The sequence below is a fragment of the Roseovarius tolerans genome, assembly GCF_900109855.1.
Classification (GTDB): Bacteria; Pseudomonadota; Alphaproteobacteria; order Rhodobacterales; family Rhodobacteraceae; genus Roseovarius; species Roseovarius tolerans.
In genome coordinates, this window is sequence record NZ_FOBO01000024.1 from 1 (window position 1) to 41,814 (window position 41,814).

The following is a 41,814-nucleotide window of genomic DNA, read 5'->3' on the forward strand; positions in this document are numbered from 1 at the left end:
TCTTGTTCATCTTCGCTCCTTGGTGGCTGCGATGAACCAGAAATCCTCCGTTACGAAAACCTCAAATCTGTCCCATAGGCGCTGACGTCAGACATCAACGGCGGCGCTGCGGGCGGGCGCATCCGGATCAACAAGCCCGATCTCTTCGGTGGCGAGAAGCGCGAAGGCGGCATCGTCGGCGACATTGATGTGCTGATGGGCGCACCGAACCAGGCACAGAATGATTATCTCGCCGCCAAGGCGGGGGCTGATGTGCCCGGCTATCGCGGTATCTGCTCGCTGGTGCTGCGGCAGGTGTTTCTCGGCCTCAATCCCTACCTCAAGCCATGGTCGGTGCGCCTGACGCGGATCCTGAAGGCCGAGGATGGCGGCCAGCAATGGTATCCCGAGAAGGCGCAGATCGTGCCCGAAGTGCGGATAGGGGATGCCGCGATCTACATCGCCATGGACGCCTCGGGATCGATGTCGGGCTCGCGCATGGCGGCGCAAATTGCGGCTGTCTCGCGTCTGATTGAGGAGATCGGCGAGAACGCTCTGGAGCCCAACGACGTCCAGATCGTTACCTGGAACTCCACCGTGTCCGGCACGATCATGCGGCGCGACGCCGATGCCACGGCCTACGGCGAGATCCAGGACTGGGTCGATGCGCTTTCAAGCTCCGTCAGCGGTGGGACGGATTTCGGCGTCGCTGTCAGCCAGGCGGGGGCGTTTTTCAACGGCTCGGGTGGCAAACGCCGGATCCTGATCTTTGTCACCGACGGCGAACCGAGCCCGGCCTCGACCCTGCAGACGGCCATCGCAACGCTTTCTGGCATCTCGGAGGTCGATGTCTTCGCCTTCAACATCGCACTTTCGGATACCAGCGCCACGGCCCAGATCGACAACACGCCGGTCGATGGCGTGCCCGTCGTGCCCCCCGGCGATCCGGATGCACTGGTGGCCTCGCTGCGCGCAGCCTTCGGGCAAGGCCCAGACATGAACCCGGCCCATATCATCCGGGAAAGTCTGACCAACGGAGACTGGGGCCTCGGGCATACGTTCGCGGATATCGGCCCCAGCTTTGCCACCGCCGCGGACGCGCTCTTCTCTGAGGGCTTCGGGTTGTCGCTGCTTTGGCAGCGGGAATCGACGATCGAGGACTTCATTGCCGACGTGCTGAAGCACATCGACGCCTATCTCTATGTCGACCGCCGCTCGGGTCGTTGGGAATTGCGCCTGATCCGGGCTGATTATGATCCCGAGACCCTGCCGGTCTTCGACGAAACCAATGTCGTCGACTGGGGTGAGCTTGGCCGCCGTGAGGCCGCTGATCTCGTGAACAGCGTCACGGCGAAGTTCTCTGACGCGCGAACCGACCAGACCGGGTCGGTCAGCGTGACCGACACCGCGCTCGTCCAGGATCTGGGTCAGGTGGTGAGCGCCACGGTCGATTATCCCGGCATTCGCTTTGAGTCCCTTGCCGTGCGGGTCGCGGAACGCGATCTGCGCGCACTCTCCGCACCGATCCTCTCGGGCGAGATCACCGTATCCCGCGTTGGCGCCGAGCTCGATCCGGGCGACGTGATCGTGTTGTCAAATTCTCGGCGCGGGCTCGAGGGCGTCGTGGTTCGCATCGTCGAGATCGACCATGGCGACGGGCGCGCCAATGGCGTGCGCCTCAGGGTCGCCGAGGACGTGTTCGCGCTTGGCGAGACAGCCCTTGTCGGTGGCGAAAGCGGCGATCCCGGCAGCCTGATCCTGCCGCCCAAGCCGCTGACGCGCCGCTGGGTTGCTGACGCGCCATACTGGTTACTGGTCCAGGAGTTGGGGCATGCACAAGCGGACGCGCTTCTCGAGGAGGATCCGGGAGTAGGTGCGATCGTTGCGACCGGGGAACGTCCCTCGGCCGATGCGCTCTCCGCGCAGGTATGGAGCGATAGCGGGACGGGTTACACGCTCGAAGAGGCGGTTGAGTTCGTGCCGACCGCTCTGCTTGTGTCAGACGTCAGTGACGATCCGGCCGAACGCGTGCTTACCGTCGGCAGCTGGACCGGGCTAGGGGACGTGGCCATCGGCACGCTGGCCGCGATCGGCACCGAACTGGTCCGGATCGATGGGGTAAGTGCCACGGCGCTGACCGTTGGGCGCGGCTGTCTCGACACGGTGCCGCAAACCCATCTCGCGGGCACGCCGATCATCTGTTGGCAGCAGCTCGCGAATGCTTCGGAGGCGGGGTTTGCGGCCGGAGAGACGGTCACGATCAAGATGCTGCCCGAGACCGGCTTCGGGACATTGCCGCTGGCGCAGGCACCCGAGGATGCCGTTACGCTGGCTAGCCGCGCCATCCGGCCGCTTCCGCCCGGCGATCTGCGCGGCAACGGTGTGTCGGTCGTGAATCCGAACGTCCTGAACCTCGGGCCGGTCCTTCTGACCTGGTCCCATCGTGACAGGCTCACCCAGACCAGCAGCGTGTTCGATGCCTATGACGCGGCCGACATCGGGCCAGAGCCGGGTGTCACCTATGCGGTCGAAATTCGCTGGGTCGATCCCGATACCGATACAACCATCGAGCCACCCGCCGCGATGATCGACGTGGGTACCGCCAACAGCGTCACGCTGACCAAGGAGGACGTGCCGATCCTCGCAGCGCCCACTGGCACCAAGCATTTCGAAATCCGGGTGCAAGCGCGCCGCACGACCGGGACCATCAGCTATGAGGCCTGGCAGGCGCGGTCGATCCGGCTCTTCATGCCGGACGGCATCAAGGTCGCCGAAGTCTCCGCCTGGACCGAGATCGGGGCAGGCGCGCGCTTAACCGTCGCCCAGACGGTGATCTTCCTCGATCGGGGCGGGTCGGTCCAACTGACTATCGCGGAGGCTGCCATCTGGATCGGCTTTGGCGGTGACGCGCGCCTCACCATCCCAGACATCGATATCTTCAATGAATGGGGCGGTCAGTCCCGCCTTACGGCCGCCGAGGCCGCTCTCTACATAGAGGTACTCCCATGAGCCACATCCTGCATCTTGGACACCAGGTCACTGACCTTGCTGGCATCGAGGGCCGCATCAGCGCTGACGCCGCCGGGTTCGACGCCGATCTCGACGTCAATTGCATCCGGATCAACACGAGTGAGACCAGCGCAGTCCCGTTTTCCGCATCCTGGTCCTTGCCCGCCGGGGATGTCTGGCTGGGATTCCGATACAAAGCGCCCTCGGTAAACGCCCACATCATCGGCACGGATGGCACCTTCCTGGAGTTCTACGACACCGCAAATGCGCTTGTTGCGATTGTCCGAACTGAGCGGGACGATGAGAAATATCACGCGATGGCTGTTGGCGACACCAGTGTCGACGGCGCTTCCTCCTTCGTCGCTGCCACGAACCAAGTCTATTGGGTCGATGTGAAGATCGCTGTTGGCGCTGACATCACCATCGAGTTCTACGCTGATGGGGTCCTGCAAAGCAGTGCAACGGCAGCGAACACCGGTGGCAAGGGTCGCCCCGTTCGCTGTGTGTGGAAGAACTACGGGCTCTTCGATTTCTATAACCCTGCCATCTGCTACTACGCCCATATCGCGGTGCTCGACGGCGTCTCGACCATCGGGAGGCGGTTCGCGCGGCGCACGCCGGATCTGGTCGCGACCTATGACGCCTTTTCGGGCGGGGTCGACGCGGTGAAGGACGGCGACATCGCCACCCGCGCCGCGAGCGACATTCCCGGTCAGCGCCTGTCGTTTTCGCTGGCGGGGCCCACGGGGCCTGCCGTGGCCTCGGCCATTGCGGGCGTGCATGTGAAGCAGCTGGCTCAGCTCGGCACAGCAGGACCGACGGGCGTCGCGGGTTTTCTGCGGATTGGCGGGGTGGACTACGATGCGTCGCCCGGCACACCGTCACCGGATATGGCCAGTCCGGTCTATTCGACATGGGACGTGAACCCGGCCGACAGCACACCCTGGACCACGGCTGCGCTACCGACGGAAGCCGGGATTGTCTCGTCATGACGCCACCTCGCGCCGATCAGGGCGACATGCGCATCTCCGAGATCGAATTCCAGGTCCTTCTGACGCGCGCCGCTGAAGCAGGGGCCAAACGTGCGCTCGCCGATGCCGGGATCGATGGCAAGGACGCCGCCCTCGATATCCGCGATTTACGCTCACTGCTCGACTGCATTCGTTTCGTGCGGCGCACCGCCGTTCAGACGGCCGTCCACCTCATCACCACCGGCGTGATGCTGGCGCTCCTCGCCGGGATTGCCATCAAACTCAAGATCTTCGGCGGCGGTCCGTAGCCGAGCAAACGAACGAACCATCCGACCAATCAAACCCGCCCCAGTGGCGGGTTTCTGCGTTTCTGGAGGAAACCATGACCACCACATTTTACGACCACTGGCGCGACGTGCCAGAAAGCACCTGGCGCTGGAACAACTTCTCGCCCGCCGAAATTGCCTGCCGCGGCACAGGCAAGCTGCTGATCAACGAGCCCGCGCTGGACAAGCTGCAGGCGTTGCGGGACCGGCTAGGCAAACCGCTGATCATCCGATCGGCCTATCGAAGCCCCGAGCACAACCGCGCCGTCGGTGGCGCGACGCGGTCCAAGCACATGGAGGGCGCGGCCTTCGACATCGCCATGTCGAACCACGACCCGGTCGCCTTTGAGGCGGCAGCCCGCGCGGTCGGCTTCCTCGGGTTTGGATTCTATCCACGCTCTGGCTTCATCCATGTCGATCTTGGACCCGCCCGCCAGTGGGGGCAGCGCTTTCCCGTCCAGGCGATGGCCTTCGCCAAGGACACACCGCCTGCGCGCGAGGTTCTGGCCGAGAGCCGCACCATGAAGGGTGGTGGAGCGGCCGGGGTAGCGACGCTCGGCGCAGCCGGGGTCGAGGTCGCGCAGAGCGTCCTGACCGAGACCCAGACCGCCATCCTGCCGCTGGTGCCGCATCTCGATACGCTCCGCTGGGTGTTCATCGCCGTGGCGCTTGGCGGGATCGCGGTCACGATCTACGCCCGGCTCGACGACTGGAAACGGGGCCGCCGATGATTGGTGCGCTGCTCACTGGGTTCGCCACCAACCCGTGGGCCCGTACGGTTCTGTGCTACGGCGCCATCGTGCTCGCCGTGCTCCTGTTCCTGCTCGCACTCCGGCGGTCCGGCGAGCGAGCGGGACGCCTCGCCGAACGTCTCGAAACTTCGGAGAAGAACAATGACGTCCAACGCCGGATGCTGGAGGCGGCGGCTCGCCGTCCTCGCGATCGCGACGAGCTTGCTGAGCGGCTGTGCGACGGTCAGCTCTGAGACGGGCGGGTTCGGAGCTTGTCCGCCTGTCGTCGAGTACGGCCGGGAGTTCCAGGCGCGCGCGGCCGAGGAACTCAGGTTGCTGCCAGAGGAGTCGGCTATCGCTGAGATGCTCAGCGACTATAGCCTTATGCGGGATCAAGCCCGGGCTTGCGATTGAAGCCCGGGCGGAAATCCGCGCCTGCGGAGTGCCGCAGACGCAGAGGGCTTCAGTACGTCTCTACGACTTCGCTGTATTCGCCACGCAGCTGGATTGTCATCGTGATCGGCGTGCTGTCCCGGTTCCGCCAGAACCACCCGTGGTCACCGTCAAAGGGGGCTTCGATGCTGCCTTCGCCCGAAGTCTGGCCGCTGCCACGCTCATAGTCGACCGATTCACCGCCGCTGTGAGCGTGCAGGTCAAAGTTGACCCGCCCTCCGGTCGCTGTCCACGCGTACTCGGCCACGTTTCTGGCTTCCATCGTCATCTTGATTTCAGCGGTGCCGCCAGGTTCGAGAACGAAGGTTACGGTGTCCTGCCACGTCTGCTGTGCGTCCTGCGCGTGGGCAGTGCCGACGAACAGGCCGAAGACGGCGTCGAGAACGCTGGAGGATTGATCCTGGGCACGCTGCTCGTCCAGCAGGCGGTCCGCCTCGGCTTCTTCCGCAAGCTGGACCTTGATCTCGCCCATTTCCGTCAGGCCAAGGACGCGGCCAACTCCCGTCGGGTCGATGGCATGTTCCGCAGGCAGGTAAACGGTGACCAGGATCACCACTGCTCCGATGCCCGCGATGATGCTGGAGCGGAACAGTTGCGCCTTGGTCGGCAGGTCTTCGAGGTTTGGTTTGGGTGCGTTGTTCATGTGAGTATCCAATCTTTGCTTATGTTGAGGCGATGTAACCGGCAATCTGATAGCCGGTCAGCCAGATGCCGAGGCCCATCATCACCAGGTTTGCGATGGTGGCCTGTCGCATGAAATCTGGGTGGCGGCGCCAATACCCCATAACGATCAGGATCACCGCGAGCGCGAGCAGTTGGCCCACCTCGACGCCGACATTGAACGCCAGCAGGTTGGCCAGAAGCCCGTCCTGCGCGATGTCATACTCGAGGATCTTGGTGGCGAGGCCCGTGCCGTGGAACAGGCCGAAGATCAGCGTCGCGGCCTTGGTGTTGGGCTGGAACCCGAACCATTTATGATAGTAACCGAGGTTGTCGAGCGCCTTGTAGACCACGGACAGGCCGATGATCGCGTCGATGATGTAGGCGTTGATGCCCCAGCCATACCAGACGCCCAGAAGCATCGTGACCGAATGGCCGATGGCGAAGAGGCTGACATAGATGCCGACGTCCTTCATCTTGTAGAGAAAGAAGACAACGCCGAGCAGGAACAGGATGTGGTCGTAGCCGGTCACCATGTGCTTGGCGCCGAGATAGATGAAGGGGATCATCTTTACCCCCCAGATTTCCTGAATATAGCCCGCGTCACCGGCGGTAACGTTATGGGCAAGGGCTTGGCCAGCGCTCAGCATGAATGCCGCCAGCAGAATGAGGGACAGCGTAGCGATTTGGCGTTGTGCCAATGCCCGCAGGCCCCGCGAAGTTGAGGTCATGGTGGATCTCCGGTGTGTTGTTGACTGATCGGTGAAGCCGCGCGGAGGCGGCGTCGATCAGGCGCGCGGAGGTCGCTCGATCAGATAGACCCGATGCGGCCCGCCTGACGACGGACGAAGCCGGAAATTGTCTCGGTATCCCCAGAATGGGTGCCCGCTTGCGCCGAGCGCGAGCAGGGCCTGACTGTGATCATGGTCGGCCACATCATGGCTATGTCCATGGAGCGCCCAGTAAAGGTCCTCCTCGAACCCATGAGAATGGCCGTGTTCGGCAATCATTTCAGCGTGGTCAGCGACAACATCGAACACCGACGGGGTGTGGCTCATGCTTGGCGCAAGGGACCAGATCACGAGCGACAGGCAAAGAAGCGCCGCAAGCGCACTCCGTCCGTATGTTCGTAAAAGCTTCACCGGTTTGCCTGCCTGCTCGTTTTCAGGTCGCAGCACGTTCATCGTGCCGTCTTGTCCTATCCTCTGGGGGAGGATAGTATCGTTCTATGACAAAGCCCCATGTGCATGCAACCCATCCCGCTCTCGTTGCCCGGCTGAAGCGCGCCGATGGGCATCTTCGCGCCGTGATCGAGATGATTGAAGCGGGAAAGCCCTGCCTCGAGATCGCGCAACAGATGCAGGCGGTGGAGAAAGCCGTAGCAAACGCCAAGCGTGCCCTCATCCATGATCACCTGGATCATTGCCTCGACGCCGAGCATTCGGTGGCAGATCGCGATGAGCTGAAAGCCATTTCCCGATACCTTTGAGGTCACCGCCATGCTGGAAGTTCTTGCCGACCGCACCTACCGCCACCTTTTCGCCGCGCAGGTCGTTGCCCTTCTTGGCACGGGGCTTGCCACGGTCGCGCTTGGGCTTCTCGCCTACGATCTGGCGGGCGACAACGCGGCGATGGTGCTGGGCACGGTTTTCACCATCAAGATGGTCGCCTATGTGGGCATCGCCCCCATCGCAGGCGCGTTTGCCAATCGGGTGAACCGCCGCGCACTTCTGGTGGCGCTTGATCTGGTGCGGGCGGGCGTGGCGCTATGCCTGCCTTTCGTGACGGACGTCTGGCAGGTCTACGTCCTGATCTTCGTGTTGCAGTCGGCCTCGGCGGCGTTCACGCCGACCTTTCAGGCGACGATCCCCGACGTGCTGCCGGACGAGGCGCGCTACACCCGCGCGCTGTCGCTCTCGCGATTGGCCTACGATCTGGAGAACATCGCCAGCCCGATGCTGGCCGGGCTGCTCCTCGCTGTCATGAGCTACAGCGCCCTCTTCCTCGGCACGGTGGTCGGATTTGCAGCCTCCGCGGCGCTGGTCGTCTCGGTCTTGCTGCCCAGCCCGAAACCGTCGCAGCCGCGCGGCATCTATGACCGCACGACCCGCGGCATCCGCATCTACCTCGCCACGCCGCGCCTGCGCGGGCTTCTGGCGCTGAACATGGCCGCCGCCGCGGCAGGGGCGATGGTGCTGGTCAACTCCATCGTGCTGGTGCGCAGCACGCTGGGGCTGGATGCTTCCGCACTGGCCTGGACGTTGTTCGCCTTTGGTGCAGGGTCGATGATGGCGGCCCTGCTTTTGCCAAAGCTGCTGGACACCATGCCGGACCGCCCGGTGATGGTCGGCGGCGCCGCGCTGATGGTGCTGACCCTTCTGGGACTGGCAAGCGAGGTCGCGACCATTGGCCTTGTCTGGCCGGTCCTGCTTGGCGCGTGGCTGCTTGTGGGGCTGGGGTATTCCGCTGTCCTGACGCCATCGGGGCGGTTGTTGCGCCGCTCCGCTCACGCCGAGGATCGCCCCGCGCTTTTCGCCGCGCAATTCGCCCTGAGCCACGCATGCTGGCTGGTCACCTATCCTTTGTCGGGGTGGCTGATGACGCGGTTCGGGCCGGTCGCAGCACTTGCCGTACTGGCGATACTTTCGGGTGCGGGCATAGTTGCGGCGCTACGTTTCTGGCCCAGCGAAGACCCGGAGGCCTTTGAACACACTCACGATAACCTTCCGCTCGATCATCCGCATCTGCACGGCGCGCGACGGCATGCGCATTCCTTCATCGTAGACGAAAATCATCCCCGATGGGCGTCGCAACTTTGAGCGGGCAACAATGCTCTTGGGTCACCGCTCGACAGGCAGGGCACTGGCCTGGAAGGCGTCCGGAACCTAGGCTGCAGGGTAGCTCGAGAACGGTTCTGTCGTCCCGTCGTGGCGGATCAGGAACACCTCATACGCCTCGCGCTCGGTTTCCGGACCCATGCCGGGTGAACCGTAGGGCATCCCCGGCACCGCGAGCCCGATGGCGTCCGGGCGTTCCTCCAGTAGCCGCCGGATATCGGCGGGCGGAACATGACCTTCGATCATGTAGCCCGCGATCCTGCCGGTATGGCACGAAACCAGCTCCTGTGGGATACCGTTGTCGAGCTTGTAGCGGGCAAGCAGCGTTCCCATGCTTGGCTCGACAGACACATCGAACCCTTCAGACTGCAGGATCTGGATCCATGCCGTGCAGCATCCGCAATTGGGGTCCTTGAGGACGTGAATCGCAGGCCTGACTTCAGCCATCGCGGGGACCACGGCTGCAACCGAGGCAGCGCCAGCGCAAAGCATCAACCCGCGGCGCGAGATCTTGGACAGCATGAAGATATCTCCTTCTTCAGATCGGTTCTGTTGAGAAAATCCCTGCGGAACGGCTGGTTTTCTCATTAACGTCTATTGACCGGAAAAGCTCGTGCATTCCACCGGAGTTTCAAGTCCTCAGTTCTTCTTGAACAGGCCGAAATGGAACCGCTGCACGCTGCCCCAAGGCGTGTGGTGATCGTGCATCAAGGACCGGATCAGCCGGTAGTCCGGACCCAGCCGTTCTGTCAGGAGCGTTGCGTCAAAGCGGGTAACTGGCAGCCCGCTGCATTTATCAGGTCCATCCGGCGCAAACGTGCCGATGATGGCATGGCCACCTGGGACAAGAGCCCGGTCCATGACCCGCAGATAGGTTTCCTGATCTGCGAAATCGGTCAGGAAATGGAACGCAGCCCGGTCATGCCAGACATCGAAGGGCATGGAAGGTTGCCAATCAAGGACGTTCGCCACAACCCATTCCACAGGGGCATCCTTAGGCAGTCGGGCGCGGGCCTTCGCCAGCGCCGTCTCCGACAGGTCGAGCACGGTGATCGTACGGAATCCCTCTTCCAGCAGGCAATCCACCAGCCGCGACGCCCCAGCGCCAACATCGACAATGGCGGCATCGCTAGTTGCCCCTGTCACCGCGATCAGGTCGAGCGAGACCTGCGGACGATCCTCAAACCAGCTCGTCTCAGCCTCTGCCTTGCTCTGGTAGACGTCTTCCCAGCGGTTCGGTTCGCCACCCATTCTCAGTCCCTCACAGATCGACCCGCCGCAGCCGCAGCGCATTGGTGATGACCGAGACCGAAGACAAGCTCATTGCCGCCGCCGCGATCATCGGCGACAGCAACAAGCCTGTGACGGGATATAGCAGCCCTGCCGCGATCGGCACGCCGACGGCGTTGTAGGCGAAGGCGAAGAACAGGTTCTGCTTGATGTTGCGCAGCGTGGCGCGGGCCAGTTTCCGCGCCCGCACGATGCCCATCAGATCGCCGCCCAGCAATGTGATCCCGGCGCTTTCCATCGCCACGTCAGCCCCGGTGCCCATGGCAATACCGACGTCTGCCGCGGCTAGGGCAGGGGCGTCGTTCACCCCGTCGCCTGCCATGGCGATCTTGTGGCCATCCTTGCGCAACTGGTCGATCAGGTTCTTCTTGTCTTCCGGCAGGACGCCTGCGCGCACCTCGTCGATGCCGAGCTTGCCCGCCACCGCCTGCGCCGTGCGTTCGTTGTCGCCCGTCGCCATGATGACGCGCAGCCCTTGCGTATGGAGTTCCTTGATCGCTTGGGCGGTGCTGTCCTTGATCGGGTCAGCCACGGCCACGATGCCCGCCAGCGCCCCATCGACCGCGATGAACATCGCCGTCTTGCCCTCGGCGCGCAGGGCGTCGGCCTGTGCCTCGGCCTCGGCCGTATCCAGACCCATCTCCTGCATCATCGCCGCGTTGCCGAGCGCCACGGCGCGTCCGCCGATCTGTCCGCGCACACCCTTGCCGGTGACCGCCTCGAAGTCCGTCGCTTCTTGCCGGTCCGCACCCGCCGCTTCGGCCCCTTCCACGATCGCTTCGGCCAGAGGATGCTCGGACCCGCGTTCAAGTGCCGCAGCCAGCGACAGCAGGTCCGCCTCGGCCATATCCCCCAGCGCCACCGTGTCAGTCAGCTTCGGCTTGCCCATGGTCAGCGTGCCGGTCTTGTCCACGATCAGCGTATCGACAGATGCCATCCGCTCCAGTGCCTCGGCATCCTTGATCAGCACGCCCGCCTGAGCGCCGCGTCCCGCCGCAGTGGTGATCGAAATCGGCGTGGCCAGCCCGAGCGCGCAGGGACAGGCTATGATCAGCACCGAGACGGCTGAAGCGATGGCAAAGACCAGCGCAGGTTCTGGCCCAAAGATCATCCACACGACGAAGGCGAAGATGGCCGTGCCCACCACGGTCGGCACGAACACCGCTGAAACCCGGTCCGCCAGACCCTGTATCGGGGCACGTGACCGCCGTGCGTTCGACACCATGGTCACGATCTGCGCCAGCACGGTATCTGCGCCGACCTTGCCCGCCTCGATCACCAGAGAGCCGTTCTTGTTGATCGTGGCCCCGGTTACAGTATCGCCCGGGCCCTTTTCGACCGGCATAGACTCGCCGGTCAGCATGCTTTCGTCCAAGGACGAGAGCCCTTCGATCACACTTCCATCCACCGGGACCGCATCGCCGGGGCGCACGCGCAACCGGTCGCCTTCCATGATGTTTTCCAGCGGCGCGTCGTATTCCGACCCATCTGGCAAGATGCGCCGCGCGGTCTTCGGCGCGAGGTCCAGCAGCGCGCGGATCGCGTCACCAGTGCGCTCGCGGGCGCGCAACTCCAGAACCTGGCCCACGAAGACCAGCGCCACGATCACCACCGAAGCCTCGAAGTATGTGCCAACGCCCGCGCCCATGCGATACTGTTCAGGGAAAAGGCCCGGCAGGAACGTCGCGAAGATCGAATAGAGATAGGCCGCCGACACCCCAAGGCTGATCAGCGTCCACATGTTTGGTGATCGGTTAACGACCGAATCCCAGCCCCGCTTGAAGAACGGCCATGCCGCCCAAAGCACGATGGGCGTCGCCAGCACGAATTCCAGATAGCTGGCCGTCTGATGCCCGATCCAGTCGCGCACCGGCAGGCCGACCAGGCCGCCCATAGTCAGCACGATCAGCGGCATCGCCGCCGCTGCAGAAATCCACATCCGGCGGGTGAAGTCGGTCAGTTCCTCGCTGGGCTCGTCGGTGGGCAGCATCGGCTCGAGCGCCATGCCGCAGAGCGGGCAGGCCCCCGGCGCGTCGCGGATGATCTCGGGATGCATCGGGCAGGTGTACTGGACGTCGGCGGGCGCTGCCTTCTTCTTCCCTGCGGCGCGGCCCGACGCGTAGTGCCACGGGTCGGCCTTGAACTTGGTCTGACATTTCTCGGAGCAGAAATGGAAGGTCTCGCCCTCAAACTCCGCGTGTCGCCCGTCGGGCTTGACCGCGACCGTCATCCCGCAGATCGGATCCTTGGCCGTCTCTGCTCCCGCCTGAATTTCGGGTGCAGCGTGTTGATGATCGTGGTCCATGAGGTGCCAGCCTTTCAGTTGTTTCTCAGTCTAAGGCTTCCAGTGGTTGGAAGCTCAAGCCATTTCTCAATGGTCATCGTGATCGCCTATTCTGACCGGATTGCGCGCGAGGAAAACCCGGACGAACAGGAACATCAGCGCCATGCCGATGAGGCCGATCACGACGATCAGCGGGTCGGTTTGCCATTTCATCGTGGCGAAGGCGGCCAGCACTACGGCATCGAGGGATATCGCCGTTAGCAACACCCAGCCACGTGCGCCGATCTCCTCGCGCAGATGCCGGAACACGCCGAAGTGGATGATCATGTCCATCACCAGGTAGAAGAAGGCCCCAAGCGAAGCGATCCGGCTTAGGTCGAAGAACACCGTCAGGAAGCCTGCGATCACGACAGTGTAGACGAGTGTGTGGTCCTTGATCGTGCCCGGCATTCCGAAATGACTGTGGGGGATCATCTTCATGTCGGTCAGCATCGCCAGCATCCGCGAAACCGCGAATACGCTGGCGATCAGCCCGGAAGCCGTGGCGACCAGCGCAAGCGCCACCGTCAGGTAAAAGCCGGTCTGGCCGAGGGCGGGCTGGGCTGCTTCGGCAAGCGCGTAGTCCTTCGCCGCCACGATGCGGTCGAGCGGCAGGCTGGAGCCGACCGCGAAGGCGACAAGCAGATAGACGACCACGCAGATCGCAATGGACAGGACAATGGCCCTGCCGACGTTGCGGTGCGGCTCGGTGACCTCCGCGCCGCTGTTCGTGATGGTCGTGAAGCCCTTGAAAGCGAGGATCGACAGCGCGACCGATGCCACGAAGCCGGTGGCGCCCGCGTCTCCACCCGTCGCCTCGAATGACAGACCACTGGCCCAAAGCGCGGAAACACCGAACAGCGCGATGCCGCCCACCTTCAGCACGGCCATGACGATGGAAACCAGCCCGACGGAGCGGGTGCCCGAGGCGTTCACGAGATAGGCGAAGACGATCAGCCCGACGCCCAGAACCGGCACAAGAATGCTGTCGGCATCGCCGCCGAAGGCCCTCAGCATGTAGGTGCCAAAGGTGCGGGCGACGAGACTTTCGTTGATGACCATCGACAGCGCCATAAGGAGCGAGGCACCTGCCGCCACTGTTGTCGGCCCGTAGGCTTTCTCAAGGATCATCGCGATACCACCCGCAGACCGATAGGCGTTCGACATCTTGATGTAGCTGTAGGCGCTGAACGCGGTCACGATGGCACCGACGACGAACGACAGCGGGAAGAGCGGCCCAGCAAGTTCGGCGATCTGGCCGGTCAACGCAAAGATGCCCGCGCCGATCATGACGCCGGTGCCCATGGCCACTGCGCCGGGTAAGGTGATGCTGTTTTTCTTGTAGCTCTGCGCCATCAGAGTTCCTTTTCTGTTTTGCGTCGGGTCGCGATCCAGAGGAGCGGCAATCCGGTGACCAGGCCGAGGCCAAGCACCGCCCATGTCGCCCGCCCGAGGTCGCCGCTGACTGCTTCGCCGCCGAAATGGGCGAGCAGGAAGCTTGCCGGAACAATCCCGGCCAATGTCGCGAGCGCGAAGCGCCAGGCATGCAGGCGGCTGAGCCCGGCTGCATAGCTGATCATGTCGAATGACACGAACGGCATCAGACGGCTGGCAAAGACCATCGCCGTCAACGCATTTTGCGAGCCGAGCAGACCGGCATCGACCCGATCACCAAACACCCGTCGCAAGACATCGTGCCCCAGAACTCGCGCGAGGCCAAATGCGATCAGCGCCCCGAGTTCTGCGCCTATCGCGACCTGTGCCGTACCCCAGAGATGTCCATAAGCCGCTCCGGCGGCCAGCGCGATCGGCGCGCTCGGGATCGGGCTCGCCACGACAGCTACGGTCATGAGCGTGACGATCAGAACCGGCCCCCAGAGGCCCGCGCGCACCACCAGCATTTCGAGATGCTCGCCGTCCATGAGCTCGCGTGCTTCGGTGAACACCGATGGTGCGAACTGCCACACGCCGAGCAGGGCGATCCCGACGATCGCAAGCGCCGCGAGGATGGCGGCGCGCAGCTTCATATCAGATCGCCTCGACGGCCTTTGCCAGAAGGTCGCGGACCTCGCCCGCGACGGCCGTCAGTTCAGCGTTTTCTATCGCCTGCATCGAGGCCACCGGGTCGATTGCGCTGACCTCGACTCCGCCATCGACCTCGCGCAGGATCACGTTGCAGGGTAGCATCGCACCAACCCGCGGCTCGATCCCGATCGCCTGATACGCCATCTTCGGGTTGCAGGCACCCAAGATTCGATAAGCTGGCATCTCGACATCAAGCTTCTTCTTCATCGTCGCCTTGACATCGATCTCGGTCAGCACGCCGAAGCCGTTGTCGGCCAGCGCCGTGCGTGTTCGGGCATCAATGTCTTCGAAGGATACCCCCTCGAAGGTGCGGTTGATCGTGTAGTTCATTGCGGCATCCTTTCCGTCGAAATTATCGACCGCATGGTCCGGCCCCTGCCGAGGCGCGTGTCCGGGCTGCCGCATCGGGCACAAGGCCACGCTTCGAAGTTCTTTACCTCGTCGCCATGGTATCCTTGATTGCAGCGCACAGGGTGATGCAGATCAGTGTGCGTTCCGCTCATTTCCGATTTTATGATGGCAGAGCGGCCTTTGCCGCCACATTCAAGGAGATGTCGGATGAGACACGGGATTGCAGCATGTTCGGCGACCTTGGCCACTACAGCGGCCCTGACGGCCAACATGGCCCTGGCGCAAGCCGATGAAATGGCCAACCGGGATGCACCCTTCTATCACGGGCATGATATGATGTGGGGTGGTGATCAATGGGGAGGGTTCGGAATGGTACTTGGTCCGATCTTCATGATCCTGATCCTGGTCGGGATCGTCGTTGGTGCAATCTACGTCCTGCGGCTGTTTGGCGTGGCCGGCAGTGGCCAGCCGGCACATGATCGGGCGCTGATGTTGCTCAAGGAGCGCTACGCAAAGGGTGAAATCGACACTCAGGAATTTGAAGAGCGCAAGAAACTGCTGGCGCACTGACTGATGTCAATATGGCAGGAGTTCCGATGTGCCAAGCTCAGCGATGTAGGTGGGCAGTGGTCATTCTCAGAACAGATAGGAATACAATGAACCGGATCGTATACATCGTCGGCCTCGTGGTCATTGTCTTGGTCATCCTGGGATTTTTCGGCCTTCGTTAAGTGCAGACATTCTCGTAACCAAACAATTGGAGACAAAGCTATGTCCAGCGATAAAACCCCAAAATCCGACGACGCCGACCACGGCCTTGGTGCCAAAGGCACCATATCTCAAGCAGGGCGTTCAGGTGGGCGTTTGCCGCGTGACATCGGCACGCAGGATGAACTGAAGCGGGCCAACGAACGCCCCGCCGGCAAGACCCGTGTCACCAAATCCGACGAAAAAGACTGGTAGCCGGAGTGCATTTGAGGCCTCACGGATCTTCTGATCAACGCGTTCGAAGTTGACATGTCGTGTGCGAGATAAGGTGAACTGAGCCGATGACAATATCCTTTTCAGGGTGCGAAAAATGATGCGCGGCAACTTCAAATTCATTTCAAGGATATGGGACCGACTGCCCGCCAGTCTCGGGTTTTTGCTAATCCTGTTGGATTCCCTGGAGTCGGCACGGCTCGGATGGATCGACCACTGGAACTATGCTTTCGGCCGGGAGCGTGGGCAGGCGATCAGCGATGACGATCATGCGTCTCCGGGATACAATTAGGGTGGAAATCGCTGCTTAAAGTTTCGGAGGCGTTTTGAAGGCGACTCAACGAACCTGTGGCTGACAGTAGAAGTCTAGTGTGGATCCGCTTCCCTCTGCAGCCTCCTGGCCAGAGGCGCGATGGTGAGGCCTTGCACGATGATCGAGAAGACGACGACAATGAACGTGGCGGTGAGGATCAGGGGCTTCCACTCGTAGTCTGGCAAGCTGAGCGCGAGAGCAACCGAGATGCCCCCCTTGAGCCCGCCCCACGTCATGATCGGAACCACCCCACGCGAATATTCTCGAAACGGATTGATCAATGTGACCGGCAGCCCAACAGCGACAAGGCGTCCGATCAGAGACAGGCCAATCGCTGCAACCCCAGCCGTGATCGTATCCACGTTCAGCGTGACGACGAAGACTTCGACGCCGATGAGAAGAAACAGAACGGCATTGAGAATCTCGTCGATGACGGTCCAGAACCCGTTGAGGTATGTCTGGGTCTGGTCCGACATGCCATGTTTGATGCCGATATCTCCGATGAACAGCCCGGCCACCACGGCCATGATCGGACCTGAAACATCAAGCGCCACGGCAAGCTGGTAACCCCCCAGGGCCAGCCCGAGCGAAAGCAGGATCTCCAGGGGATAGTCGTCGATCCGGCGCATCACACGATAGACCAGAAATCCAAGGACGCCACCGAGCAGCGCGCCGCCGCCAACTTCCTTCATGAAAAACAGGATGATGCCGATTGGATCGGCGGTCGAATGTCCGCCGACCGGTTGAAAGGCCAGACCGACCAGCACCAGAAATACCACGTAGCCGACGCCGTCGTTGAACAGCGACTCCCCGATGATTTTGGCCTCAAGCGACTTCGGCAGTTTGGCTTGGCTCATGACGCCCAGCACGGCCACCGGATCGGTTGGAGAGATCAGCGCGCCGAAGACCAGTGCGACCAGCAAAGGTATGCCGGTGACCCAATGGAAGCCTAATCCGACGATTGTGACCGAAAGCGCCACCCCCAGCGTCGCCATGGCCGCGATCGTCCATGCCTGTTCGCGCAGATCCTCGACGCGGACATGCAGGGCGCCTGCGAACAGCAGTAGGCCCAGCATTCCTTCGAGTAGGGTCCGGGAAAACTCGGCGTCGGCCACGAACCGTCGCATCTCCTCGGCAACGCCCAGATCGGGCCGGAATGCGTCCAGACCGAGAACGCAGAGGGATGCGACAAACGCAACGATCAGGATGCCTATGGCCGGTGGCAGTCGAAAAACGATGTGATTGATGGCTCCAAACGCCCCGGCGAAGACGATCAGTAGCGTGCCGATCTGGAGAGCGTTCATCGAGACTTCCCTTCTAGTGGGCGGCGATATTTTGCGTCTGAACCCGCAACGCGGTGTCCATCCGCAGAACCGCCAATGGCGGCAAGTCGCTGCGGCCCAACCATTTATTCAAAGCTGCCGACACTGAATGTTTCTTCGCCGCTGTCGAGGGCCGCAATGACAATTGGCATCGCACTCACCTATTTTCATTTGGCCATAACCACCAAGTCTTCACAAACATGATCTGTCTTATCGGTGTCTTGATGACCAGAAGCAGAATTCCGATTGAAAGCAGACACCAGATTGCGGCCACTTCGTTTGGGTTGCTTGTCAGCAACATGGCCAATCGCGGTCCGACCAGAAAGTGGTACACTGTCAGTCGCCAAGAACCATAGATAAGGGGCATCAAGAATGCCGCGAAGAAATAGCTGGGATAGATAGTCAGGAAAGATGCCCAGGAATCTACGGTTATGAAGTTCAGCATGCCGTTTGACGGCACTTCCCAAGCGATATGCCAGTCTCCAGACACTGAACATAGGCGCTCAGCGCACAGTACCTTTCCCAGCGGACATGACCCTGCCCATTCAAACGGGTAAAGCTGCAGAAGCATGATGACTGCTGAGATGAAACAGATTGTATAAACCGGCCATTGAATTTTCTGACGCACGTGATTTGGAATAAAATACATCGACAGCATGTTGATGAAGAAGGGCTGGAAAGTGATGTGCAAGTAGCCCAAGAGAGTAGCGATCTGATTGGACGGCAGGGCGCATTGATCGATGACCGGGTAGGTAAAGGCCTGCAAAAGTTCCATTGAGGAGAAATAACCCAGGGCCATCCACAAGGGTGCCGGTTCTTTCTTGTAGGCTGCGTAAGCTGTGGTCGCGATACCAACAAAGGCCAGCGCGGCTGACGTTTCACCGCTCCAGCACATGGTTTTCTCTCGATATGCAAAACGGTCGAATGGTCACTATCCGTTTGTTTCCTTTTGGCGGTGCTATATGCACGATTGATCCGGGATGTTTTTCAGTCGTCTGTTTTCGGCTTTTGGGCCGATGGGATTTCCTGGCCTGATGGTTTCTTGGCAGGTGTTTGCTTGCCGTGAAGCTCGGGGCCACCCCAGCGTGGGATCGTCAGCTTGTTGTCAGGCCGCCGTCCGGGAAGCCGTCTATCACCCGGCGTGTCGAACGCATCATTGCCGAGGCCCAAACCTGTGCCCGCATGGGTATCGCCAGAAGATCCCCCGAAATCGAAGCCGGGACGGTCGATCTTTTTCCCGCTGTCGTCCGCTGCGTTGGGTTCGTCCAGTGCGGGCTTTTTGTTGCTGTGATTGTTGGGATCATCTGTCACCTTTTGCGACTCGGGCGAAGACGAAGTGACCGGTTTTTCACGATGTTTCATGGTCTTTCTCCTTTCGTGGGAGTGGATTTTGATTTCCGGTCCGGAGGGATCGCGCCATGATGGCCTGAACCAGGCACGGCAAGTGCAAAGTCACTCTCTGCGGACCGAGTTTCCTCCGGCGACGATCCGACGGATCAGCGCTGCCGCAGCCCGGTGCTTTTCGGCATCGGCCTCGGACCCGACCGCGTTCTCATGGGTGGCGGCTGCATCAGTGAGAACACCCATGATTTCTTTCTCGGGCAAAATCTGCGCGTCATTCAGCGCAAGAAGCAGGGCTTCGCAGATGGTAAGCGCGGCCATTCCTGAATGCGTGTGGTCGTCCGTCATGGGTGTTGACCTTTCCGCCAAGTGCGACGCCGGGTTGCGCCTGGGGCTTGCCGAGCAGACTGGCAAGAAATCTGCTATGCTGTGCTGATAGACATCAGTCATCGGTTCGATTTCTTTGGCTAGAACTTCGCCGAGTGTCGAAGAGGGATAAATGATCGAAAACACTCCGCTTGTCCGCAAGCTTGGCGCATTCGTCGCCCTATCGGACACCGAATTGTCGGTGCTTGCGTCATTGCACAAGCGCCGCCGTACTTTCGTGGCGGGGCGCGATCTTGTCCATCAGGGGCAATCAGATCAGGCTGCCTATATCCTCGCCTCGGGCTGGGCCTGTTCCTACAAGCTTCTTGAAGACGGGCAGCGGCAGATCGTGGATTTCCAGATCCCCGGCGATTTCCTGGGGCTTCGCAGTGTGCTTTTGAACGTGTCGGATCACAGCATCGAGCCGGTGACGGATATCGAGGTGACGGAAGTTCATGTTGCCGACCTTCTGGACGCATTTGCGCAGACGCCCCGGCTGGCCACGGCCGTACTTTGGGCCGCGTCCCGGGACGAGGCGATGGTGGTCGAGCATCTTGTGGACATTGGACGCCGCGACGCGGCAGAACGCATGGCGCATTTCCTGCTGGAGCTTGGCGCCAGACTTGCGTTGGTCGGACTGGGGAGCAAGGAGGGCTATGCCTGTCCGCTGACGCAGTACCTACTGGCCGACGCGATCGGGCTCAGTGCAGTCCATGTCAACCGGGTTCTACGGCAGTTGCGCGAAGCAGGAATGGTCACGTTTCGGGACGGGTTTGTTGCATTCGGCGACTATAACCGACTGGCCAAGTTCGCCCAGTTCGATCCGTCGTACATGGATCAGAAAGGGCCGCTTCTCCCTTGACGTCGCTGCGCGTTAGCCTGCCGTCAGATGCGGCCAAGCAGCATCAGAATGACCGCGATGATCAGAACCGTGCCAAGCACACCGGTCCTGGCATGTCCGAAGCCATAACTAAGTCGTGCCATGCAGCAGCTGGGAAGCACCGCCAAAAGGCCGGTTCATCCCGTTACTGTCTCATCTCCAACCGCGACCTGCTACCAACACAGGCATGCGATCTTTTCGTCATGCGTCGAGATGAGGGAGGCTAAGGGTTTACCGTTGCGCTACGATTGGGACTAACTTGGATCAGCGCTGGAAAAAAGAACTTGAGGTAAAAAAGGGCAGATGGCTGGAGAGTGTAACCCGCCAAGGGACTGCCTCCTGACTCACGGTGTATGGCAAGCGACCCGTCGCTGGGCGTCCCGAGATGCGCTCGATCTTCGGATAATACTTGAAAACGGCGCTGTGCCCAATCCTGGGACGGTGACAATAGCGATGCGGCGCTTTCTCCGCAGGAGGACATGAAATGACCACTCCCGAATGGCTCAAACCCGGAATCTATGGTGCTGTGATCGGCGCAGTTTTTATCGGCATCGTAGGATTTTCCTGGGGCGGCTGGATGACTGGCGGAGGGGCGAACAAGATGGCCCACGCCATGGCTCACGACGATGTAATTACGGCGCTGGTCCCTGTTTGTCTTGACGTCTCGCGGACCGATCCTGATCGGATTGAGCAGCTTGCAGCGATCCGAGCCGCCAAGACCTACCAACGACGCGATGCCGTGATGGATTCAGGTTGGGCGACGATGCCCGGCTCTGAGACGCCGGATCGCGACTTGGCGGAGGCCTGTCTCGCAGCACTTGAGATTGATGCGTAACAACGATGACGGCAAATGTCCGTCTTCGAAATAGTCACAATGATTGTCCGGGCCCAAGACGGGTTTGGGAATCGTGCAAAGAACCAAAGGAATAAAAAATGTCTTTCAAAGATCTTACAAAAAGAGCCGCTGCTGCGCTGAAACCAGAACCTGCAGAAGCTCCTGCCAAAAAGCTTGACCTAGAAACCTCTGGGGCGGAAGCGAAGAAAAAGGCAGCAAAAACCAAAGATTCCTGAGAAATAGTCAGGAAGTTGTCTTTTTCCACAACGATGACCACCAGAAAAACCAAAAAGGGAAGACAACTAATATATGGATGGCCCAACCCGCAAGATCACCACAGTATTCTCTGCGCCTTTCAGCGTCCCTGGTTTGGACGAAGCGCTGCCAGCGGGAGAGTACGAGATCGAAACTGAACTGTCTTCCTCCCCTGATCCCCGACATCTCGATGTCTGGAAAGCCTCTGTTGTCGTGAATCTGCATCCTCGTGCTTCGCATCACGGGCTGTCGAAAATACTGACCGTTTCGCTGGCTGACCTCGAAAAGGCAAAAGCGAAAGACAAGCTATCCGGCAAAGAGCTGTCAGATTTGTTTCTTGAAGAAATGCTGGCAGATCCGATGGTACGCCTTGTGATGGAGGCCGACGGTGTTTCCGAGATGCAGTTGCGAAAGCTCTATCCGGCACCGAGCGGGTATCAAACAAGCAGCAATGTGCAGGATACGACCTCAATTGGTCGAGTCTCGAAGGACAATTTTCCGATTCAGATCGCGGAAAACGAAGGAATGCCAACACTGCCTAACCAGGCTGCTCCCAAGCGCTTGTCCCACAAAAGCCTCTGTAAATCAGCGGCATCGTAAAATTCGCGCAAGCGAGAGAGGACGCGATATGTCCGAGCAAGATGATGGCCCAGAAGAACCAGGGCCTTGGAATACCACAAAGAAACGCGGCGCGCCGGAGATTGACGCGCTGCTTCGCAAAGGTCGGGAACGGTTGGGCGGATTGGTGCCCGACGGGCGACCGTCGATGAAGGGCTTTGTGTTATTCGGAGCAATCGCTCTCGCAGCAATCGGGGTCTGGACATCCTATTATACGGTCCCGAGCGACTCTGTCGCCGTTGTTCAGCGTTTCGGAAAATACAAATCAGAGGTTCCACCCGGTCTGCATTTCAAGGTCCCGCTCGGTATAGACGTCGCCACGCTTGTGCCGGTGAAGCGCCAGCTGAAGCAGGAGTTTGGCTTCTCGACGCCAGGCGCAACCGAGCCGTTTCAAAGCCCGGTTGACGGACGTCGTGAAACCGAGATGGTGACGGGCGACCTGAACGCCGCCCTCGTGGAATGGGTTGTGCAATACCGCATCTCCGAGCCTTTGAAGTTCCTGTTCGAGGTGCGCGAACCACGCGCGACGCTACGCTACGTCTCGGAATCCGTGATGCGTGAGGTGGTCGGTGATCGGACGGTAGACGAGGTCATCACGATCGGTCGTCAAGAGATCGAGAACGAAGCGCTTCTGAAAATGCAAGCGCTGGCTACGAAATACGCGATGGGCATCAGCATAGACCAGGTGCAGCTGAAGAACATCAACCCGCCGGGTCCGGTTCAATCGTCCTTCAATGAGGTTAACCAGGCCCAGCAGGAGAAAGAGCGCCTGATCAATGAAGCGCGCCGGGAATACAACAAGGTCATCCCGCTGGCTGAAGGCGAAAAGGACCAGCGTATCCGCGAGGCTGACGGCTACCGGCTGAAAAGGGTCAACGAGGCCGAAGGCGACGCCGCGCGGTTCACGGCGCTCTTTACCGAATATGAGAAAGCGCCAGAGGTTACGAGGCGGCGGATCTACATCGAAACGCTTCAGGCAGTTTTGCCCGGTATCGGATCGAAGATCATCGTTGATGGACCCTCCAGCAGTATCCTGCCGCTCTTGAATCTTGATCGTCAACAGGAGGACCGACCATGAAAATAGGATTAGGAATTCTTGCTGGAATTGTGGTCGCCGCCCTCGTAACGGCTTCAAGCGCGGTTTACACGGTTGGTGAGGTCGAACAGGCCATCATCACCCAGTTCGGCAAACCAGTCGGCGAACCGATCACATCGGCCGGGCTAAAGTTGAAGCTGCCCTTCATTCAGGATGTGAATCGGATCGACCGCCGGGTTCTGGAGTGGGATGGCAACCCCTCTGACATGCCCACGAAGGACAAGCTCTACATTTCGGTCGACCTGTTCGCGCGCTGGAAGATCACGGACCCCCTGCAATATTTTCTGCGTCTTCGGGACGAACGCAGCGCGCAATCGCGCCTCGACGACATTCTGGGCAGCGAGACGCGCAATGCCGTAGCCAAGCACGAGCTGATCGAGATCATCCGGACGACGAAGGGCCGAACACCGCTACGGGACACGCTGCTCACCGATGAGGAGCTTGCGCAGGATATCGGCGCGCTTGTCCCGATCCAGAAGGGACGGGCACTGGTGGAGGAGGAGATCTTTACGGCTGCCGCAGAGAAGGTGCGTGTCTTCGGAATCGAGCTTCTCGATATCCGGTTCAAGCGGATCAACTACAACGAAAGCGTGCGACCCAAAATCTATGACCGCATGATTTCTGAGCGTCGTCAGATCGCAGAACGTTTCCTGTCCGAAGGCAATGGAGAGGCTGCGCGTATCCGTGGGAACCGCGTGCGGGATCTGGACAAGATCCAGTCCGAAGCCTATCGCGCCGTTGAGGAAATCCGCGGTGTCGCAGATGCCTCCGCTGCGGACATCTATGCGCGGGCCTATGACATCAATCCGCAAGCGGCGGAGTTTTATGCGTTCACGCGTACCATGCAAGCCTACAAGGACATGATTTCTGATGGAACTACGCTGGTCCTGACCACGGACAGCGATCTGTTCAAGTTCCTCAGGGGAATGGAGGGCGCAACGCCATCTGAAACGTTTACGTCCCCCGACCCCGGGGCAAGCACTGTGGTCGAGCGATGATGCGAGGGAGAGACAAACAATGACCGACGCCCTGTTTGATCGCAACCAAGTAAACCGTCAAATTTCGATAGGCCGGGATCATCCGCCCCATCCGCAACATGCTTGGAGGCCATTCATATCCGGCGAGAATTTCATTTAGGAGCTAATTCATGACGAAGCTGACAAAGTCGAGTGTATTCAAACAATCTGCACCTCGAGCGGAAACGCCGATGGACAAGACCACGCGTGCCGCGAGGGAAATCCTCGACGGAGAGATGGAACACCGTCAGGTCAAGACAGCGCGTCTTCGCAAGGCACGTCTCGAGAGAGAGGCCAGCCCGGCTGTCGAAGTCGTAGCGCCCTCAACCAGCAAAGCCCGCAATAAACCACCGGCCACAGCCATCCCATAGTGTGGTCACATGGTTCATGCGAAACACTGCCACCAATTAAGGGTCGGGGGTGTCGCAGTCATTCGAAAGGAAGAAGCTGAATTGCCACCTTCTGAATGGATGCGGATTTTGGCCGGATGTCGAGATCCGATCCTCTCTCGGACTAGTCTTGCCCTGTCGGAGAAATTTGTTCCTTGAGCGGCGCTTCGGGTTCTGGCTTGGTTGTCGCTGTTGATCAGCGTCTGGCTGGCTTTTACTATTGGAATGGGAAATTCAGCCCTCCTGGTCCCCCTGTTCACGATCCAGCATGATTGGGGGAATGGGGCGTTTGTCGGAAACCGTGGGCTGGGCGACCTGCTGCCTAGGACGCCGTATTCATGATCTCCGGCGAACCATGCTTGGCGATTGCCGACGAACGGATAACTTCCGAAAGATCCTGTCAATCCCAGGGAAGCACCTCACCATGCAGAGCTACAATGGCCACACAAATACCAACAGCGGCAAGCTGACGACGACCACGAGCACCTCGACCAGAAGTCCCAACCGCCAGTAATCACCGAACCGGAACCCACCGGGACCAAGGATCAGCGTGTTGTTCTGATGTCCGATCGGGGTGAGAAAGGCGCAGGATGCGCCAATCGCGACCGCCATCAGAAAGCTGTCCGGATTGACGCCAAGCGTGGCGGCAATGCCAAGCGCGATGGGGCACAGGATGGCGGCGGTGGCGGCATTGTTCATCACGTCGGACAGGAACATGGTGGTGATCAACACCACTGCCAGGGCGGCGACGGGGTTGCCTTGCGCGATGGTTCCGACCAGAAACCGCGCCAGCAGATCGGCGGCCCCGGTCGTCTGCATTGCGCCCGCAACCGGGATCAGCGCTGCCAGCAGAACGATGATCGGCCAATCAATCGTCGTATAGATTTTCCGCAGCGGGACCGTCCGCAACAGCATCGAAGCCAGTACCCCAAGGGCAAAGCCCACGGGTGCAGGCAACAAGCCCAGCGTTACAATGCCGATTGCACCCAGCATGATCGCGCCCGCAATGATCGCCATACGTTTGTCGGGGATGCGCAGCTCGCGCTCGCCCAGCGGCACGCAGCCCGTATCGTTGATGAATTCGGCCATCATCTCGGCCGGACCCTGCATCAGCAACAGATCGCCGGATTTCAGCTTCAGCTTGCGAAGCCGCGCCTGTGGTTGACGTCCTTCGCGCGACACGGCAAGCAGGTTGAGCCCGTAGCGCGTGCGCAACCGCAGATCGCTCGCCGAACGCCCGACGATGGTCGCGCCTGGCAGAATGGCGAGTTCTCGCAGCACGATGTCCTCATCGCTCTCGTCGGCGTCCTCGACCTTGTCAGCCTCTTTGATGGCGGCTTCCGCTTTGGCTGCTTTCGATGTCTTTTCGGACGCATCATCTGCCGTTTCGTCTTTACTATCCGAGGCTGCTTTCTGCGCCTCAAGCTCGATGCCGAAGACGGACAGCGCTTCGGCCAGTGCGTCGACATCGGCCTGCAGCACAAGAACATCACCCGCGTGGATCTGGCGTGCACCATGCGGCGCGGTCATGCGCACCTCGTTTCGCACCAGGCCGACGATCTGTGCGCCACTGTCCTCGATCTCGGCCTCGAAGCCGCGCAGGGTCAGCCCGACGGCCTTACCTTTCGCAGGCACTCGTACCTCGGTCAGATAGGTGCCTGTGTCAAAACCGGCGCCAGCGGCAGATTTACGCGCGGGCACCAACCGCCAGCCAACGATCGAGACGAAGAGAACGCCCAAGGTCGCAACCGCGATTCCCACAGGAGCAAAGTCGAACATGGCGAATTGACCCAGCCCGGCCTCTTCCCGGAAGCCCGAAACGATCAAGTTCGGCGGCGTGCCCACCAGCGTGGTCATGCCCCCCAGAATGGTGCCGAAGGCAAGCGGCATCAGGATCTGTCCGGGCTTCAGATCCAGCCTGCCTGACAATTGCACAGCGATTGGCATCAAAAGCGCCATCGCGCCCACGTTGTTCATGAAGCCCGACAGCGCCGCCCCCAGCCCGATCAGCGCCAGCAGGGTCGTGATCCGTCCGGCATCGCGCGGCAGGATACTGCGCGCCAGCCAATCCACGGCACCGGTGTTGCGCAACCCCTGACTAAGCACCAGGACACAGGCCACCGTAATCACCGCCGGATGGCCGAAGCCAGCGAAGGCCAGTCCCGACGGAACCAACCCTGAGATTGCGCAGGCCAAAAGAGCCGCTAACGCGACCACGTCATGGCGAAACCGCCCCCACAGGAACAGCCCCATCATGGCAGCGAGAATTACGACGATGAGGATCTGCGGATTGGTCAAGGAAACGGCTTTCGTGCTGGGTCTTCGCTTAAAACAAGTTTCGCGACCGGGTCCTGATCCGAGTTAGCCCCAGAGTGCCTCTTTTCCGATCAGATGGAGGCATCCCATCACAGCGACTTGTTCAGCTCGCTGAAGCAAAAGGAATTATAGAATGACACTCAACGGAAAAGTAGCGCTTGTGACGGGTGCGGCGCAAGGGATCGGACGCGGCATAGCCTTGCGCCTGGCAAAAGACGGCGCCGATATCGCGATTGTCGACATCAAACCCGACAAGATGGCAGAAGTCGCTGCCGAGATCGAAGCGCTTGGCCGCAAGGCCACAACATTCAAAGCCGACGTCAGCGACCGTGCGGAGGTCTACGCTGCGGTCGAGCATGCCGAAAAGACGCTCGGTGGGCTCGACATAATGGTCAACAATGCCGGTATCGCGCAGGTCGATCCGATCGCAGATGTAACACCGGAGGATGTTGATCTGATCCTGAAAATCAATATCCAAGGGGTTCTTTGGGGGATCCAGGCTGCTGCTGCGAAATTCAGATCCTTGGGCAATAAAGGCAAAATCATCAACGCGTCTTCGATTGCCGGGCATGATGGATTTGAGATGCTGGGCGTCTATTCGGCGACGAAGTTCGCCGTGCGCGCTCTGACACAGGCCGCAGCCAAGGAATATGCCAGTGACGGCATCACCGTGAATGCCTATTGTCCCGGCATCGTAGGGACAGACATGTGGGTCGAGATCGACAAGCGGTTTTCAGAATTGACCGGTGCGCCCATCGGCGAGACCTACGACAAATACGTGGGCGGAATTGCTCTGGGGCGTGCACAGACCCCGGACGACGTTGCCGCACTGGTTTCGTACCTCGCTGGACCGGATTCCGATTACATAACAGGGCAGGCGATCATCACCGACGGCGGGATCGTCTATCGCTGATACCGCGGGCGCGGTGGCGCCGCCGCCGACACCCATGCGCTTGTGCGGGCGTCGACCAGGTCGAAACCCGCATCATCAATCAGCCGCTGGATAGACTGAGCCATAGAAACACTGGCCAAATTCTGCATTTCTCCGATTCACTCGACGCAGCGGGCCTCCGTTGCGGACGATGTAGCGCAGGGTCAGGGACACGACATGGACGACGCCGTTGCGCGCCTCCTCTAGCCAGACATTGGTCGGATCGGCACCTGTCGGGGTCGCGAGTGCATTTTTCACGCCCATGCTGCAATGTCTGCTTTCAATGAACGAGGACGATCATCTGAAAGGCGATCATTGCTGAAAAGGCCAGCGTTGTCGCCGGGCGGCTCTCGACCAGCACCATAGTGCGGTCGCCGCCTTAGGTTCCGTCAGTCGGCCGGGGCCTGTTCGTCGCTGGCGCTCCACGCGTCCGAGAAGGCAGTCCACGCGTCGGAGAAGCCGGCCTGTACCTCATACCATGCCGAATTCGTACCAGCCTGGATCGCGCCGAAGCGTTCGCCCAGCCGGTTGCGCGCCTCGCGCAGGTCGCGCAGCTTGGCGCGGGCGGTCGCGCGCGCATCTTCGGACATGTCCGCCCAGCCGCCGCGCAGTGCCTCTTCTCTCTGCTCGATCTCGACGTCGAGCCGGTCCAGCGCCGCGCGCGCCTCGGTGATCGCTTGCTCGCTCTCTTGCTCGGAGAAGGCCGCGATCGTCTCCATCGCCTCCGAGATTTCGGCGCGCACCTCTTGGGCGGAGGTCATGTCGTCCGTGCCCTGCGCCACAGCGGGCAAGGTGGCGCATGCGAGGACGGCAGCGATAACAGAGCCGCGCAGGGTATTTGGGACAGACATCGGCGACCTCATCCCTTGAATCGCGACATGGCGCTGTTGAAGGAGCTGGAGAGGCTGTCCCACGCCTTGTCGAAGCCCGACTTCATGTCATCCCAGGCGGTGTCACTGGCCTCGCGTAGGTCCTTCAGCTTGGCCTCGGTTGCGTCGCGCTGCGTCCGCATTTCTTCGAGCTGTTTTTGATAGTTGATCTTGGCGTCTGCCTCGGCCTCGTCGAGCTTGGCCTTCATCTTGTCGATCTCGGCGTTCCACTGGTCGATGCGCGCCTTGGCCTTCTCGATATACTGTTCGCGTTCGGACATTCATGATCTCCTTCTAATTTTGACCTGAAAAACCTGAGAAGTTGAAGCGTAGCTCACAGTTGGGTTTGCCCGACTGACTTGGGTTAGTGACGGCGCACATCTCTGACGTCCATCCTGTGGCTTTGAGTGATGGAGAAAGAATAGATGCCCGATACGGAAAAAATGACGCTGCCTGTCGTCGAACTCGCCCGCGAAAATAACGAGTTCCGCAAGGTCCTGTGGACCGGCGAAAAGACACAGCTGGTGCTGATGGCCATCCCCGTGGGCGGCGAGATCGGCGGCGAGGTGCATCAGGGGCACGACCAGATGCTCTACTTCGTCGCGGGCACAGGTGTGGCCAGGATTGGTGATGTGGAAACGAACATCGCCGATGGCGATGTCGGTATCGTGCCCTCGGGCGTCTTCCACAACTTCCGCAACACCGGGTCCGGGATGCTGAAACTGTTCACAACATACAGCCCGCCTGAGCATGAGCCGGGCACCGAGCACGCCACCAAGGCTGAGGCTGATGCAGACGAATAAGCCCATAAAAGTCGATACCGTCATCGTGGGCGCGGGGAGCGCCGGGCTGTCTGCGTTGCGCGAGGTGCGCCGCTATACCGACGATTTTCTTGTGGTGAACGACGGCCATTGGGGCACCACCTGCGCCGCCGTGGGCTGCATGCCGTCGAAGGCGCTGATCGAGGCGGCGCACGCGTTTCATCGGCGCTTGACCTTCGAGGAATTCGGCATTCAGGGCGCCGAGGGGTTGCGCGCCAACATCCCGGCCGTGCTCGCCCGTGTGCGCAGGATGCGTGACGGGTTCGTCAAAGGGCCGGAAAGCGTGCCAGACAAACTGGGCGACCGCGCCGTGTCAGGTCGCGCGCGGCTTCTGGGGCCTGGCCGGCTGGAGGTGAATGGCGACGAGATCGAGGCGCGCGCGATCATCCTCACGCCGGGCAGCCGCCCGGTGGTGCCCGGACCCTGGCGGACCTTCGGAGACCGGATCCTGACCACGGACAGCCTGTTCGAGCAGGATGACCTGCCCCGCCGCATCGCGGTGGTCGGCATGGGCGCAATCGGGGTCGAGATGGCCCAGGCCCTGGCCCGGTTGGGGCTGGATGTGGCCGGGTTCGACGCGGCCGAAACGCTGGCCGGCATTGACGACCGTCAGGTGCTGGAGGCTTTCCGTCCCTTGATCGAGGCCGAGATGGGCTTGCATACGGGCGCGTCCGCCGAACTCGAGGACGCGGGCGGCACGATCCGCGTGAGCGGCGCGGGCGGGGTCTTCAAAGCTGATGCCGTGCTGGTCGCGATCGGGCGTCGCCCCAACATCGACGGGCTGGGGCTGGACACGTTGGGCGTTCCGCTTGACGACAAGGGGATGCCCCGGATCGATCCCGCCACGCTGCGTATCGGCGAGATGCAAGTGTTTCTTGCCGGCGACGCGAACGGCTATCGTCCGCTGCTACACGAGTCTGCCGACGAGGGGCATATCGCCGGGCGCATGGCTGCACCGGATGCTTCGGATCACGGATTGTGTCGGCGTACGGCCCTGTCGATCGTGTTTTCATCGCCGCAGGTGGCGCGGGTCGGGCCACCTCTGTCGGATCTGGATGAAGACACTACTGTCTCGGGAAACGCGGATTTCTCGGATCAGCCGCGCGCCCGCATAGCCCAGACCGCCGCGGGCTTGCTGCGCCTTCACGCCGAGCGCGAGACCGGTCGGCTCCTGGCCGCCGAGATGTGCGTGCCAGCCGCCGAACACTTGGCGCACCTGCTGGCCCTCGCGGTCGAACGGCAGATGACGGTGGCGGACATGCTGGCCATGCCGTTCTACCATCCGGTGCTGGAGGAGGGTCTGCGCAGTGCCCTGCGCGACCTTGCGAAGGGTGTGGCGGCCGTCGGTGGCTCGGACCTGTCGGACTGCAAGCCGATGGGTCATGATGCCCTGGACTGACGCAGGCCCTGTCGTCCCGGCAAGATTGGCGTCTGCGATAATGGATGACCTTTAAGTCTTCCGGCGACTGGGACTCGCGGTGGCCATCGGGCTCCTATTCGGGCTCGAACGGGGCTGATCGGATGACACGCCCGCGCGATGGCCTATTTTTGCGAAGAGTGTCACGCGGTTGATAAAGACGACGTTAGGAGCGAAGCGAGCAAACGATGCCTCACGACCACGCCAGCGGTCATATCGACCCCAAGTCCGGTGACCGGCGCGTGTCCATCGCGATCTGGGCCAACGCGCTCCTGACCGTTGCACAGGTCATCGGCGGAGTCCTTTCGGGCAGCCTAGCCCTGATCGCCGATGCGCTGCACAATTTCTCCGATATGGCCTCGCTGGTCATCGCCTTTGCCGCGCGCAAGATCGCGCGGCGCCCCGCGGACGAGCGTATGACGTTCGGTTACGGCCGGATCGAGATCGTCGCGGCGCTGATCAACTACACCACGCTGATCCTCGTCGGATTCTATCTGATCTACGAGGGCAGCATGCGGATGATCGACCCGCCCGAGATCGTCGGCTGGACGGTGGTAATCCTGGGCGGCGTCGCACTGGTAGTGGACACGCTTACGGCGCTGCTCACCTATTCCATGCAGAAGGGCAGTGTGAACATCCGCGCGCTGTTTGTGCACAACCTGTCTGACGCGCTTTCTTCGGTCGCCGTGATCATTGGTGGCGCGATGATCATCCTCTACGACATGCGATGGGTGGACCCTGCGATCACCATCGGCATCGCGCTCTATATTCTCTACCTCGCTTTCACCGAGATCGGCGGCCCAATCCGGACTCTGATGCTCGGCAGCCCTCCAGACATCGACAATGGCGCGGTCGTCGCCGCCGTCCGCGAGGTCGACGGGGTGGCAGACATCCACCACGCCCATTTCTGGCAGATGGAGGAGCATGCTGCCGCATTCGACACGCACGTGGTTCTCAAGACAGGATCCTGGGATTGCCTGGAGGATATCAAGGACACGATAAAGCGAATGCTTGAGCGCGAATTCGGCATCACCCACTCGACGCTTGAGTTTGAGCGTGAGGACCGCGCCCACCAAAACGCCAGCCTCTATGGCCACGGGGCGAGCCGAGGAAAGCAAGATGGTGATTGATGCATTTTGCAGCTCGACGATGCAGCAGAAGGATAGTCTCCTGCGAGATATATTGAATAATTTACAAATAAAAACAATTACTTGATAGGCAGAGAAGGTTCGCTGCCAGTCGCGTTCCCTCCGCCATAAATTATTTGTAAGTTATTGAATTTATTTTAAAAATACTCGAAAGCTCGCAATGAGATACAATCATGGATACATTTTATTCATGAAGCTAAACTATTCGTTCCGCATCCCCAGATTAGGAATCTTAAGATTCTTGAGAACGCCTGATCGCAAGCCCCAAAATGGCTGATACGGTCCAAAATTCATCATGGCTTGGATAAGAACGGACGAGCTTAGGGTCTATTCGAGCTCAACAGGATGTGATCGACGTAATCCCATCCAACTCTAACCGGAAGTTGACCAAGGATTTCGACGCCGGGCTGTATTAAGAGTGCAACAAAATCGGACGCTTCTTCGGTCGCCTCAGCCGATCGCTCGGGCGCTCAAAACTCCTACCCAAGCCGACACCGCAGTGAGTGTCGCGCCCCAGGCCATGTCAGCGGCCACCATTGAGGGATGCCAGTCGCGCATAACCGTCCAGCTGGTCAGCTCGTAGGTGCCGTAGGCGACAAGACCCAGGACCGCGCCGTTCACCAGCACCAGTCCGGGCGTGCCGTCGCGCAGCGCCGGCCAGCCCGCGAACCAGACCACGCCCACCATGTAGATGAGATAGAACAGCACGGCCGGGAGGGGCCGTATGCCCTCGCGAAGCGTATCGCCCAGGTGCTGAGCGAAGAGCGGCTGCATGACGGTCGAGAGCATGACCGCGTCGGCGATCAGGAAGATCACGCCGGTGACCAGGACGAGGACGAGAAGGGACATTCGTTTCTCCTTTGCAGGGCTGGAAATAGGCCGGCGAGGCGGCCCGTCTACGAAGGGAGATGGCGGCAGTTCAGTATGGCGTCTTTTGTTTGGTCAGCCGGCTTTGAAGTCCAACACAGGATACGTGTATGGCACACAGACCCTCATTCCTGAGCGAAACCGTCACATGACTGCAATGAGGCCACATTGACCGATGGTGTGCTTTGCGCGAATGTCGGCTCTTTGAAGAGGCAGCGAAGATCTGCCATAGGAGATGGCAGACTGGTCGCTGACCAGCCTGCAAACCCGCATGATCAAGATAGGCGCGAGGGTCGTTCGTCACGCGCGCGACATCACGTTCCAACTTGCGGAAGATCTTCCTGTCGGCATGCGCATTGGCTTCCGTCGTCATGTTCTGGTTATGAATCCTGACCCTAAAGCCGCCTTAGCTTGAAAATTTAGCGACGGGATTGCGAGCCTCAGAACTTGAAGGCGCAATGAGAAACGCAAAATACCCCTACATTTCGGCTTGAATGGCAGCACGTGACGCAATACATTGTGCTCAGAGCTCGCAAGATGTGCCTCCAAACTCAAATGACCGTCTTTTTGACGGCTCTTGCAGTATGGAACCTTCATCATGCCGAAGAAAGTCTCCCCTGAACGTCTCCGTGAAATCCAAGAGCTGCCAGCTGACGCGCGCGTGCGTGTTCGCGAGATAGCTGCCCTTGAAGACGTCTCGATGTCCACCGCATGGCGCCGAGTGCGCGACGGTCACTGGCCGGTTGTCCGCGTTGGCGGCACAACCCGCGTGCTGCTAGGCGCATAGCGCTGCAAACAGCAGGCATACGGTGAGGATGGATCCAATGATTGAGATCCTTCAACTCACCCTCTTGGCTATCAGAAACCCAAAGCTGTTTTACTATTTCGTTGCACAGCTCAGCCCCAGGTTTTGTTTGCACCTGCTTGCGGCGGTCCGCCAACGGGCCGCGGCTAGGTTCGACCTTACCCAAACACGACTGGGTCGCTCCCCAACAGTTAAGGAGCGTGACCAATGAGTTTTCGCGCAATGAGAAATGCCTTTTCGTCAATTAAAGCCATCAAGCTGACACAGTCCGCAAAGCTCGTGCTCCTCGCTCTCTCCAACCGCCATAACCAGGAAACGGGACGCTGCGATCCGTCGGTCAAGACGATCTCAAAAGACTTGATGATCTCAGTGCGGGCTGTGCGTGATGCACTTCGTGAATTGGAAGCCCGCGACCTCATCGAGACTGTCCATCGTAAGGCGCGAACAGGCCGTGGACAGAAAAACCGGACCAACCGCTACCGGCTCAAGACTGCGGCAAAATCTGCCGGTGGTATGCGGCAAAATCTGCCGACGAAACAGGAAATACTAGACGCCCCGAGCGCATTCGACGACCTGGCCATGGCCTGTGAGGAGGATTTGGAAGATGAATGACCTCTTCACTCCACCAATCACGCCCAAGATACTGCGACCCCACCAAGCCAAGGCGATGGACATGCTCCGCCAATCTCTTGGCATGGGCTACAAGCACGTCGTCCTGCAAGCACCAACAGGTTTCGGAAAGACTCTGGTCGCAGCGAAGATCATTCAAGGCGCATATGAGAAAGGCAACCGCGTCATCTTCACGGCTCCGGCGATCAGCTTGATCGACCAGTCGGTCGAAGCATTCGAGGCCGAAGGCATCTTTGACATCGGCGTCATGCAGGCGCAGCACCCGCGCACTGATCCCTTGGCAAGGGTTCAGGTGGCCAGCGTTCAAACCTTGGTCAGAAGAGAAATCCCTGAGGCGGCCCTCGTGATCGTTGATGAGTGCCATCAGCGTTTCAAGAAGATCGAACAGATGATGAAGGACCGGCCCGACATCGTCTTCATTGGTTTGACCGCCACTCCCTGGGCCAAGGGCATGGGGTTGCTTTGGGACGATCTCGTCGTACCCACGACGATCAAGGCTTTGATCGAGCAGGAGTATCTGTCCAAATTCCGGGTCTTGGCGCCGGACGTGCCTGACCTCAGCGAAGTCAAAGCACAAGGTGGCGACTATAACGAGGGGCAGGCAGCGCAGGTCATGCAAGGCAAGGCGCTCATGGCGTCTGTGGTCGAGACTTGGCTGACGCAGGGCGAAGATCGACCCACACTGCTCTTCGGCGTCAACTGTGCGCATGCAGAGGCTCTATGTGAAGCGTTCAAAGACGCAGGAGTGGCGAGTGCATATGTCGATGCTTTCACGGATAATATCGAACGGAATTTGATTGAGCGCCAGTTCCGGGCGCGCGAGATCAAGGTCGTCTGTTCCGTGCGCACGTTGACGACGGGCGTCGACTGGCCCGTCAGCTGCATCATCGACGCAGCACCGACCAAAAGTGAGATTTTGCACGTCCAAAAAATCGGGCGCGGCCTGCGGATCCAGGATGGCTCTGAGGATCTGTTAATCCTTGATCATGCAGGCAACACTCTGCGACTTGGGCTGGTCACAGATATTCACAGCACCGCGTTGGACGCCTCGAAGCCTGGAGAAAGGGCCGCTGGCCGCCTAAAGACGCAAAAGCTGCCGAAGCCCTGCGCAAGATGCGAGACGCTGCATACGGGCCGCTACTGTCCTTCCTGTGGCCATGAGCGCAAGCCGGTTTCAGGTGTGGACACGATAGACGGCGAGCTGGTGGAAGTCGGTGAGACGCGCAAGGCTCCGACCAAGTCGGACAAGCAGAACTTCTGGTCGATGGCGCTCACCGTGGACGATCAACGCGGCAAAGGCGGCCGAATGGCGAATGCCCTTTACAAAAGAAAATTCGGAGTCTGGCCCAAAGAGCTTTCAGACCGGCGCATAGAGCCAGATCAGGCTTTCCGGAACTACGTGAAATCCTGCGACATCGCCTATGCGAACAGAAAGAATAAGCAGGGAGCGCTGTAATCATGCAGATCAAGACGACCGACGCCGCCCGCAATAAATGGCGCGGGATACTGTTGGAACTAGGGCTCCCGGCAGATTGCCTTAGTAACAAGCATGGTCCATGCCCCATGTGTGGCGGAAAAGACAGGTTCCGGTGGGACAACAAAGAGAGCCGTGGGACATATTTTTGCAGTCAGTGCGGAGCCGGTGATGGTATGGAACTTGCCATTAAATTCACCGGGTTGGATTTCAAGGAAGTTGCGACGAAGATTGACGGCATTGTCGGGAATATCAACGCTGATGCGCCTCCTCGGGTGATCAGCAAGGACCAGAACAAAGATCTACTAAAGCAAATCTACTGCCGCACACGTCCAGTCGAGCCGGAAGATCTGGTCCACAAATACCTCGCAACCCGCGACCTCGAAGAACTAATCTATCCCCCTGCGTTACGCTTTGCGCCAGTGTTGGACGACGGTGAAGGCGGGAAGCACCCCGCTATGGTCGCCATGGTTGGTGTGGTTGGTGAAACCAAATCAGGCGGTGGCCCCAGGTATCGTGCAATGCACCGGACTTACCTGCGCCCGGATGGAGCTGGAAAAGCGGAGATTTCGCAACCGCGCAAGTTCACCCCTGGCCAACTACCTGACGGTGCCTGTGTTCAACTCTGTGAATACGTGCCAGGAGGTCCACTTGGGATTGCGGAAGGCATTGAGACGGCGCTGGCGGCCTCTGCGTATTACGAAATGCCAGTTTGGGCTGCGCTCAACACCAGTCTTCTGAAAAAATGGGTTCCGCCAGACGGCTGCAAAGAGATCGCCATTTTTGGCGATAACGACGCGAATTACAGTGGCCAGAAGGCGGCATATGAACTGGCCCATAAATTGGCCGGAAAAGGCTATATCGTCACCGTGCATATTCCCGAAGACGACGGCACGGACTGGGCTGACGCATGGTCTAAGAGATGCCGGGAAAAGATGGAGGTGACAATGACTTAGGTCTTGCAGGCAACTGAACAGCGGCCATGAAAAAGAGAAAGAAGCCCCTTCCTATGCCGAAGAACACGAAGATCAGCGAGAAGAAACGCCTTAACCTTGCACCGTCTGGGTTGACGTGGAAGCGCGATGTGTTTTGCTCTGAATATCTCAAAGATCGCAACGCCACGCAGGCCGCGATCCGCGCTGGATATTCCGAGAGAACAGCTAAGGAGCAGGGATACCGACTGCTCACGAATGTTCACGTCAAGGCCAGAGTCAACGAGCTGATGAGCGAACGAGCCCAACGGCTCGAAATCGAAACTACCGATGTTCTCCAACGCTTGTGGGAGAAAGCTACGGCTGACGTGAACGAGTTGGTGCGCATCGAGCGTCGCTGTTGCCGCTATTGTCACGGCGTCGATCACGAATATCAGTGGAGGACCCCTCGGGAGTTTAAAGGCGCGCAGAACGCCACAATGGAGGAGATGGCTAAGGGTAACGCAGACACGCTGCTGGCGTTAGGTCAGGCCCTGGACGAGGGACGCACCATCCCCTGTATGCCCAATGATGCAGGCGGCTATGGCTTCGACCAGACCGCAGGTCCCAACCCGGACTGTCCTGAGTGTCATGGCGAGGGTATTGCGCATGTCGTGGTGCTAGACACCCGCGAGGCCCTGTCACATCCGCTCTATGAAGGCGTCAAGCAAACCAAGGATGGCATTGAGGTCAAGATCGCCGATCGCGCAAAGGCGCTAGAGCAGGTCGCGCGTCACTTGCAGATGTTCAAGGACGTTGTGGATCTCCAAGCCTCCGAAGAGCTGATCACGGCTGCTAGGGCCATCAGCGCCGCCTCACCGCCCATCACGCCGCAATATGTCCGCGATAATGCGCACCGGCTTGATGCACTTGAATGGGACGCCCTTTAGGCGGGCCGGTAGAGCAGTGTTTTTGCGCGATGATACCCTTGTTCGGCCTGCACCGCGCCCGATACTTCGTAAGGGCCAAAACCGTCAGGGTAAAGCGATGCGTGCTAGGACTCCCAAATGATCCGATCCCATATAGGGGCGTAGCTCAACGGTCCCCGATGCACCCTTTGGCACTAACACCGTATCTATAGGCAATGGCAGCAACCAACCGCCCGAACGAAAAGTGTTTCTAAAAGCGCCGAGACGGTGGTTCCCAGCGGCGGCCTCTATCCGTTGCAAGTTCCCCGCCCAAGGAACCATGTTGAAATCTCCCGCGATCAGCACCTGGCCGTCCAGACCGGCGATGCGTTCGGCGATGATTTGACTCTGGTAGTATTGATCAAATGGAAAGGGCCATTCCATGTGAACAGATAAGACCCACACCAGCTGACCATTGGGCGCCAGCACTTGAACCCCCGCCAGCCCAGCTTCGGCCAAGCAAAATTCAGAGCCATCCACGGCTGGCAATGACGTCAGCACGGCGACGTCCTGCGCTGGCCGGAATTTGCAGGTGACGGCCTTAGGGTAGTGGTCGAACATGTTGGCCATGAACCGTCGATTATGATCGGAAACCTCTTGCAACGTTACAATCTCGGCGCCGGACGCGATAATATCGTCAGCCAATGGATAACGTGGCCAGGCCTTCGAAAGCAGGTTCTTTTGGTAGAGCTTTAGGCATGCTCCGGTGCAGTCCGTCCCGGAGATGAAGAAACCGGGCGCAATCGAACTGATCGCCACAACCGCCAAGGTGAGTGAAAAAAGTGCGCGACGCTGCGCCTTCATCAAGAACAAAAACGCTGCCACCGGTATCAGCAATACCCCGGCCTGCGGTCGGACCACCGACGCTGAGTTGCCAAATTCGAAAACATACCCACTAAATCCAAGCAGAACCAGCGCAATCAGGGCCGTCGCACTGCCGGATGCCAAAACGCGAATGATAGCACTGTTAGACATTTTGTAAGCCCTGCGCAGGGTAGTTAGCAGCTTGAACCACCCTAATGCCTAATTATCTGGTGCGCTTCTAGCGCCAGGCCGCTTTGCTTTGATCTGCACCCGTAATCGTAACAGCACCAAAAATAGCCAATGCCGGATACAGCATTGCCGCCGTGAGTATTTCATTTGCACTATGTCTGCGTTTGGCTCGAAGCAGAAGTCAGACGCGCGGGGCGGTTTTCGGTCCGGCCCAGACCGCCCATTGTGGCGATCGCGTTATAAATTGATCCGATTTGTCACAGCGCCCGTAAGAACGGCATGCACTTGGGCATAGAAAAAAAGGGACAACTCAATGAAGCTTTCCAGCTCTCTTAAGGCCGCGGCACTTGCCGCTTGCTCCACAACTGCCGCCTCGGCTGACACCATTGTTGATATTGCCGCTGGTGACGAGCGGTTCTCGACCTTGGTTGCTGCCGTGACCGCCGCTGATCTGGTCGAGACCCTGCAAGGCGAAGGGCCCTTTACAGTCTATGCGCCGATCAACGATGCTTTTGCCGCTTTGCCCGATGGCACGGTCGAAACGCTATTGCAGCCTGAGAACAAGGACCAGCTGACCAACGTCCTTCTATATCATGTCGATGACCGCGACCTTCCGGCCGCGGCAATTCCTATGGGCTCGAACTATTTTAAGCCAGTTTTGGCATCTGAGCGTTTGTGCATCACAAAGTCGTCGGATGGTGTTATGATCGCCGACGGCACCGGAGAGATGGCTACTGTCATTATCGCCGACATAAAGGCCGATAATGGAGTGATCCACGTGATCGACAAAGTGCTGCTGCCCGGCACGCGCCCGGCCTGCCACTAACTTACACCCACAACGGCACATGCCGTGCGCTTTGGCCAGACCTTTTGATAATGTTTGCCGTGGCGGAAATGACGTTTGAAAGGATAATGAAATGTTAAAGACAACAACTGCTCTCGCAGCACTCACCGCTGTTTTGGCAGCCCCCGCCCTAGCCGGTAACGTAGCTGAACCCGCACCTGAGCCCGCAATCGTGGCACCAGTGGCTCCGGCCAGCCCGAACTGGACGGGCTTTTACGCAGGTGGACAGCTCGGCTATGCTTGGGTCGACGCTGATCTTGCAGGCGTAGACGGCGATGACATCATCGGTGGTTTGGTGCTTGGCTATGACTTTGATTACGGTAACAACTGGGTTGTCGGTGTTGGCCTTGATTATGATTGGGCTGACATCGGTCTCGCACCTGGTGTAAGCCTTGAAAACGTCTTCCGTGCCAAGCTTCGTGGCGGCTACAAAATCGGCAACGGGCTGCTGTATGGAACCGGTGGCTATGCTTGGGCCGACACGGATAATGTGGGTGATGATAGCGGTTATTTCATCGGCGGTGGCTATGAACATATGGTCACGCAGAACATCTCGATTGGTGGAGAAGTTCTTTATCATCAATTCGACAACTTCGGCACCGTTAACACGGACATCGACGCGACGACCGCTCAGGTGCGGACTACTTTCCGCTTCTGACCGGCGCGTTATGCGATCATCATATTTCAGATTAGTAGCGGGCGGTCTTTGACCGCCCGTTTTTATGCCGAACACCCTTTAAGCGAGGACGCGTTCAGGCCGCGCTGATAGATGCGAGACCGGACAATGGCAGCAATGTCCCGCGTTGCAGCCAGTCGCGGCCAACACTTTGAGCGTCTGCTTAATTCGAACTGAGTTCCTCAGGGTCTGACCGCTTCGGGCTGGTTGCCGTCATCTGACAATTCCAGTCGGGTAACACGCACTGGTCGGCTGCAGGCAAATGGCGGCTATGCGCAGATAGTGACCTTTGCAAAGTTTGGGCAGTATCCCGACAGCGGACCTTCAAGCTGAGTGCGGCTTATGCCTGCTTCGAGCCCTAACCGACGGCGAACCAACGCGGCGACAGCATTGATCACGTCGACAGGGGCAGATGTTCCGCCGTGCTGCCGACATTCAAAGCCTCGGACGCAGCTGATACGCTCATAGGCACCTTTCCGCCAAGGCTCCTCTCGGAGGGCAACACCTTGCAGCAGCAATGGTTATCTGAATGACACGGCAAAAAGAAACGGAGTTACATCATGCGACAGTTATTGGTTCTTATCGCGGCGGCGGCGGCCTTTCTCGGGGTGGCTGCAGAGGCGGGAAATGACAAAGCCGGAAAAGGACAGTCAGGCGGTGCGTACAAAGCAACCGATTGCCCACCCGGTCTGGCTAAGAAAAACCCGCCGTGCGTGCCGCCCGGCCAAGCCCGCAAGTACGGCCGTGGAGACGTGATCTATGGAGATTACAGGATCATCGGCGATCCGGGGCGGTATGGGCTTGATCGCGACCAGACCTACTACCGCGTGGGCGACTATGTCTATCGCGTGGACCGCGACACGCGCGAGGTACTGGACTTGATTGGAGCGGTCGCGCGCGTCTTGGACTAGTGCGCGACTGCACGGCTTCGGCGCGAAGACTTTCGAACCAAGGGCAGATCGACGCGCGGCCGGGATCGGATAACGTATGATCCGGAGACCGAGCCGTGGTCTGATGGCCGCGTAGCTGTCAATATGAACCACGCCTCCCGCAGAGCCGACCCTTGCCACGCCGCGTGGCCAGGGTCCGGAAGGTCCGCTGATCAGACTTTGGTGCTAAGCGCAGCTAATGGCCGGAACGAGCCCATACTACCTGATGCTGCGATTTGCCGGAACGGACGCAAAACAGATCGAAGCTGTCGTTTACTCGTGCGGATCAGATGGCAGCTTTTTACTTGCCTCCCACGGGCGGTCGCGGCCTACGGGGTGGACTTTGATCGGATGTAGCGTGGCATAGCCCCGCAAGACTGCTCCAGCGGCCACCCGTTTCACCCGTTGCGGGATTTCAGCTGTCCATGGTTAAGACCAGCCCGAGCAGAAGCCCTCCAATGACCACCAATCCGACCAGTATGAGTGCACTCGACATGGACGCCCCCGCGTGTTGATCTCCAGCTGGGGTCATTCATCGGAGAGAGCCACCACCTCAGGCAAGCGCCGCCGAGGCTGTCATTCTACCGGTGTTGCGGGAATGTCGGTGTCGTCGGCGGAGAGGCACCTATCGGGGCACTTTCCTCGCGGTTTTCCGCCGAGGGCCGTAGCAACGAGAACACCGACCGGCTCCTGCGCCGATACTTCCCGCGCGGCATCGATGTGTCGAACTATAGCCAAGCCAAACTCAGCGCAGTCTCTCGGCAACTCAACGAACGACCCAGAAAGAC

Annotated in this window: 46 protein-coding genes and 2 pseudogenes; 29 read left to right on the top strand and 19 right to left on the bottom strand. The window is 59.9% G+C overall.

Annotated features, from left to right (window positions below):
• Positions 1–195: 195 nt before the first annotated feature.
• From BMX04_RS17235 to BMX04_RS17255, 5 genes are all read left to right on the top strand, one after another.
• The gene (locus tag BMX04_RS17235; RefSeq protein ID WP_244888581.1) at positions 196–2,988 is read left to right on the top strand and encodes a phage tail protein; all 2,793 of its coding nucleotides are present in this window, start codon (positions 196–198) and stop codon (positions 2,986–2,988) included.
• Positions 2,985–3,980 carry an FscB gene (locus BMX04_RS17240; protein WP_074788112.1) on the top strand — a complete coding sequence of 332 codons (996 nt, stop codon included), beginning with the start codon at positions 2,985–2,987 and terminating at the stop codon, positions 3,978–3,980. Before BMX04_RS17235 ends, BMX04_RS17240 begins: the two co-directional genes overlap by 4 nt.
• On the top strand, positions 3,977–4,267 hold the full coding sequence (locus BMX04_RS17245) for a DUF6127 family protein (protein ID WP_074788113.1): 291 nt from the start codon (positions 3,977–3,979) through the stop codon (positions 4,265–4,267). Before BMX04_RS17240 ends, BMX04_RS17245 begins: the two co-directional genes overlap by 4 nt.
• A gap of 74 nt (positions 4,268–4,341) precedes the next feature.
• Positions 4,342–5,016, top strand: a complete 675-nt coding sequence (locus tag BMX04_RS17250) for a YcbK family protein (RefSeq protein WP_074788114.1) — start codon at positions 4,342–4,344, stop codon at positions 5,014–5,016.
• Positions 5,013–5,270 (top strand): hypothetical protein, encoded by a 258-nt coding sequence (locus tag BMX04_RS17255; RefSeq protein WP_074788115.1) that lies wholly within the window; start codon positions 5,013–5,015, stop codon positions 5,268–5,270. The genes BMX04_RS17250 and BMX04_RS17255 overlap by 4 nt, the downstream gene beginning before the upstream one ends.
• Positions 5,271–5,479: 209 nt before the next feature.
• On the opposite strand, the gene BMX04_RS17265 is transcribed toward BMX04_RS17255, so the two are convergent.
• Genes BMX04_RS17265 through BMX04_RS17275 form a run of 3 tightly spaced genes read right to left on the bottom strand, consistent with a single transcriptional unit; the run spans position 5,480 to position 7,313 of the window.
• Positions 5,480–6,112, bottom strand: a complete 633-nt coding sequence (locus BMX04_RS17265; RefSeq protein ID WP_074788117.1) for a transmembrane anchor protein — start codon at positions 6,110–6,112, stop codon at positions 5,480–5,482.
• A gap of 19 nt (positions 6,113–6,131) precedes the next feature.
• The gene (locus BMX04_RS17270; protein WP_074788118.1) at positions 6,132–6,860 is read right to left on the bottom strand and encodes a HupE/UreJ family protein; all 729 of its coding nucleotides are present in this window, start codon (positions 6,858–6,860) and stop codon (positions 6,132–6,134) included.
• A 57-nt stretch (positions 6,861–6,917) separates the two neighbouring features.
• Positions 6,918–7,313: a hypothetical protein gene (locus BMX04_RS17275; protein WP_074788119.1), complete on the bottom strand. Its 396-nt coding sequence runs from the start codon at positions 7,311–7,313 to the stop codon at positions 6,918–6,920.
• Positions 7,314–7,357: 44 nt separating this feature from the next.
• Here BMX04_RS17275 and BMX04_RS17280 point away from each other — a divergent pair, with 44 nt between their 5' ends.
• Positions 7,358–7,618 (top strand): metal-sensing transcriptional repressor, encoded by a 261-nt coding sequence (locus BMX04_RS17280; RefSeq protein WP_074788120.1) that lies wholly within the window; start codon positions 7,358–7,360, stop codon positions 7,616–7,618.
• 10 nt (positions 7,619–7,628) lie between these two features.
• Positions 7,629–8,948, top strand: a complete 1,320-nt coding sequence (locus BMX04_RS17285; RefSeq protein WP_074788121.1) for an MFS transporter — start codon at positions 7,629–7,631, stop codon at positions 8,946–8,948.
• Positions 8,949–9,014: 66 nt separating this feature from the next.
• Here BMX04_RS17285 and BMX04_RS17290 read toward each other — a convergent pair whose 3' ends face one another.
• The 6 genes from BMX04_RS17290 to BMX04_RS17315 all read right to left on the bottom strand — a co-directional run bounded on the left by BMX04_RS17290 (position 9,015) and on the right by BMX04_RS17315 (position 14,994).
• The gene (locus tag BMX04_RS17290; protein ID WP_074788122.1) at positions 9,015–9,488 is read right to left on the bottom strand and encodes a DUF411 domain-containing protein; all 474 of its coding nucleotides are present in this window, start codon (positions 9,486–9,488) and stop codon (positions 9,015–9,017) included.
• Between the two features lie 117 nt (positions 9,489–9,605).
• Entirely contained in the window at positions 9,606–10,217 is a 612-nt protein-coding gene (locus BMX04_RS17295; RefSeq protein WP_074788123.1) for a class I SAM-dependent methyltransferase, read from the bottom strand.
• Between the two features lie 10 nt (positions 10,218–10,227).
• A complete protein-coding gene (locus BMX04_RS17300; protein ID WP_074788124.1) occupies positions 10,228–12,561 on the bottom strand; it encodes a heavy metal translocating P-type ATPase in 2,334 nt (777 codons plus the stop codon).
• 66 nt (positions 12,562–12,627) lie between these two features.
• Positions 12,628–13,935, bottom strand: coding sequence for an APC family permease (locus BMX04_RS17305; protein WP_074788125.1), 1,308 nt, complete (start codon positions 13,933–13,935; stop codon positions 12,628–12,630).
• Positions 13,935–14,606 (bottom strand): TVP38/TMEM64 family protein, encoded by a 672-nt coding sequence (locus tag BMX04_RS17310; RefSeq protein ID WP_074788126.1) that lies wholly within the window; start codon positions 14,604–14,606, stop codon positions 13,935–13,937. The genes BMX04_RS17305 and BMX04_RS17310 overlap by 1 nt, the downstream gene beginning before the upstream one ends.
• Before the next feature lies 1 nt (position 14,607).
• On the bottom strand, positions 14,608–14,994 hold the full coding sequence (locus BMX04_RS17315) for a DUF302 domain-containing protein (RefSeq protein WP_074788127.1): 387 nt from the start codon (positions 14,992–14,994) through the stop codon (positions 14,608–14,610).
• A 228-nt stretch (positions 14,995–15,222) separates the two neighbouring features.
• Here BMX04_RS17315 and BMX04_RS17320 point away from each other — a divergent pair, with 228 nt between their 5' ends.
• Complete coding sequence (locus tag BMX04_RS17320; RefSeq protein WP_217644512.1) at positions 15,223–15,585, top strand: SHOCT domain-containing protein; 363 nt, start codon at positions 15,223–15,225, stop codon at positions 15,583–15,585.
• Between the two features lie 201 nt (positions 15,586–15,786).
• Complete coding sequence (locus BMX04_RS17325; RefSeq protein ID WP_139194609.1) at positions 15,787–15,978, top strand: hypothetical protein; 192 nt, start codon at positions 15,787–15,789, stop codon at positions 15,976–15,978.
• 384 nt (positions 15,979–16,362) lie between these two features.
• On the opposite strand, the gene BMX04_RS17335 is transcribed toward BMX04_RS17325, so the two are convergent.
• The 4 genes from BMX04_RS17335 to BMX04_RS17350 all read right to left on the bottom strand — a co-directional run bounded on the left by BMX04_RS17335 (position 16,363) and on the right by BMX04_RS17350 (position 19,320).
• Positions 16,363–17,613 (bottom strand): cation:proton antiporter, encoded by a 1,251-nt coding sequence (locus tag BMX04_RS17335; protein ID WP_074788129.1) that lies wholly within the window; start codon positions 17,611–17,613, stop codon positions 16,363–16,365.
• Positions 17,614–17,788: 175 nt separating this feature from the next.
• Positions 17,789–18,526 (bottom strand): DUF5765 domain-containing protein, encoded by a 738-nt coding sequence (locus BMX04_RS17340; RefSeq protein ID WP_074788130.1) that lies wholly within the window; start codon positions 18,524–18,526, stop codon positions 17,789–17,791.
• A 92-nt stretch (positions 18,527–18,618) separates the two neighbouring features.
• On the bottom strand, positions 18,619–18,993 hold the full coding sequence (locus BMX04_RS17345) for a hypothetical protein (protein ID WP_074788131.1): 375 nt from the start codon (positions 18,991–18,993) through the stop codon (positions 18,619–18,621).
• A gap of 90 nt (positions 18,994–19,083) precedes the next feature.
• On the bottom strand, positions 19,084–19,320 hold the full coding sequence (locus BMX04_RS17350) for a hypothetical protein (protein WP_074788132.1): 237 nt from the start codon (positions 19,318–19,320) through the stop codon (positions 19,084–19,086).
• A 151-nt stretch (positions 19,321–19,471) separates the two neighbouring features.
• On the opposite strand from BMX04_RS17350, the gene BMX04_RS17355 reads away from it, so the two are divergent.
• A complete protein-coding gene (locus BMX04_RS17355; protein WP_074788133.1) occupies positions 19,472–20,200 on the top strand; it encodes a Crp/Fnr family transcriptional regulator in 729 nt (242 codons plus the stop codon).
• 23 nt (positions 20,201–20,223) lie between these two features.
• Here the strand turns inward: BMX04_RS17355 and BMX04_RS17360 are convergent, their stop codons facing one another.
• The gene (locus tag BMX04_RS17360) at positions 20,224–20,322 is read right to left on the bottom strand and encodes a DUF3309 family protein (RefSeq protein WP_083398224.1); all 99 of its coding nucleotides are present in this window, start codon (positions 20,320–20,322) and stop codon (positions 20,224–20,226) included.
• Positions 20,323–20,702: 380 nt separating this feature from the next.
• Between BMX04_RS17360 and BMX04_RS17365 the strand changes: the two genes are divergently transcribed.
• The 6 genes from BMX04_RS17365 (at position 20,703) to BMX04_RS19185 (ending at position 24,409) form a co-directional block, all read left to right on the top strand.
• The gene (locus BMX04_RS17365; RefSeq protein WP_074788135.1) at positions 20,703–21,053 is read left to right on the top strand and encodes a hypothetical protein; all 351 of its coding nucleotides are present in this window, start codon (positions 20,703–20,705) and stop codon (positions 21,051–21,053) included.
• Positions 21,054–21,151: 98 nt separating this feature from the next.
• Positions 21,152–21,289, top strand: a complete 138-nt coding sequence (locus tag BMX04_RS19510; protein ID WP_175477403.1) for a hypothetical protein — start codon at positions 21,152–21,154, stop codon at positions 21,287–21,289.
• Positions 21,290–21,362: 73 nt separating this feature from the next.
• Complete coding sequence (locus BMX04_RS17370; protein WP_074788136.1) at positions 21,363–21,908, top strand: hypothetical protein; 546 nt, start codon at positions 21,363–21,365, stop codon at positions 21,906–21,908.
• Between the two features lie 28 nt (positions 21,909–21,936).
• Entirely contained in the window at positions 21,937–23,004 is a 1,068-nt protein-coding gene (hflK, locus tag BMX04_RS17375; protein WP_074788137.1) for an FtsH protease activity modulator HflK, read from the top strand.
• A complete protein-coding gene (gene hflC, locus BMX04_RS17380) occupies positions 23,001–24,020 on the top strand; it encodes a protease modulator HflC (RefSeq protein WP_074788138.1) in 1,020 nt (339 codons plus the stop codon). Before hflK ends, hflC begins: the two co-directional genes overlap by 4 nt.
• Positions 24,021–24,169: 149 nt before the next feature.
• Entirely contained in the window at positions 24,170–24,409 is a 240-nt protein-coding gene (locus tag BMX04_RS19185) for a hypothetical protein (RefSeq protein WP_139194610.1), read from the top strand.
• A gap of 450 nt (positions 24,410–24,859) precedes the next feature.
• Here the strand turns inward: BMX04_RS19185 and BMX04_RS17385 are convergent, their stop codons facing one another.
• Positions 24,860–26,725 (bottom strand): SLC13 family permease, encoded by a 1,866-nt coding sequence (locus BMX04_RS17385; RefSeq protein ID WP_074788139.1) that lies wholly within the window; start codon positions 26,723–26,725, stop codon positions 24,860–24,862.
• A 151-nt stretch (positions 26,726–26,876) separates the two neighbouring features.
• On the opposite strand from BMX04_RS17385, the gene BMX04_RS17390 reads away from it, so the two are divergent.
• Entirely contained in the window at positions 26,877–27,656 is a 780-nt protein-coding gene (locus tag BMX04_RS17390; RefSeq protein WP_074788140.1) for an acetoin reductase, read from the top strand.
• 407 nt (positions 27,657–28,063) lie between these two features.
• On the opposite strand, the gene BMX04_RS17395 is transcribed toward BMX04_RS17390, so the two are convergent.
• Together BMX04_RS17395 and BMX04_RS17400 are read right to left on the bottom strand one after the other, a co-directional pair.
• Positions 28,064–28,525 carry a sll1863 family stress response protein gene (locus BMX04_RS17395; protein ID WP_074788141.1) on the bottom strand — a complete coding sequence of 154 codons (462 nt, stop codon included), beginning with the start codon at positions 28,523–28,525 and terminating at the stop codon, positions 28,064–28,066.
• 8 nt (positions 28,526–28,533) lie between these two features.
• Positions 28,534–28,824, bottom strand: a complete 291-nt coding sequence (locus tag BMX04_RS17400; protein ID WP_074788142.1) for a sll1863 family stress response protein — start codon at positions 28,822–28,824, stop codon at positions 28,534–28,536.
• A 144-nt stretch (positions 28,825–28,968) separates the two neighbouring features.
• Here BMX04_RS17400 and BMX04_RS17405 point away from each other — a divergent pair, with 144 nt between their 5' ends.
• The 3 genes from BMX04_RS17405 to BMX04_RS17415 all read left to right on the top strand — a co-directional run bounded on the left by BMX04_RS17405 (position 28,969) and on the right by BMX04_RS17415 (position 31,911).
• The gene (locus BMX04_RS17405; protein ID WP_074788143.1) at positions 28,969–29,346 is read left to right on the top strand and encodes a cupin domain-containing protein; all 378 of its coding nucleotides are present in this window, start codon (positions 28,969–28,971) and stop codon (positions 29,344–29,346) included.
• Positions 29,333–30,763 carry a dihydrolipoyl dehydrogenase gene (locus BMX04_RS17410; RefSeq protein ID WP_074788144.1) on the top strand — a complete coding sequence of 477 codons (1,431 nt, stop codon included), beginning with the start codon at positions 29,333–29,335 and terminating at the stop codon, positions 30,761–30,763. Before BMX04_RS17405 ends, BMX04_RS17410 begins: the two co-directional genes overlap by 14 nt.
• A 206-nt stretch (positions 30,764–30,969) precedes the next feature.
• Complete coding sequence (locus tag BMX04_RS17415) at positions 30,970–31,911, top strand: cation diffusion facilitator family transporter (RefSeq protein WP_074788145.1); 942 nt, start codon at positions 30,970–30,972, stop codon at positions 31,909–31,911.
• Between the two features lie 468 nt (positions 31,912–32,379).
• Here BMX04_RS17415 and BMX04_RS17420 read toward each other — a convergent pair whose 3' ends face one another.
• Complete coding sequence (locus BMX04_RS17420; RefSeq protein WP_074788146.1) at positions 32,380–32,778, bottom strand: DUF2177 family protein; 399 nt, start codon at positions 32,776–32,778, stop codon at positions 32,380–32,382.
• Between the two features lie 253 nt (positions 32,779–33,031).
• Here BMX04_RS17420 and BMX04_RS19775 point away from each other — a divergent pair.
• The 5 genes and pseudogenes from BMX04_RS19775 to BMX04_RS17450 form a co-directional block, all read left to right on the top strand.
• Positions 33,032–33,211 (top strand): annotated as a pseudogene (locus tag BMX04_RS19775) (hypothetical protein); the annotation flags it as partial.
• Between the two features lie 597 nt (positions 33,212–33,808).
• Complete coding sequence (locus BMX04_RS17435) at positions 33,809–34,213, top strand: helix-turn-helix domain-containing protein (RefSeq protein WP_074788148.1); 405 nt, start codon at positions 33,809–33,811, stop codon at positions 34,211–34,213.
• A complete protein-coding gene (locus BMX04_RS17440; protein WP_074788149.1) occupies positions 34,206–35,687 on the top strand; it encodes a DEAD/DEAH box helicase in 1,482 nt (493 codons plus the stop codon). The genes BMX04_RS17435 and BMX04_RS17440 overlap by 8 nt, the downstream gene beginning before the upstream one ends.
• 2 nt (positions 35,688–35,689) lie before the next feature.
• Positions 35,690–36,661 carry a toprim domain-containing protein gene (locus BMX04_RS17445; RefSeq protein ID WP_074788150.1) on the top strand — a complete coding sequence of 324 codons (972 nt, stop codon included), beginning with the start codon at positions 35,690–35,692 and terminating at the stop codon, positions 36,659–36,661.
• A 26-nt stretch (positions 36,662–36,687) separates the two neighbouring features.
• Positions 36,688–37,566, top strand: a complete 879-nt coding sequence (locus BMX04_RS17450; RefSeq protein WP_217644514.1) for a terminase small subunit — start codon at positions 36,688–36,690, stop codon at positions 37,564–37,566.
• An 84-nt stretch (positions 37,567–37,650) separates the two neighbouring features.
• Here BMX04_RS17450 and BMX04_RS17455 read toward each other — a convergent pair whose 3' ends face one another.
• Complete coding sequence (locus BMX04_RS17455; RefSeq protein ID WP_074788152.1) at positions 37,651–38,559, bottom strand: endonuclease/exonuclease/phosphatase family protein; 909 nt, start codon at positions 38,557–38,559, stop codon at positions 37,651–37,653.
• A 331-nt stretch (positions 38,560–38,890) separates the two neighbouring features.
• On the opposite strand from BMX04_RS17455, the gene BMX04_RS17460 reads away from it, so the two are divergent.
• The 4 genes and pseudogenes from BMX04_RS17460 to BMX04_RS19200 form a co-directional block, all read left to right on the top strand.
• Positions 38,891–39,403: a fasciclin domain-containing protein gene (locus tag BMX04_RS17460; protein WP_074788153.1), complete on the top strand. Its 513-nt coding sequence runs from the start codon at positions 38,891–38,893 to the stop codon at positions 39,401–39,403.
• A gap of 91 nt (positions 39,404–39,494) precedes the next feature.
• The gene (locus BMX04_RS17465; protein WP_074788154.1) at positions 39,495–40,079 is read left to right on the top strand and encodes an outer membrane protein; all 585 of its coding nucleotides are present in this window, start codon (positions 39,495–39,497) and stop codon (positions 40,077–40,079) included.
• A 578-nt stretch (positions 40,080–40,657) separates the two neighbouring features.
• Positions 40,658–41,008, top strand: a complete 351-nt coding sequence (locus BMX04_RS19515; RefSeq protein WP_074788155.1) for a hypothetical protein — start codon at positions 40,658–40,660, stop codon at positions 41,006–41,008.
• 684 nt (positions 41,009–41,692) lie between these two features.
• Positions 41,693–41,814, top strand: a pseudogene (locus BMX04_RS19200) (IS30 family transposase); the annotation flags it as partial.

What these genes read in the sequence shown, in the direction of transcription:
- hflC (WP_074788138.1), top strand. Translation starts at nt 23,001, where the DNA reads ATGAAAATAGGATTAGGAATTCTTGCTGGAATTGTGGTCGCCGCCCTC.
- BMX04_RS17280 (WP_074788120.1), top strand. Translation starts at nt 7,358, where the DNA reads ATGACAAAGCCCCATGTGCATGCAACCCATCCCGCTCTCGTTGCCCGG.
- BMX04_RS17435 (WP_074788148.1), top strand. Translation starts at nt 33,809, where the DNA reads ATGAGTTTTCGCGCAATGAGAAATGCCTTTTCGTCAATTAAAGCCATC.
- BMX04_RS17350 (WP_074788132.1), bottom strand. Translation starts at nt 19,320, where the DNA reads ATGACGGACGACCACACGCATTCAGGAATGGCCGCGCTTACCATCTGC.
- BMX04_RS17285 (WP_074788121.1), top strand. Translation starts at nt 7,629, where the DNA reads ATGCTGGAAGTTCTTGCCGACCGCACCTACCGCCACCTTTTCGCCGCG.
- BMX04_RS17235 (WP_244888581.1), top strand. Translation starts at nt 196, where the DNA reads ATGGGCGCACCGAACCAGGCACAGAATGATTATCTCGCCGCCAAGGCG.
- BMX04_RS17270 (WP_074788118.1), bottom strand. Translation starts at nt 6,860, where the DNA reads ATGACCTCAACTTCGCGGGGCCTGCGGGCATTGGCACAACGCCAAATC.
- BMX04_RS17340 (WP_074788130.1), bottom strand. Translation starts at nt 18,526, where the DNA reads ATGTGCTGGAGCGGTGAAACGTCAGCCGCGCTGGCCTTTGTTGGTATC.
- BMX04_RS17300 (WP_074788124.1), bottom strand. Translation starts at nt 12,561, where the DNA reads ATGGACCACGATCATCAACACGCTGCACCCGAAATTCAGGCGGGAGCA.
- BMX04_RS17255 (WP_074788115.1), top strand. Translation starts at nt 5,013, where the DNA reads ATGATTGGTGCGCTGCTCACTGGGTTCGCCACCAACCCGTGGGCCCGT.
- BMX04_RS17345 (WP_074788131.1), bottom strand. Translation starts at nt 18,993, where the DNA reads ATGAAACATCGTGAAAAACCGGTCACTTCGTCTTCGCCCGAGTCGCAA.
- BMX04_RS17275 (WP_074788119.1), bottom strand. Translation starts at nt 7,313, where the DNA reads ATGAACGTGCTGCGACCTGAAAACGAGCAGGCAGGCAAACCGGTGAAG.
- BMX04_RS17395 (WP_074788141.1), bottom strand. Translation starts at nt 28,525, where the DNA reads ATGTCTGTCCCAAATACCCTGCGCGGCTCTGTTATCGCTGCCGTCCTC.
- BMX04_RS17415 (WP_074788145.1), top strand. Translation starts at nt 30,970, where the DNA reads ATGCCTCACGACCACGCCAGCGGTCATATCGACCCCAAGTCCGGTGAC.
- BMX04_RS17355 (WP_074788133.1), top strand. Translation starts at nt 19,472, where the DNA reads ATGATCGAAAACACTCCGCTTGTCCGCAAGCTTGGCGCATTCGTCGCC.
- BMX04_RS17320 (WP_217644512.1), top strand. Translation starts at nt 15,223, where the DNA reads ATGAGACACGGGATTGCAGCATGTTCGGCGACCTTGGCCACTACAGCG.
- BMX04_RS17450 (WP_217644514.1), top strand. Translation starts at nt 36,688, where the DNA reads ATGAAAAAGAGAAAGAAGCCCCTTCCTATGCCGAAGAACACGAAGATC.
- BMX04_RS17360 (WP_083398224.1), bottom strand. Translation starts at nt 20,322, where the DNA reads ATGGCACGACTTAGTTATGGCTTCGGACATGCCAGGACCGGTGTGCTT.
- BMX04_RS17295 (WP_074788123.1), bottom strand. Translation starts at nt 10,217, where the DNA reads ATGGGTGGCGAACCGAACCGCTGGGAAGACGTCTACCAGAGCAAGGCA.
- BMX04_RS17265 (WP_074788117.1), bottom strand. Translation starts at nt 6,112, where the DNA reads ATGAACAACGCACCCAAACCAAACCTCGAAGACCTGCCGACCAAGGCG.
- hflK (WP_074788137.1), top strand. Translation starts at nt 21,937, where the DNA reads ATGTCCGAGCAAGATGATGGCCCAGAAGAACCAGGGCCTTGGAATACC.
- BMX04_RS17400 (WP_074788142.1), bottom strand. Translation starts at nt 28,824, where the DNA reads ATGTCCGAACGCGAACAGTATATCGAGAAGGCCAAGGCGCGCATCGAC.
- BMX04_RS17405 (WP_074788143.1), top strand. Translation starts at nt 28,969, where the DNA reads ATGCCCGATACGGAAAAAATGACGCTGCCTGTCGTCGAACTCGCCCGC.
- BMX04_RS19185 (WP_139194610.1), top strand. Translation starts at nt 24,170, where the DNA reads ATGACGAAGCTGACAAAGTCGAGTGTATTCAAACAATCTGCACCTCGA.
- BMX04_RS17250 (WP_074788114.1), top strand. Translation starts at nt 4,342, where the DNA reads ATGACCACCACATTTTACGACCACTGGCGCGACGTGCCAGAAAGCACC.
- BMX04_RS19515 (WP_074788155.1), top strand. Translation starts at nt 40,658, where the DNA reads ATGCGACAGTTATTGGTTCTTATCGCGGCGGCGGCGGCCTTTCTCGGG.
- BMX04_RS17420 (WP_074788146.1), bottom strand. Translation starts at nt 32,778, where the DNA reads ATGTCCCTTCTCGTCCTCGTCCTGGTCACCGGCGTGATCTTCCTGATC.
- BMX04_RS17325 (WP_139194609.1), top strand. Translation starts at nt 15,787, where the DNA reads ATGTCCAGCGATAAAACCCCAAAATCCGACGACGCCGACCACGGCCTT.
- BMX04_RS17290 (WP_074788122.1), bottom strand. Translation starts at nt 9,488, where the DNA reads ATGCTGTCCAAGATCTCGCGCCGCGGGTTGATGCTTTGCGCTGGCGCT.
- BMX04_RS19510 (WP_175477403.1), top strand. Translation starts at nt 21,152, where the DNA reads ATGTCTTTCAAAGATCTTACAAAAAGAGCCGCTGCTGCGCTGAAACCA.
- BMX04_RS17455 (WP_074788152.1), bottom strand. Translation starts at nt 38,559, where the DNA reads ATGTCTAACAGTGCTATCATTCGCGTTTTGGCATCCGGCAGTGCGACG.
- BMX04_RS17365 (WP_074788135.1), top strand. Translation starts at nt 20,703, where the DNA reads ATGACCACTCCCGAATGGCTCAAACCCGGAATCTATGGTGCTGTGATC.
- BMX04_RS17305 (WP_074788125.1), bottom strand. Translation starts at nt 13,935, where the DNA reads ATGGCGCAGAGCTACAAGAAAAACAGCATCACCTTACCCGGCGCAGTG.
- BMX04_RS17465 (WP_074788154.1), top strand. Translation starts at nt 39,495, where the DNA reads ATGTTAAAGACAACAACTGCTCTCGCAGCACTCACCGCTGTTTTGGCA.
- BMX04_RS17445 (WP_074788150.1), top strand. Translation starts at nt 35,690, where the DNA reads ATGCAGATCAAGACGACCGACGCCGCCCGCAATAAATGGCGCGGGATA.
- BMX04_RS17390 (WP_074788140.1), top strand. Translation starts at nt 26,877, where the DNA reads ATGACACTCAACGGAAAAGTAGCGCTTGTGACGGGTGCGGCGCAAGGG.
- BMX04_RS17410 (WP_074788144.1), top strand. Translation starts at nt 29,333, where the DNA reads ATGCAGACGAATAAGCCCATAAAAGTCGATACCGTCATCGTGGGCGCG.
- BMX04_RS17315 (WP_074788127.1), bottom strand. Translation starts at nt 14,994, where the DNA reads ATGAACTACACGATCAACCGCACCTTCGAGGGGGTATCCTTCGAAGAC.
- BMX04_RS17245 (WP_074788113.1), top strand. Translation starts at nt 3,977, where the DNA reads ATGACGCCACCTCGCGCCGATCAGGGCGACATGCGCATCTCCGAGATC.
- BMX04_RS17335 (WP_074788129.1), bottom strand. Translation starts at nt 17,613, where the DNA reads ATGAACGCTCTCCAGATCGGCACGCTACTGATCGTCTTCGCCGGGGCG.
- BMX04_RS17240 (WP_074788112.1), top strand. Translation starts at nt 2,985, where the DNA reads ATGAGCCACATCCTGCATCTTGGACACCAGGTCACTGACCTTGCTGGC.
- BMX04_RS17460 (WP_074788153.1), top strand. Translation starts at nt 38,891, where the DNA reads ATGAAGCTTTCCAGCTCTCTTAAGGCCGCGGCACTTGCCGCTTGCTCC.
- BMX04_RS17370 (WP_074788136.1), top strand. Translation starts at nt 21,363, where the DNA reads ATGGATGGCCCAACCCGCAAGATCACCACAGTATTCTCTGCGCCTTTC.
- BMX04_RS17440 (WP_074788149.1), top strand. Translation starts at nt 34,206, where the DNA reads ATGAATGACCTCTTCACTCCACCAATCACGCCCAAGATACTGCGACCC.
- BMX04_RS17310 (WP_074788126.1), bottom strand. Translation starts at nt 14,606, where the DNA reads ATGAAGCTGCGCGCCGCCATCCTCGCGGCGCTTGCGATCGTCGGGATC.